Raw genomic sequence first — 57,671 nt, forward strand, 5'->3', positions numbered from 1 at the left:
CTGGAAAGTTGCATTGACTGATTTTCTGCTCAGTCAGAAAATGGAAAGCTTGCGGAATTTCTTGCTGAAAGAAAAGACTGAAGATAGAGTTATTTATCCACCCAATGCATTAATTTTTAATGCACTGAATACAACTCCGCTTGAGCAAGTAAAAGTCGTGATTTTGGGACAAGATCCTTATCATGGTGAAAATCAAGCACATGGTTTAAGTTTTTCAGTACAACGAGGTGTTGCTTTACCGCCTTCATTGCGTAATATATTCCACGAATTGCACAATGACTTAGGTCTGCCAGTTGCGACTCAAGGAGATTTGACACAATGGGCAGAGCAAGGGGTGTTGCTACTCAATAGTGTGCTGACTGTAGCCGCTGGGCAGCCAACCTCACATCAAAAACAAGGCTGGGAAGAATTTACCGATCAGGTTATTGATGTATTAAATCAGCAACGAGAGCATATCGTATTTATATTGTGGGGTGCCTATGCTCAACGTAAGGGAAAACGTATAGATACCACCAAACATTTGGTACTGAAGGCAGCACATCCATCGCCTTTAGCTGCAAATAGAGGTGGATTTTTTGGTTGTAAAGTTTTCTCAAAAACCAATCATTATTTAAAACAAAATGGCATAGAGCCAATTAACTGGCAGCTGGACGCATGACAAACAAACCTCATACCAAGCCTTATCACGCTGATTTAATTATTGAAGAAGCTCAAAATGGCTGGCGTATTATTCGCTTAAATCGACCGAAGTCTCTACATGCTTTAGATGAATCGATCGTAACTGCACTATTTAATGTCTTTGAAGACTTTCATGCAGACGATAGTGTAAAAGCAATTTGGTTAGACTCAACAACCCCTAAAGCATTTTGTGCTGGTGGTGACGTACGTAAATTACGTCAATTGGTCATTAATAATGAAGTTGAGACGGCTAATCGCTTTTTTGAGCAAGAATATGCTTTAGACTTATTGTTACATAACTATGCTAAACCCATCGTGGTTTGGGGTGAAGGGTATGTGATGGGCGGCGGTCTAGGTTTGTTTATGGCCGCACCATTTCGCTTGGTGACACCACATTCACGTTTGGCAATGCCTGAAGTCAATATCGGTCTTTACCCAGATGTTGGCGCAAGTCGCTTTTTAGCAGATCGAGGTCCAATTGGTTTGTTCACTGGCTTAACAGGTTCAATTATGACTGCTGCTGGTGCATATGGCATTGGTTGGGCAACACATATTTGTGATACTCAGCGTGATACTGTTTTGCAAAAGTTAATTGACATTGACTGGGAACATTATCCAGCGGGCGACTTTCGTGCACTAGATGATACTTTAAACGGCATGCATCGTCCTGTACCACCAGGCCCTCTACAAAACTCACTAGATGTCATTCACAGTGTTTGTCGTGGCGTGCAATTTGAACAAGATTACGAAACAATTTTAGGTTTAAGTGATGCACGTAGTGACTGGTTACGCCAAGCGAGTGAAAACTTAGAAAAGGGTTCACCAAGTACTGCTGCAATTACATGGTTGCTCTGGCAGTGGGGACGTCAAGTGCATTCATGGCAAGAAGTTTTTGATCTTGAAGCACAAATTTCAGATTGGAAAATCACTCACCCCGATTTTGTTGAAGGTGTACGTGCACGTCTAGTCGATAAAGACTTGTCACCAGTTTGGCAAGAAGTGAGTGCGATGACTCTGCCAGCCATTTTGTCTGAGCACCCACCTGTGACCAATATTGAAAGTTGGAATGAGTTATTAAGACAATATAACGTTATTTAAGTTTATGTCAGAAGATCAGCAACAGATTGATGAAAAATGGATGCAGCTTGCTTTTGAGCAGGCTGCAATCGCAGCAGAGCATGCAGAGATCCCTGTGGGTGCAGTCATTGTAAGTGAAGGGGAAATTATCGGGCAGGGGTATAATTGTCCGATTGAAAGCCATGATCCTACGGCACATGCAGAAATACAGGCTTTACGACAAGCATGTACTCATCTTGAAAACTATCGCTTACCTGCAGAAAGTACTTTATACGTCACTTTAGAACCTTGCACAATGTGTGTGGGGGCACTTATTCATGCACGTGTTGGACGAGTAGTTTTTGCAACAACAGAACCCAAAGCGGGGGCGTTGGTCAGCGAGCGTAAATTGCTAGACAGTGGTTATTACAACCATGTTTTCCAATTTCAAGGGGGATGTCTACAGCAGCAGTGTTCAGAGCAGCTGTCTGCATTTTTTAAAATGCGTCGGGAACAAAAAAAACAGCAAAGACTTATCAATAGAGCTGCCAATTTACCGATTAACTCATTGAAATAGATCGGACGATGAGGCGGTGAAGTGATAGCAATCAATAATGATGATGGAGTGACTTATGAGTAAAACAAATTATCCACATATTGTAATTGAGAGAAATTTTCCTGCACCTATCGAGCAAGTATTTGAGTTGCTGTCTAAACATGCAACATATAATCAAGCTTTTGCACCAATACAAGTTGAACGTGTTAAAGATTCGACAGATGCTAATCATCCTGATGGACTAGGATCAATTCGACGTTTGGGATTTGGTCCGATTAAACCTTTACAAGAGCAAATTACTTTAGTTGAAGTGAACCGTTGTATTGAATATAAAATTATTCGTAACCCCTTGGTGAAATATCATCTAGGCCGTCTTGATTTTCAAAGTCTAGATGATGGTAGTACTCAGGTCACATATCGGATCGATTTGCAGCTGCGAGTACCGGGTTTAAGTAAAATTGTGCTTGCACAGCTTAATCAAGCGATTAAACTTGGTTTTTCAAAATTATCTCGTTCTTTTATCTAAATTGGAGTGGCAATGACAATACACATCATCACCATTGATGGCCCCAGCGGTTCTGGAAAAGGAACATTAGCGGCACGCTTAGCTGAACATTATGCTTATCGTTTGTTAGATTCAGGTGCGTTGTATCGACTATTGGGTTTGTCATTGTTTCAACATAATTTACTTGACAATTTAACTGATGAAGCTGCTCTTAAACAATGCGTTACAATTGCACTTAACTTGGATATCGAGTTTAAAAGCAATTCACAGGGCACTCAGGTCTTTTTAGATGGTCAAGATGTAAGCCAACAAATACGTACTGAACAGGTGGGTGAATACGCATCAAAAGTCGCTGCAATTCCAGAACTTAGACAGGCGTTATTTGAAAGACAGCGTGCCTTTGCACAGCAACCTGGGCTTGTTGCAGATGGGCGAGATATGGCAACTTCTATTTTTCCAGAAGCTCAATCAAAAATTTACTTGACTGCATCGGCAGAATCTAGAGCAGAGCGTCGAGTAAAACAGTTGCAGGCTATGGGTCACGATGTTAAAATAAGCGGCATTTTGGCCAATATCGAAGCACGTGATAAGCGTGATATGGAACGTAGCGTCGCACCGCTTAAACCTGCAGTTGATGCATATATGATCGATAGCTCAGATTTGAGCATTGATGATGTATTTGAGTTGATGATCCGCTATATCGATCGATCCTAAACCAAAATATCAATATTATGAACATATGCATAGCTTGATCAGTCTTATATGGACTATGTGTTTGTCTAACTAAACCGGCCTTGTCTGATCCAAGACCGCTGAATTTACTAGGTATATCATGACCGAATCTTTTGCAGCCCTCTTTGAAGAAAGCGAATTAAACCTTAACGTTGAAAAGGGTGCCGTAATCCAAGGTATCGTTGTTAGCATCGACTCTGACTGGGTTACTGTTGACACTGGTCTTAAGTCTGAAGGTGTAGTTGCACGTTCTGAATTCTTAGACGAACAACGTGAGCTTGAAGTTCAAGTTGGCGATACTGTAGACGTTGTTGTTGAAGCGCTTGACAACGGCATGGGTCAAACTGTTTTATCACGTGAAAAAGCTAAACGTGCTGAGACTTGGACTAAACTTGAAAAAATCTTTGAAGACGGCGAAATCGTTACTGGTGTTATCTCTGGTAAGGTTAAAGGCGGTTTCACTGTTGACATCGGTCCAGTTCGTGCGTTCCTACCTGGTTCTTTGGTTGATACACGTCCTATCCGTGATACAACTCACCTTGAAGGTAAAGAGCTTGAGTTTAAAGTAATTAAACTTGATGCTAAACGTAACAACGTTGTTGTTTCACGTCGTGCGGTAATGGAAGCTGAGTCTTCTGCTGACCGTGAAGCTCTTCTTTCTCAACTAGAAGAAGGTCAAACTGTTACTGGTACAATCAAGAACCTTACAGATTACGGCGCATTCGTTGATCTTGGCGGTATTGATGGTCTACTTCATATCACAGATATGGCTTGGAAACGTATCAAACACCCTTCAGAAGTTGTTGAAGTTGGTCAAGAAGTTACTGTTAAAGTACTTAAATTTGACAAAGAGCGTAACCGTGTTTCTCTAGGTCTTAAACAACTTGGCGAAGATCCATGGTTAGCGATCATGAACCGTTACCCTAAAGGTTCTATCGTTAAAGCTCGTGTAACTAACTTAACTGATTACGGTTGCTTCGCTGAAATCGCTGAAGGCGTTGAAGGTCTAGTACACGTTTCAGAAATGGATCACACAAACAAAAACATCCACCCATCTAAAGTTGTTCAGATTGGTGATGAAGTTGATGTTATGGTTCTTGAAGTTGATGAAGAACGTCGTCGTATTTCTCTTGGTATCAAACAAACTCGTGCTAATCCATGGGAAGAGTTTGCTAAAGCACACGAGAAAGGCGAAAAAGTTTCTGGTACGATCAAGTCTATCACTGACTTCGGTATCTTCATCGGTTTACCAGGCGGTATCGACGGTCTAGTTCACTTGTCTGATATTTCTTGGAACGAGCAAGGCGAAGAAGCTATTCGTCGCTTCAAGAAAGGCGATACTGTTGAAGCCGTTATTCTTTCTGTAGATGCAGAAGGTAACCGTATCAGCCTAGGTATCAAACAATTGAACAGCGATCCGTTCAACGATTTCTTAGCTGCTAACGAACGCGGTGCGCTTGTTAAAGGTACTGTAACTGCTGTTGATGCTCGTGGTGCAACTGTTAAGTTGGCTGACGAAGTTGAAGCTCAATTAAAAGCTTCTGAAATCAACCGTGATCGCGTTGAAGATGCAACTAAATTCCTAGAAGTAGGTCAAGAAGTTGAAGCTAAAATCATCAACGTAGATCGTAAATCACGTTCAATCAACTTGTCGATCAAAGCGAAAGACGAAGCTGAAGAGAAAGAAGCGGTTGCTAACTTACGTCAAGCAACAACTACTCAAGACAACGGTCCTAAAACAATCGGTGACTTGATTAAAGCTCAAATGAACAACTAAGTGATTGTATAACGTACTATTTAATGTAACTGAATAATACGTTTTATATAAGAACTGTTAAAGGTAGCGCAGGATAAGTATTCTGCGCTACCTTTTTGTATTTGAACAGGTTATTATTTACAGGGTTACTCTAGTAGTATGATAATTAACGAGGTCATCGATGACTACTGAAGCATTGAATAAGTCTGACTTAATAGAAAGGATTTCTATTAAAAATCCACATTTAGCTGAGCCATTAGTGGAAGATGCTGTTAAAATAATGATTGATCAGATGATTGCATCATTATCAGCAAACAACCGCATAGAGATTCGCGGTTTTGGTAGCTTTGCACTACATCATCGTGATCCACGAGTGGGTCGCAATCCAAAAACAGGGCGATCTGTAGAGGTTTCTGCTAAGGCGGTTCCGCATTTCAAGCCGGGCAAGGCATTGCGCGATGCGGTGAATGAGTCTGCGGATATGTAAAAAAAATTAAAATGGGGTGCTCTTATGCGCTATTTATTGGTCTCGGTATTAATTGTTATATTTGGCTATGCTTTAGCGCTAGTTCTGCAGAACGAAACTGAGCTTCCTGTAGATTTATTATTTACACAGGTTCCAGCAATGCGCCTAGGTTTGTTGCTGTTACTCACATTAGCGATTGGTATTGTAATTGGTCTATTGCTTGGTGTTCAGGTGTTCCGAGTTTTTCAGAACAGTTGGGAAATCAAACGATTGCGTAAAGATGTTGCGCATTTACGCAAAGAACAAATCCAATCTGCTCAACTTGCAGCTGCTGAAGCTGCTGCAAATGCAAAGCATGAAAAAACTGTGTTAGAAATTCGTCCTGATGAGGACAAACCAACTCAAACACTTTAGTATTTTTTGTGGAAGGCAGTCTTTACTTTATGGGTGAAGGCTGCTTTTGCATTTTTAAGACTTAATTTTGTATTTAAACATGTCACCAAAGCTTAAAACTTAGGCTTTGCTGATCTTACACTCAAGCACAAACATGACTATAATACCGCAATATTTTTGTGTGGTGGATAAACCTCTTGAGTATCATTGTTGCCTTAGATGCAAAAAGCCATAAAGATGCGCTGGCGATGGCTGATCAACTTGATCCTGCGCTTTGCAGAGTGAAGGTTGGTAAAGAGCTTTTTACACACGGTGGCCCTGAGATCGTGAAAGCGCTACATGCACGCCAGTTTGATGTTTTTTTAGATTTAAAATTTCATGACATCCCAAACACAACTGCACAAGCAGTTTGTGCAGCTGCTGATCTGGGCGTATGGATGGTGAATGTTCATGCTTCTGGTGGCCGTAAGATGATGGAAACTTGTGTTTCTCGTCTACAGGCTGGAAACTATAAAACACAGCTCATTGCAGTGACTGTTTTAACCTCTATGGGGCGTGAAGATTTACGTGATATCGGTTTAGATATTGAACCTTTTGAACAAGTAATGCGTTTGGCAAAGCTTACTCAAGACTCTGGTTTGGACGGTGTCGTTTGTTCTGCCCAAGAAGCGAAAATGCTACGTCAAACTCTGGGTGCTAACTTTTCTCTAGTCACACCTGGTATTCGTCCTGCTGGTTCAAATGCGGATGATCAAAAGCGTATCGTCACACCTCAACAGGCGATGCAAGATGGTTCGACACATTTGGTGATAGGTCGTCCAATTACTCAGGCTGCTGATCCTAGTCAGGCATTAAAAGATATTTTTGCTTCAATTTAACGCCAATATATTGTTGTGAAAGAAAACCCAGCTTTAATCAGTTGGGTTTTTTTATTGAGTACATGGGGTGGTCCATTCAATCGACTCTATGCCATGTGTGACTAATATACCAACACTTCGAATCGAAAAAATATTTAAATTATCTAAAATAATTAGATGAAAAGTGCCTTTTTTTCATAATTTTAAATTTATTGTTAATTAATTCTTATTAATGTGCGTGGAATAGTAGATGATTTCACTTATAATTAACCTCAGATTGTAGTTTTTTACATTAAAAAGAAACACTGAGTTATTAGAAAGATGATCAATAATATTCAAAGTGCTTTAGATAACTTAGGGCTAAGTGCAAAGCGAAGGGTTATACATATTCGGTTTTCCAATTCCACCTTAAATCAACAGCTTTACTTGCAACGTATTGAAGGAGAACATCATTTAAATCAGGGTATGCACGCTGAACTGCTTTGTCTATCAACTGATGCAACCATCCCACTCAAACAGTTTATTGGTAGTCAGGCTGCCGTAGGTTGTGTGACGGATCGAGGTTTGATATTTAGAACTACGGGTATCATCACAGCTGCGGAGCAAGGACAGTCCGACGGTGCCTTAACCATTTATAAGTTGCAATTACAAGACCCCACTGCACTGTGGGAACATCGACGTAATAGTCGTGTGTTTATGAATAAATCAGTGGTTGATATTGTTGAAATTATCTTTAAGGAATGGCAACAAAAAAGTCCGATCTTTGCTGCGAGCCTGTCACTTGATTTAAGTGTACTACAGCGTGACTACGATATACGACCATTCGTAATGCAACATAATGAAAGTGATGATGAGTTTCTAAAACGTTTACTGCGCCAAGAAGGAATTAATTTTCTAATAGATGAAGCACAATTATTTGTGCCCAGCCCATTGGCACAAATCGAAGCACAGAAACTACGTTTAATTGATGATAACAGCCAGTTCCAATGTTTAACACGTCGTAATATCCGTTATCAGCGTAGTAATACTACAGAACAACAAGATCGTATTGTGAGTTTTGTTGCACAGCGAAAAATTCAACCTACAGCTGTACATATACAGCGTTGGCAATCTGATCTTTTAGAACAAGAAGAAGGGGCTGGATCTGTTCTAAGCCATCATCAACATAGTACAAGCCAAGAGAATGCAAGTCTTTGTCTTGAACAGGCGTGGCACTTTAGCCCTGCTTGGATGCAAGATTTAAAGGGTGAAGATCAAGCGACGATTTCAGGCAATGCTCAAGTTGAATGTTTAAATCAAAACATGTTGAGCGCTTATGAGTTAGAAGCGAAACAATTTATTGCACAATCGAGTGTACGTGATGCACAGGTCGGCTATTGGTTTGTATTTACAGATCATCCAGAAATTGACTTACATGATGTAGCTGACAGAGAATTCTTAATTACTTCAAAACACTTTTATCATCAAAATAACTTACCTAAAGATTTAACTGATCAAGTCTCAATCTTACTCAAGCAAAGTCACTGGCATTTACTTGATAAAAATAAATCGGCAGAGCGTCAGTTCAATCAACTGACATTACAACGTCGCAATATTAAGATGGTTCCTAAATATCTCCCTTTACAACATCGTCCAGTAGTACATCCGCAGCGTGCCAAGGTGGTTGGACTGGCTGGTGAAGAAATATATGTTGATGAATGGGGGCGTATAAAAGTTCGTTTTATGTTTACGCGTCGTGAGGACCATACACACGATGGTGGTGCTGGTGCAAATGATAACGATACAGACTCAGCTTGGGTAGATGTGTTGACCCCATGGGCGGGTGAGGGTTATGGCGCAAGATTTTTACCACGAATTGGTGAGATCGTGGTGGTGGGCTTCTTCGATGGTAATATTGATCGACCATTTGTTTTGGGGCGTCTCCATGAGGGATCACGTTCGCCGACCAAATTTGATGTGAAAGGTAAGCTACCTGATACGCAAAAACTCAGTGGGATTCGTTCTCAGGAATTCGGTGGTGAGGGTTTTAACCAACTACGTTTTGATGATACGACAGGACAGATCAGTAGTCAGCTACAGAGTAGTCATGGGGCGAGTCAGTTAAATTTAGGCAAGCTTAGCCATCCCAAAGAGACTGAACAATCAGATGATCGTGGTGAAGGTTTTGAACTTAGAACTGATCAGTGGGGAGCTGTGCGGGCAGGGAAAGGTTTATTGATTTCAACCTACCGACAAGAACAAGCTGCTCTGGATCACCTAAATACGCAATTGGTAAAAAAACAACTTGAGACTCATTTAAATCAAGCGATGGCTTTAAATAGAACAGCAACAGAATTGGAAACAACAGAATTAGATATTTTAGATAAGTTTAAAGACTTTATTCAGCAACTATCTGCAGAGGATAAAACTAAAGCGAATGCCTTTAAATCTGCAGTTATGTTGCTTGCATCTCCGAAGGGGATTGGACTTAGTAGTGAAGAGGATATTTATACAGCCGCAAAAGGATTTATGGTGCACAGTGCTGGAAAAAGTATCAATATTTCAACCCAAAATAGTTTGATTGCGCAAGCAAGTAAAAAGTTAAGTTTATTTGCTGCAAGAGAAGATGCAAGTTTTATTGCAGGTGTGGGTAAAGTTCTTGTTCAATCTATTTCGAATGCATTGGATGTCATTTCAAGAAAAGATTTGCATATTCGTTCAACAGAGGGAAAGGTTTTTATAACAAGGCCTACCGGTATTTTTATTACAGGAGGAGGTTCTCAAATTAGTGTGGAGGATACAGGCATCTTTTCTAAGACTTCGGGACTCTATGAATCTAAAGCAGGTCAGCATAAGTTTAAAGGTGGGGAATGCATTGATAAGGTTCAATTTGGCAATCAATTATATGATTTAAAGGTTCAAGTAGTTGATGAGGTTAATAATAAGTTTGTTAAGAATACAAAATATACTTTGCGGCTTAGTGATGGGAGCACTATAGAGGGAGTTACGGATGAAAAAGGTTTCACTGAAAAAGCCTTTTCTTCAAAACAGCTCAAAATTGATTCTATAGTTATTCAAAATGAGTTGGAGAGTGGTCATGAGTAATAATAATCCAGAGACCATAGCAACTGATGCAATACAAGATGCTATTCATACGGCTGTCAGTGTAAATAAATTTTTAACACCAATAGGTAATAATAGTGTTGCAAAAGTTATTGTTAATCCAAAAGAAAAATGCAATCCAGTTGTAAATATGGCATTGGCGCATGTGTATGGAAACTGTAGTTATTATTATGTTCCTTCTAATGGTGATCCAATAAAACAAAGCACTAAACTTGATTATGTGGATAAAAATGGTATTAACTTTAGATACTTATATACACACGCGCCTTTTTTTAAATCTTGTGAAAAAGAGTCAGTCTAATTGGGATTTTGCGTGTGAAGTCCTATATAAATATATTAATAACCGAGAAGCATTATTGGCTTTAAATTCTGGCGATCCCAAATGGTCACGATATGCTGATTTTATGAAAAGGCATACCAAAGAATGTGGTCATTTGCCACCAACTTACTATCGAGCTTATGGCTATTACTACTGTTCACGTTTCGGGGCTTATCTTTTACCCAGTATGACTAGTGATCTTGCAAGAAATTGGTTGAGGGATGCACGATTATATTTGCAAAAATATATGGATATAGGATTAGGACAAAATAATAAAGGGACAGAAATATTCTTACAATCTAAACTCAATGAAAAAGCCAATCAAAAAATGTCTTTTAAAAAACAATCAGTTGAATTGGATGATAAGACCTTTAAAACATATGCTTTTAGTTCACATGTACCTGCTTATATTGATGGTGGAATACAAGATGTTCCATTGGAAGATTTATTAAGAATTATATGTGAACCTAATATTCAGGAATGGATGGATATTGAAACGATTCAACAAGCAATTCAGGTGGCAGAAATTGTATACCCCTTAATAACATCTATGGTTAAGGTGAGTTCACCAGCAGCATCTGGCGCATATATAGTTATTACCAATTGGCAGAAAATTGAAGCAATCTTTGGAACAGTAGCCTCTTGGTGGAAAGATTAAATAAAAATAACTAGAGTGAATATATGAAAAAAAATGAATGGTTTGTTTTGTTTTTTGGTCTTTGGATATTAACAGGATGTAGTTTGATGTGGGCAACAGAGTTTGACTTTGCAAAAAATAAATTTAACGGCGGTAACCTTGTAATCGATCAAGAGCGACAAAGAGCACTCTTAATTTATATTGATCGAGAAAAGTTAAAGATAGGGCCAGTATTGAATGAAGAAGGAGAAGAGGTTGGACGAAATTTTAAAGAAGAATGGATGAGAGACAATAACCAAGTATTAAATAGAATGACAGTTGAGGTATTGTCTGGTGGTCAGGGAAAACAAGATAAGTTAGTTTTTAAAGAGAAAGCTCAAACAGGTCAGTGGTGGCAAACAGTAGATTTAAAAACGGTTTATATTAATACGTATTGGTTGGACTATACCCTAGTTGATACACTTCCAGAGCAAGATCAAGTGAGGAAAGCCCGCCATTATAAAATTTTTAAATCAGTTGATGGTGGTGAGAGTTTTACTCAGCTTAAAAGCTGGCCATCATTTAGACAGGTCAAACAAGTACTTTTTGATGAAACTGGTTTAAAAGGTTATGCCATTGGTGAGCAAAAAACATTATGGCGTACATCAGATGGTGGCGAAACATGGGTAAAAATTCATATGCCTAAGCCGATCATTGATCAATTAAATGCAATGAAGTTTGATCTTAGAATTGATGAAATTTTTAGTTCATATCACTTTGATGAAAAAACCAAAGACTTTTATTTTTCCAATTTATTTGAGAATCATGGTCAATACTATAGTGTGATTTATAAACTTCCATGGAGCGATGATCCAAAAAAAATCGTATAGATCAACACGCGCCTATGATAACACTGCCAAACTCAGATATTGCGGATATGAACAGTGAGGGTAATAAGCTTTATATTTTAGGCATGGTCTATGATTTTGTGAAAGGGACATACGGTGGTGTCGATACAGAGACTACGTTTTTAACGGCAACACCTGATCAAGATAATAAATATCATTGGCGTGATCGAGTGAAAATTGGTAATGGTTTACAGCTGGGTAAACTACATATTGGTCAGAACCAAGTTTTGTATAGTTCAGGTTTTAAAAATGCTGAAACTTATCCTTTTCAACGTGATGTCGCAGCAGTGAGTTTTAATAAAGGTCAAACTTGGCAAATAGATGAAGAGGGTAATAGGATTCAAGCTTCATTTTTTGATGATAAAACCAATCGGGTATTTATGTTAAAAGGCGGCAAAGTGTCCTCACGTGAACTCACCAAGTTAAATACATTTTTACCGTGAAGATTTGATTGTACATTTTAAAAATCATGTGCCTCTATAAGGTGTAAGTCATCAGCATAATGAACTATTTCAATTATATTGAAGAGCTCGGGCTGCAACTTACTCAGAAGGTAGGCCACAACTGCTGTTAAATCTATCTAAGTTTATGGATATCTAAGGTTAAGGTATTGAGGATAAACTCTTACTGTATTTAAGGAGTTATGCTACTGTTCAGCATAACTCCAAATGGCCTTATTCATCTGTTTAAGTGCTGCTCAGAGTGTGGTCAGTATACTGACTAAGATCGGGGCTAAAATGGATAAAACTAATCCACTGACCATTGCATGTGGGATAAACTCATTACCACAGGCTTGTTTAATCATGGGAAGGGTGACATCCATAGCCGTTGCACCGGCTGAAGAGATTGCAGAACGTGGGTAGCGCCAACCCATTAAATACATAAAAATAATTGCAACGATTTCTCGAAATAAATCATTGATGAGAGCAATACTGCCTAATGTTGGGTTTTTAAGTTCACTGACAACAATCCCACTCATGGAATAAAAGCCATAGCCCTGCGATAACATAATCAAATCTTTTAAGCTAATTTCACTGATAAATAATGCACAAAATAATGCACCCGCTAAAGAGCCAATGACACAGCTTATTGGGACTAATAAAACACGCCAGTTGAGCCAACTTCGACTTAAAGGAGAATAAGCAAGGTCTAGGCCTATGATAAACATAAAGACCAATAGTAAATACCAAGTATTAACACTCAGATGAATATCCAAATGCTGTAGACCTGCTGCGCTTAGATAACCGAGTAATAATGCAATAAAGGCATAACTGATATTTTTGAGTGAATCTACGAATAAATCAGTTGAAATTTTGCCTTGCATTGGCTGAAAACCAAGGTACTTAAAGAGTAAGTAACTACTAAAGAAAGCGCCTAAAGAGGTCGCTGTAGCCAAAGAAATGGCTGGCATGAGGATTTGTCCAAGACCATGAATGTGTTCAAGTACCTGAGCAAATTCCATAGCTATTGCAAATAAAAGTACATATGTAAAATAGGGAAGTATTTTAAATGCTAATTTCTCAATCATGCTGGGTATGTGTTTGGCAAGAATTAAGCCGAGAGCTAGACATAAGATGAGTTGAGCGATAAGCACAAGGGATTGCATAAAAATAATTCAGTCAAAAAATTACAAGGATTATAGTCGGATTCAATGTTTTTGTACTTTGTATTATGCGCTGTCATCAATAAATTTACAGATTCATAAATGAAAGCAAGAAAGTTTTATTAATTATTATGAAATATTGGGTATACTGCCATTTCATCAAATTATACATTTAACTGCTGATTAAGTTTTCAACCATTATGTCTGATCTAAATGCTGTAAACCATACGCAAGTACCCTTGTCACCAGCGGAACGATATGCTCAAGCGCTGCATTCTGGTAAATTTATGCCTGATGAAGCACAAGCTGAAGCAGTGCATGAGTTAGAACGTGTCTGGCAAGAGTTACTCAGCCGTTATAAGGCATCTAAAAAAGCCTTTCGTCGCTTTCGTCGCCAAACTTCACCTCGTGGAGTGTATATGTGGGGTGGTGTAGGTCGAGGTAAAACTTGGCTTATGGACCAGTTTTATGAGTCAGTTCCTTTTCGACGTAAAACACGTATGCATTTTCATCACTTTATGCAGCATGTACATAAAGAGTTGAATAAGTTGGCAGGTCAACGTAATCCGCTTGATATCGTTGCTGATCAAATTTATAAAGATGCAGTGGTGATTTGTTTTGATGAGTTCTTTGTAACTAACGTGACAGATGCCATGATCTTAAGTGATCTGTTCCAAAAGCTATTTCAGCGTGGTATCACGCTGATTGCAACTTCAAATATTGCACCTGATGGTCTATATAAAGATGGTATTCATCGTGATCGTTTATTACCAACGATTGATCTAGTGAAAAAGCACTGTGTTGTATTGAATGTTGATGCAGGGGTAGATTATCGTTTACGTGTATTGAAGCAAGCACAGTTATTTAAGGCACCGCTTTCAAATGAGCATGACCTATGGCTATCACAGCGTTTTACTGCATTAACTCAAACACAAAAAGTCTCTAATGAGCCGATTATTGTAAATCATCGTGTGGTTGAAACGATTGGTCATACAGAAGATGTGCTTTGGTGTGAGTTTGGCGAACTATGTTTAAAACCGCGTAGTCCTGCTGATTTTATCGAAATGGCAAATATTTATAATACGGTTCTGATTAGTAAAGTGCCACACCTAACTGATTATCTATCTGAAGGTACACGTCGTTTTATTTATCTAGTCGATGAGTTTTATGATCGTGGTGTAAAGTTATTACTGACTTCTGAAGATACGATTATTGAGATTTATCAAGGTGAGAAAATGGCATTTGAAATTGAACGGACGCGTTCACGTTTATTAGAGATGCAATCAGATGAATATTTACAGGCAGAGCATCGCCAAATAAATCAAGTAGAATCATAAGATTAGGTAATTTATTTTTGAAAAAACAGCACCTATTTTGGTGCTGTTTTTTTTGCTCTTAGAGAAAACATATCGACTTTTTAGTAGTTCCATGATAAATCAAATAGGGGACGCTAGGGCTGAAATAATGGTGAGATGAAACCAAATTTATCGAACTTTGGTCTAACATCTACTTTTCTTTTTACTTATACGCGTTAAGTTTAGCGGTCATGAGGCGAAAATGTTGGTCGAGACACAGTATCATTTTATCGTTTTTATATAGTTATATAAAATGTCTGTTATTTTGCACCGTTATATTCGTATTCAGTCTGATTTAAATCAGTATACTCATTATCTCGTGTTTATAAAAAATAGCCATATCAGGAAAGACAATGACTGAACGTATTCAAAAAGGTAAATTAGCGATTGCTAAAGAACTCTACGATTTCATCGAAAATGAAGCTTTACCCGGTTCTGGTTTGGACAGTAATAGCTACTGGAAAAATTTTGAACAAGTTGTTGTTGATCTTAGTCCGAAAAATAAAATGCTTCTGGCTAAGCGTGAAGAGATTCAGGCAAAAATCGATGAATGGCATCGTAATAACACATTTGAATTACAAGCTTACAAAGCTTTCTTAACGGAAATTGGCTACTTACTACCAGAAGTTGAAGATTTCCAAATCAGCACAGAAAATGTCGATGAAGAAATCGCATTATTGGCTGGCCCACAATTGGTGGTTCCAGTACGTAATGCACGTTATTGCCTAAACGCTGCAAATGCGCGTTGGGGTTCACTCTATGATGCATTATACGGCTTTGATGTAATTTCCGAAGACGGTGGTGCTGAGAAAGGTAAAGGTTACAACCCTGCTCGTGGTGCAAAAGTTATCGCATTTGCGAAAAACTTCCTTGATCAAACTTTTGCATTAGCGCAAGGTTCTCATGCAGATGCTACTCAATATGTTGTTGAAAATAATCAACTTAAAGTAACGTTGAAAGATGGAAGCACAACGACTCTCGCTCATGAAAGTAATTTTGTTGGCTTCAACGGTGATGCAGCTCAACCGACAGAAATCGTTCTTAAGAACAATGGTCTTCACGTTATCATCCAAATTGATGCAAATAGTCCGATTGGCCAAACAGATGCTGCTGGTGTTAAAGACTTAGTTCTTGAAGCTGCTGTAACAACAATTCAAGACTTAGAAGATTCTATTGCAGCAGTAGATGCAGAAGAAAAAGTTGAAGGTTACCGTAACTGGTTAGGCCTGATGAAAGGTACGCTTGAAGAAAGTATCGAGAAAAATGGTAAAACGGTTACTCGTAAATTGAATGCTGACCGTACCTATCATAACCTTGTAGGTGGTATAACTTCGATTCATGGTCGTTCTTTGATGTTACTGCGTAACGTTGGCCATTTGATGACTAACCCAGCGATCTTGGTTGATGGTGCTGAAATTTATGAAGGCATCATGGATGCATTGATTACTCCATTGCTTAGTCTTGCTGATATTCGTGGTGAAAACCAGATCAACAACTCGCGTCAAGGTTCAATGTATATCGTTAAACCAAAAATGCATGGCCCTGAAGAAGTTGCTTTTGCAGTTGAGTTATTTGAACGTGCGGAACAGGTGCTTGGTTTACCAGCGAAGACTTTGAAAATCGGTATCATGGATGAAGAACGTCGTACTTCTGTGAATTTGAAAAACTGTATTGCACAAGCTAAAGATCGTACTATCTTTATTAATACAGGTTTCATGGATCGTACGGGTGATGAAATCCATACATTTATGGAAGCAGGTCCATTTGTACGTAAAGGTGAAGTAAAAGGCCAAATTTGGTTCCCAGCTTATGAAAACCGTAACGTAATGATTGGCTTACAAGCAGGTCTGCGTGGTAAAGCACAAATTGGTAAAGGCATGTGGCCAAAACCTGATATGTTGCTTGATATGTACAACACCAAGACTGAGCATCCAGAAGCTGGTGCAAGCTGTGCATGGGTTCCTTCACCAACTGGTGCAGTTATTCACGCCATTCACTATCACCAAATTAATGTTGCTGATCGTCAACAAGAACTATTGTCAACTCAACCGTTGTCTTTAGATGATCTATTAACTCCTCCATTGGCGACAAATACCAACTGGACTGACGAAGAAAAAACCAAAGAACTTGAAAATAACTGTCAAGGTATCTTGGGTTATGTTGTTCGTTGGGTAGACTTGGGCGTAGGCTGTTCTAAAGTACCTGATATTAATAACGTAGGTTTGATGGAAGACCGTGCGACCTTACGTATTTCTTCTCAGCACGTTGCGAACTGGTTGCGTCATGGTGTGGTTTCACGAGCTCAAGTTGAGGAAGTGATGCAGCGTATGGCTAAAATTGTGGATCAACAAAACGCTGATGATCCGTTATATACAGCGATGTCTGCTGACTTTGCAAATAACATTGCATTCCAAGCAGCTTCTGATTTGATCTTTAAAGGTGCAGAACAACCATCAGGTTATACTGAGCCATTACTACATGCAGCTCGCCTAAAACTTAAAGGTTATACAGGTGACTAATTTGCTTTAGATAAAGCATATTGATAAACAGTAATGAAAAACCTCTCGTAAGAGAGGTTTTTTTATGTCTATGATTTTTGGTGAAAAATATAGTTGATCTCGGCATGATAATGCTTGACCTCAAGTTAACTTGAGCTTTTATAGTGGGTCCACTCAATACTTGCTGCATTGTGCTTTCAAAGACATTAAAGCAACGAGTTAAGCTTATATATTTGTGGACATTATTATGCCTCTCATGATTCAAAAAATATTATTCAGCCGAGCGATGTGGCTTATTGTTCGCTGTCTAATCGCTTTGCTTTTTATCTCCTCAGGTTTTGCAAAATTACTCGATGTCGAGGGTAGTTTTGCAGAAATGCGTGCAGCAAACCTAGACCCCGTTTGGTTTTATAACTATGCCAGTGCTTTCATTTTATTGTTGGGCAGTTACTTCGTATTATTTAACCGCAAAGTTTGGCTAGGTGCTTTAATTTTATCGGTATTTTTACTATTAACCATCGCGATCGTACATCAGTTTTGGAACATGTCGGCTGAAGCAGCCAAATTATCTTTGTATTTCGCTTTAGAACATTTGGCTGTGATCGGTGGTTTAATTTTGGCCGCGATGGTGAGTGTTTACCGTCAGCATTTGCCTGAACTGGCTATGGGAGGCAAGTCATGAAATCGAATCATAAGAAATGGTTAATTGCCTTACTTGTCATCGTACTATTGGGTGTAGCGCTACTGATTTATTTTTGGATGAAATCAGGACAACAACACAGTGCCTCATTCCAATATCCACCTGTAAAGGTGGCTTTGACCACGGTCAGCCTTAAGTCTGCTCCCAGAAAGTTAACTGCAGTGGGTGAGTTAGAAGCTGTACGTCAGATTCAGGTGGCTTCAGAGGCAGCTGGGCGTATTCAGCAGATTTATTTTCAGTCTGGTCAGTATGTCAATGCAGGGCAGTTATTGATACAGCTCAATGATGATATAGAGCAAGCTGAAATTGTACAGTTAAAAGCGAAATTAAAGCTCAATGAGGCCGTCTATCAGCGCGGTCAAGCGTTATTAAAAATTAATGCAGTGGCCAAAGAAGAAGTGGAAAATGCATTGGCCAATCGTGATGTGATGTTGGGGCAGATTCAACAGCTCAATGCTAAAATTCAGCAAAAGAAAATTCGTGCACCCTTTTCTGGTGTGATCGGTATTCGTCGTGTACATCAAGGTCAGTTTTTAAATATTGGTGAGCCAATCGTGAGTTTGGTCGACACTCAATATCTCTTGGTAAATTTCAACTTAGATGAGCGTAGTACACCAAATATTAAAGTTGGCCAACAATTACAAGTCGGTTTAGATGCTTTCCCTGATCAGCAATTTACTGCACAAGTCACTGCAATTGATCCGTTAATTTCATCATCAAGAACTGTATCAGTGCAAGCTAAGTTGCCGAATTTACAGCAGCAATTTAAAGCGGGGATGTATGCCAACGTGGTACTTCAGCAGCATCAGGAACAAGTGCTCATGATGCCTGAGACGGCTGTTACTTATACTGCATATGGCGAAACAGTATTTAAGGCGGTGGATCATCAAGGACAGTTACAGGCCAGTAAGGTTGCAGTTAAAATCGGTGAGCGTAGTGACGGCTGGGTCGAGGTGAAATCAGGCCTTAAACAAGGTGATCGGGTTGTTAGCTCAGGTCAACTGAAGCTAAGTGATGCAATGCCGATTGAAGCTATGTCACAACACACCTTAGAATTAGATAAAACTAAAGTAATTTCAGCAATGGCTACAGAAGCTCCTGTAAAAAAACAGGAGGCTACTGAATGAAATTTACCGATCTTTTTGTAAAACGACCAGTTTTATCGGTTGTTTTAAGCGTGCTCATTTTGTTATTTGGGGTGTTTGCATATAAACAGTTACCTATTCGGCAGTATCCACTTTTAGAAAGTTCATCCATTACGATTAGTACTGAATACCCCGGTGCCAGTGCAGAACTTATGCAAGGTTTTGTTACACAGCCGATTACACAAGCTGTTTCCTCTGTAGAAGGCATTGATTATATGTCATCTTCTACAGTGCAAGGGCGCAGTGTCATTACACTAAGAATGGAGTTAAACAGCGATTCGACCCAAGCACTGACAGAAGTGATGGCAAAGGTAAATCAGGTACGTTATAAACTGCCAGAGCAAGCCTTCGATCCTGTCATTGAGCGTAGTTCAGGTGAGTCAACGGATGTGGCTTATATCGGTTTTACCAGCACAAATAGTAACTTGGCTGAGCTTAGTGATTATTTATCACGTGTGGTTGAGCCAATGCTGTCAACCATTGATGGTGTTGCTAAAGTACAAAGTTATGGGGCGCAGCGTTTATCTATGCGTATTTGGCTAGATGCAGAAGCGATGGCTGGGCGAGGGATTACTGCAGCTGACATTCGTCAGGCTATTCAAGTCAATAACTATCAGGCTGCGCCTGGTCAAGTCAAAGGTGAATACGTTGTTTCTAACGTTAACATCTCAACAGATCTAACCAGTGTTAATGAGTTTAAGCAACTTGTGGTACGTAATGATGCCAATGGTATTATTCGTTTAAGTGATGTGGCCAACGTTGAGCTTGCTGCCGCATCCACTGAGACCAGTGCCATTATGAATGGCAAGCCGGCTGTGTTTTTGGGTTTACAGGCAACACCTACAGGTAATCCACTGATTATTGTGGATGGTATTAAGCAGTTTTTACCTGAAATTAAGAAAACTTTACCACCTGGTGTGGAAGTTGAACTGGCTTATGAGACAGCACGGTTTATTGATGCCTCAATTGATGGGGTTATTAAGACCTTTATTGAAGCACTCGTGATTGTTGTTGTGGTGATTTTTCTTTGCTTGGGGTCGCTACGCAGTGTGATTATTCCGATTATTACTATTCCATTATCGCTACTTGGGGCAATGGGGTTAATGTTGATGTTTGGGTTTGGTATTAACTTACTCACACTATTGGCAATGGTATTGGCGATTGGCTTAGTGGTTGATGATGCGATAGTTGTGGTTGAAAACGTACATCGCCATATTGAAATGGGACGCTCACCGTTGTCAGCCGCGTTGATTGGTGCACGTGAGGTGGCAGGTCCTGTAATTGCAATGACCATCGCTTTGGCCGCAGTTTATGCACCAATTGGCTTGATGGGGGGCTTAACAGGATCGTTATTTAAAGAGTTTGCATTTACCTTGGCTGGTGCAGTGGTCATTTCAGGGGTGATTGCTCTGACCTTATCGCCGATGATGAGTTCATTTTTACTTAATGCAGATCAACAGCACAGTAAAATGGCTCAAAAGTCTGAGCATTTTTTTGACAAGTTAAGCCGAGCTTATGCACGGATTTTAAGCTTCTCCTTGGCTCATCGTTGGATTACAGCCTCTATAGCGACATTGATCTTGCTGAGTTTACCGTTTCTTTATCAGATTCCACAAAAAGAGCTGGCACCTACTGAAGATCAGGCCAGTGTGATGACCGCAATCAAATCACCACAACATGCCAATATTCATTATGTTGAAAAATTTGCTCAAAAGTTAGATGAAGTCTTTTTCCGTCTACCTGAAACGGCGAGTAGTTGGATTATTAATGGCACTGATGGACCAGCATCAAGCTTTGGGGGTTCTACTTTAACGGGTTGGAAAGAACGTGAACGTGATGCCACTCAAGTACAGCAAGATTTGCAAAGCATGGTGGGGGATGTCGAAGGAAGCAGTATCTTTGTTTTCCAATTACCGGCATTACCTGGTTCATCGGGTGGTTTACCTGTGCAAATGGTATTACGCAGTGCGCAAGATTATTCAGTGCTGTATCAAAATATGGAAGCATTGAAACAAAAGGCACGTGAAAGTGGTTTATTTGTCGTCGTGGATAGTGACTTAGACTATAACAATCCTGTAGTGAAAATTGAGGTTAACCGAGATAAAGCCAATAGTTTAGGCATTCGTATGCAAGATATTGCAGAGTCTTTAGCCACTTTAGTTGGAGAAAACTATGTAAACCGTTTTGCGTTACATGGTCGTGCTTATGATGTAATCCCGCAGAGTATCCAAAAACAACGCTTAAGTCCTGAAGCTTTAGCACAACAATATGTTCGGACACAAAGTGGTCAATTGATTGCATTATCTACGGTTGTATCTATGTCAATGCAAGTTGAACCCAATAAACTCACCCAATTTAATCAGCAAAATTCAGCAACTTTCCAAGCGATACCTGCAGCTGGTGTTTCTTTAGGGCAAGCGCTGAGCTTCTTAGAAGAAAATGCACGAGATCTTCCTGCTGATTTTAGTTTTGATTGGCAAGCCGATGCCCGACAATATATGCAAGAGGGCAATCGACTGTTATTTGCTTTTGCAGCAGCTTTGTTGGTGATTTATCTTGTGTTAGCAGCACAATATGAAAGTTTAACAGACCCGCTGATTATTTTAATTACCGTACCATTGTCGATCGCAGGTGCTTTATTGCCGTTATTGTTTGGCTGGTCAAGTATCAATATTTATACGCAAATTGGTTTGGTGACTTTGATTGGTCTAATCAGTAAACACGGCATTTTAATGGTCGAGTTTGCCAATGAGCTTCAAGTACACGACCAGTTAAATCGTCAAGAAGCGATTTTAAAGGCGGCAAAAATACGCTTACGGCCAATTTTAATGACAACTGCTGCGATGGTATTTGGTCTAATTCCATTGTTATTTGCAACAGGTGCAGGTGCAAATAGTCGTTTTGGTTTAGGCTTGGTGATTGTTTCAGGAATGTTGATTGGTACTCTATTTACCTTATTTATCTTGCCAACAATATATAGTTTCTTGGGGCGACAACATCAACAGTTGGCACAGACAAAACGTTATCAAGAGCTTGAACAGTTAAAATCTGAATAGTGTTTGCATTTTTATTCATATGAAAATCATAAATCATTGTTTTTGTGATGTTGTTGAGCTTGCTATATTTTTCCTTAACTTGTAACAGAGGAGAATTTATAACAATGGTATGTATGATGAATGCTAAAGCTGTATCTTAGACAGACAGTATTAGTAGATGTAGCATCTGGATCAATCTAATGCTTAGATCGATCTCATTAAACATAATAAATATCTCAGCGCATAAAACAAAAACAGCAAGACTCAGGAACCTTCGGGTTCCTTTTTGCTGGCTGTTGTTTTTAAGTGAACTGTTACTTACTCAATTTCGTGTACAGCATTAAATACTTCAATAGGTTCGATACGAACAATTTTTTTGCCAAAACTACGTAACCACCAAACTAATTGTGAGGTAAACGGTACATTGGCACTGACTCGCATCAACTCATCACCAACTTTTTCAATATTTTGCTGTATACAAAGTTGACTCTCAGTGAAATATTGCGCATCTGATTCATTCATATAGAGAACCAGATCGACATTGTGAGTGGGTTGATTGTAGTCGACACGAAAACCAAGTGCGCCAGATTCAATATAAGCGTCAATATCAAAGTTTACTGGGTGCATTGAGCGTGTTTCTAGTACTTTGGCTGTCTTAAAGCGATGCAGAGCAAACGTCTGTACTTCAGATTTGTCATGACGGGTACAAATCAAATAAATGATCGATCCTTTTTGTACCAAGGCGAGTGGGTTGAGAATATATGTGCGATCTTCACCTTGCGGGCCTCGCGCACGATAAATACATTCAACTTGTTTGTCTTGGAGTAAGCCTTCATAGACGGCTTGCTGTGCTTGACGCTCAACTGTAGGAGGGATCAGTGGTTGTGTTGCAGGAACAATACGCACACGATTAATCCACTGGCGCACATTGTTGTTGCTCGATAGATTACGTCGTGCCAGATCAAACCAAGGGTTCATTTCTTCAATGAGACTCGGTGGTAATAAATGTTTTAAATGTTCTTCAACCATCATAAAAGTTACCGCTTGAGAGCTGGTCATATGCGGCAAACTTTGAATTGGTGCATCGGATTGCCAACGCCAACCTTGAGGAACTGTTTTATTGCTCTCAATTGGAAAACGCTGGGCGATTTGATTTAAATCACGCTGAATGGTACGTAGACTGATATCAATGCCTTCACGTTGTAAGATTTCTTGTAGTTGGCGAGTACCCATCCATTTACCTGTACTGAGGCGGGATAAGATTTGCCACTGGCGATACAGGCTGTTGGATGTTTCTTTCTCTTGTGCAGACATAGGTAATTAAATCGGTAAAGTTAAAAGGCTTAAGCTCAAAGCGATACAATAGGAAAAAATGTGGAAAATGGCAAGCCCTGAGTAGGCTGCTTATCGTTTCATGGACAGCGTGAAATTTAGAAAAATAGAGCACAGAAAATACGCTGAAGTCAGCGGTATATTGACCACTGACTTCAATAACGACTTTAGTTGTTGATCATATGACGTACAGGGCGTTGGCTTAAACGGCACAACAATTCATAGCCAATCGTACCATTGGCTTCGGCAACATCATCAACTAAACGTTGTTTACCCCAGAGTTCAACTGGAGTTCCAACTTGAACATCTAATCCAGTCACATCAATCGCGATCATATCCATCGAAACACGGCCCACTAAAGGCATTTTTTTGCCTTGTACATAGACGTAGTTTTGTGTGTTGTAAGCACGGGGATAACCATCACCATATCCAATAGAAACCACTGCAATACACATAGGCTCAGTAGCTTTGAATGTTGAGCCATAACCCACATATTCACCTGCTTGGATTTCATTGAGTGCAATGATCGCTGCATCAAACTGCATCACTGCCTTTAAGCCCAACTGGTTGATTGATTGGTCCGCGAAAGGACTTGAACCGTAGAGCATAATACCAGGGCGCACGAAATCAAAATGAAGTTCAGGCCATCTGAAAATAGCAGCAGAATTACAGCATGAAGCTAAGATCGGAGCGCAAGCCGCTTTGATTTGTAGAAATTGTTGTTTTTGTTGTTCATTTACGGGGTGGTCAGCATCAGCATTGGCAAAATGCATGGCGAGTACACAGCAGAAACCTTGAGCTTGTAGATCTTGAATAACCTTGATAATTTCCGATGCTTTAAAACCTAAACGGTTCATACCGCTGTTGAGTTTAACCCATACTTTTAGGTCTTTTGCGAGATAAGCATCAGCATGTGCCAATAACCAGTCTAATTGTTGTTGATGGTGTATGACCAATTCAATTCCTTGATCAATCACGACTTGCATTTCGTCTTCAGTAAATACACCTTCAACTAAAGTAATCGGGTGTTGATGACCCAGTTTACGAATTTCTAGGGCTTCTTCTAGACAAGCAACACCAAATGCATCGGTTTCAGCCAGTGCATCCAAACAATTTGCAACGCCATGTCCATAGGCATTGGATTTGACCATGCTGACGACTTTGGCCTGAGGAGCAAGCTGTTTTACACGATTAAGATTATGTTGCAGTGCTTGTTGATCGATAGACACTGTTGCTTGGCGCACCTGACAAACTCCTTGCAATAGGAAGTAAGTAAATATTCTCTACTTACATAAACCTATATTAAATAAAAATTGTATTTTCTCTGCCCACAGTCATTTATGAGGACAACGGATTAACTTCATAATTGTATGCAATCAGGACTTAAGTTGTTGAACTACAAGTTAAAGCCGTAATTGGCAATGCGAGGGTTATTGTATGCCTATAATCAGTAAATTTATATATCAATATTAGGCATAAAAACGACAGTTAAAATGACATTATATTTAGCTTGGAGGGAGTCGAACGCTAAAATCAACTTCACCTTTTACGTCAGGGCGTAAACTAATTTGATAGGTCTTGCTCACATTGCACGCGGTGACTTGCCAACTTTCAATAATTTGTTTTGTGTCGCCTTGTGCAGTTTGTTGGACGCTTAAAATCTTACTTTCAATTTGTTCGATCTTACGGCAGTTGCTACCATGCCAAAGACTGAGTGATTTTAAAATGACTTTTTCAACATCTGCTTGAAGTACTGTATCTGCCGCACTTTGGCCAGAAAATTTGGATGAATGCTTTGTTGTTAGTGTACTACAGGCACTAAGTGCCAAGCTGATTAAGCCAACTTGGGTGAATGTATATATTTTTTTCATTTAACAATCCATATTTATTTTTTGTGAGCTGAACCCACCTCAGCTAAAAGCAGAGGTGGGGATAGGTGTTATTCTTCATCATCATACTGGCTATAGTACTCTGGAGATAGGTTACTAAAACGAGTGTACTGACCTTCAAATGCCAACCGGACTGTACCAATCGGACCATTACGCTGTTTACCGATAATAATTTCAGCAGTCCCCATTTCTTTGGATTCTTTGTTATAAACCTCATCACGGTAAATAAACATAATTAAGTCGGCATCCTGCTCGATCGCACCAGATTCACGTAAGTCTGACATCACAGGGCGTTTGTTAGGTCGGTTCTCCAAAGCACGGTTAAGCTGTGATAAAGCAACTACTGGGCAGTTCATTTCTTTGGCTAAGGCTTTTAAGCTTCGTGAAATTTCCGAAATCTCGCCCACACGGTTATCACCCATACCAGGAACTTTCATGAGCTGTAAATAATCGACCATAATGCAGCCAAGTTTACCGCCGTGCTGTTTGGCAATACGTCGCGCACGTGCACGTAGTTCAGTGGGTGGTAATGCAGAAGAATCATCAATATACAGATGTTTTTCTTGTAGTTGTAAAATCGTTCCTGTGACTTTTGACCATTCGTCACCATCGAGTTTACCTGCACGCAAATGCCCTTGGTGAACTTTGCCGTAGGCAGAAATTAAACGCATGGCGATAGAGTCTGCTGGCATCTCCATCGAAAAGACCAAAGCAGGTAGGTCACAGTTGAACAAGACACTTTCAACTAAGTTCATTGCAAATGTGGTTTTACCCATAGAAGGACGTGCAGCAACAATAATTAAGTCACCACCTTGCATCCCCGAGGTTTTATTATCAAGTTCCAAAAAGCCTGTGGTGAGACCGGTAATATTGCCTTCTAGTTGCGATAATTCATTAAGCTTATCAAAGACATCTGCCACAACTGAGGTAATGGGTTTTGGTCCTTGTGCTTTGGCGTTGTTATTGTGCTGTTCTGCAATGGAAAAAATATTGGTTTCTGCCATGTCTAAAATTTCAGTCACCTCACGACCTTTAGTGTCATAGGCGTTTTGCAAAATTTCGTTGCCGACTTTAATCATATTACGCAGCGTGGCAAATTCACGAATTTTATTGGCATAGGTTTCAAGGTTATAAAAACTTGCAGGCGAGTCTGCCATTAACTGCATTAAGTATTCTTCACCACCAATTGCATCAATTAGATTTTGTTTAATGAGCCAATCATTGACCAATACGGCATCATACGGTGAACCTTCTTGTGCTAATTTTTCGATCGCACGATAAATATATTTATGACGTGTTGCATAAAAATCTTGTTCTTTTAAAACATCACTTACTTGTTCAAATGATTCGGCAACAGTCATCAGTGCCGCAAGCACCGCTTGTTCAATCGTCAGATTGTGGGGTGGGGTACGAAATTCTTTTAATTGTGACTGTTCATTGTTTTGTTGGGCTGCACGTGATGTTGCCGTAGTGGCAGTCGCCTGAGACATATAAGACCTTGATCATTCAAATAAAACAAAAATTAAGCAGCAAACACGACCAATGAAGTCATTGGGTCTTGTCTAGCTTTGGAGATACTTGCTTATCTTAAAGCAAAAGCTGAGAAGTTCATAACTGAAAAACAGTTTGCTGAAGAAGGAGGGAGTGCGATAGATGCACAAGCAAAAATAAAATAAAAAAAGAGCATGCTAAAAGCATGCTCTTTTCTTGCGAATGCAGAATTACTCAGAAACGATAGTTACGAGTACGTCAGCAACAACATCATGATGCAATTGGATCGAGATGTTGAATTCACCAGTTTGACGAAGTGCACCGTTCGGTAAACGAACTTCAGCACGGTCAACTGTAAGGCCAGCATTGGTCAAAGCGTCAGCGATGTCGCGAGTACCGATTGAACCGAATAGTTTACCTTCATCACCAGCTTTTGCAGTGATTACGATGTTAACTTCGTTCAATTGATCAGCACGAGCTTGAGCAGCAGCTAATACTTCAGCTTCTTGCTTTTCAAGTTCAGCACGACGTGCTTCGAAAGCAGCAGTGTTTGCTTCAGTCGCAGCAACAGCTTTAGCTTGAGGGATAAGGTAGTTACGGCCGTAACCAGCTTTCACAGAAACTTTATCACCTAGTTTGCCAAGGTTTTTAATGCGTTGTAATAAAATAACGTCCACAGATCACCTCACTTATGGTTGTCAGTGTAAGGGATCAAAGCCAAGTAACGAGCTTGTTTGATAGCAAGCGCGAGTTGGCGTTGATAACGAGCCTTAGTACCTGTGATACGGCTAGGAACAATCTTGCCGTTTTCAGTGATGTACTGTTTTAAAGTATCGATATCTTTGTAGTCGATATAAGTCACGTTCTCAGCTGTAAAGCGGCAGAACTTGCGACGACGGTAAAAACGTGCCATTGATGTTCTCCTTAAGCTTCAGCAGAGTCTTGAACTTGTTGTGCTTCTTCACGTTGAGCTTTACGCGCACGCTTTTCTTCAGCACTCTTAGCAAGCAATGACTCTTCAGTGATTGCATGCTCACGACGGATGATCAAACTACGAATGATTGCGTCGTTATAACGGAATAATTCTTCAAGTTCGTCAAGAGTCGTTTGACCACATTCAACATTCATAAGAATGTAATGTGCTTTATGAATCTTGTTAATTGGGTAAGCCAATTGGCGACGGCCCCAATCTTCTAGACGGTGAATTTGACCTTCAGCTTCTTTAATGTGAGAGATATAGCGTTCAACCATACCTACCACTTGATCGCTTTGGTCAGGATGTACCAAAAGTACGATTTCGTAGTGACGCATTGTCAGCTCCTTACGGATTATACAGCTTCAAAGTAAAATACTCGGAAGCAAGGAGTCGCAGTCGACTAAGTCGATTGCGTCGCAAAAATTGCGAGGCCTGAATTTTAGATGGTTTATCTTTTAAATACAAGTGTTAGAACACGTAAATGTCGATTTTAATCTTTGAGTAAAAAAACGACATAGCCTCTAAAATGTGGATCTGAGCGAAAATCAAGTTGCTTGTTCCATTGGCCATGTTGCACTAAACCGATTTTATAGGGGAGGCCCATATTGCTGATGCGTTTTAAATAGTCTTGATAATTCTCTATAGTATGGCGCCCTTGATAACTTTGAATCACCAGTTCATCAATATTATCTTTGAGTAGTTTTAATGTTTTGTCATCTTGCATATTGGTCCAGTCCAGTAGGCCTGTAATACTGATTTGATAATCATTAGGCAAGTGTTGACGCAACTTTTGTAAAAATAAGCCATATTCATAAAGTGCCTGAGTTTTACTATCGAAGTCAATTTGTACACCAACTACATCATTGCCATGATTACGCCATGTATTTAACCTGCGAATAATCATTTGAAAATGTTCTTCGGACCAATTTAAATCGTGGTTGCGAAAAACCAACCAGATTTGCTGCTGAGCTAGGTTTTTTGCTGCAATTCCTTGCGGCTGTAAAATAATCTTCTGTTGTCTTTTGTGATAACTGAAATCGCCTTGTAATATATAGAGTGTTTCTGCTTGATATAAATAAGGCGCGCTACGAATATCGCCCCAGATCCAAAAGGCATCATATTGATTAGCATCAATATGTGTCGGTGTGCTCATCGCAGGTGGGCTTAAGAAGCAGAGCGCAAAGATAAGCGTGAGGCAGCCAAAGATGGCTGCAATGATATATCGAATATTGCAAAGCAACTGTCTAATGCTCAACATGCTTTACCAATAATATTTTAATGATTTGGCCCAACTGCTTTGTGGATAATCCCGTTTCAATTGATCAAACCATTGTTTGCGTATTGACTTAGGGACATCACGATCTTGACAGTCGTTATAACCTGAAGGGGCATAGCATTGTACAGAGCGATACAAGGCATAAGCGGTCAATTCAGACTTTTGTTTACTTGAAATAACATCTTTGTATACTTGCCCACGGGTGAAAAGTTTGCCTTTGACTGTTGGGCTGGTCTGACTTTCAAAATCTATTTGTGCTCGTACCCCATAGGAATATTCACTGCGCATATATTCACCCAAGCACACTTTTAAATTGAGATCTTGTGGAGTCTTTTCTAGCGCTTGAGTGAGACTGGGCAGATTTGCACAATTGAGTTGAGGGCTGATGGTTGTGCCGTTCCAAATCAAGTGAGCAAAAGGTGGGAGGTTTTGATATTTTTCCTGTTTGCTTTCCCAGCCTTGATACTGGCTTGCATCTTTAGGCATTTGTATATAGTAACGATTAAACATCGCATAATTTTGATAGCCCAATGATTTGGCGAGTAAAACAAATAACGCTGCCTGTTTTTGTGCTGTAGTTGCCTCATCACTTGCAATAATTTTTTCTAAACTCTGCTCATTGGCATAATGAAATATATAGTCACGTTGTAAATTGATTTGACCTATTTGTGGTTGCTTGGCAATAAAAGCTTGATAATTTTGTTGTTCATTTAGATGTTGAGCCAGTGCAACTTCAAACAATCCACGCTGATCTTGGTTTTTACTCTGTTTTAATAACTGAGCCCAATATGCTGTAGCTTGATTCGGTGCCGTTTTTTCTAAAATTTGACCTTTTAAAAATGCTTGGCTGAGTTCGAGGTAGCTATTTAACGTATTTGTTTGTTCAGGCAAGTAACTCAGGGCTTCTGATGTTTTATTTTGCACATAGAATAAATGGCTGGCTTGTAGGTATTGAAATAATTTGGGTTGAGATTTAAATGAGGCCTTCTGCGCGTTAAGTGCCGACCACGTCAGTGGCTTAAACTCAGGATCATTGCTATTACGCATTTGCATGAGATCATAAATGGTGAGAAAGAACGGCTCATTAAAATGCTGGGGATTAAAAGCTGTATTTTGAAATATTCGACGGTCGATTTCAGCAGGGAGTGCAGCCATATCTAGGTTGTAGCGTGGTGAGCGAGTATTTTGCATTTGCCAGACAATCTCATTGATCAGTAGGTCTTGTCGACCAGCTAACCAGTAGTAACGTCTAAGTAAACCTTGAGCACTTGCTACATATTCGCCCTTAGGGTAAAGCTTAAGATAAACCTGAATATTATCTTGGACACTTTGAAGTAATTGCTGATTGATCTTATGAATATCTACATCGCCATATTGATCTACACCAGTAGCAAATGCGCTATTGAGGCTGCTACGAATTAACATATATTGTGAGGTTTCTTTTAACCAAGGGTCATCCACAGTACTGAGCACTTTATATATTTTTGTTGCTGCGGAAAAGTTAGCATTGTAAAAAGCAATACTGCCGTTTAGGTAAGATGTGTATTGCTGCGCTAACTGCGACCAGTTGTTATCGACAGCAATAAACTGCTGCTTATCATCGCAGCTTTGAATTTGACTACGTGCTTGGATAAGTAGTTGTTTTTCATGCGCAGTCAATTTTAGATGCTGTTGAACCTGAGCATTAAATTGCAATGCCGCTTCACTGAGGTTTAGACAGCGCTCATCATAAACATAGCCTGCCATTTTATTGGATGTTTTACGTTGATTGGCAATCTTATTGCCTCCTCTTGCAAGGAAGTGATCAGCTTCAAATGGTACGTAGCCATAAAAAGCAGACCAAATATGAGTGTCGACCTCTGTTTGTGCTTGTAATTGTGCAAGTCCAAGATCTGTTAATAAGAGCAATATATTGGTTTTATTGTCATTGCCTGGTGTCAGAACAGGGAGGTTGCTACATTCATTAAACGAGCGACTTTCACTTAAATCGAAATTAGGGGTGCATTCAACATCCATTCCTGCTCGTGCATCAAGACTGTAGCTCAATGAGAAAGGAAGCAAACTTACAATTAGAGCACGTTTAAAGTGTGATGCTTTGGGCAGTAGCATGATGTCATTATTCGAGTTTGAAAGATATTTTTTGATCATAACAAGCTTATGCTTTAGATAAAATAATGTGTTAAATAATAGTTAGATTATTTCATCGTGGCATGATGATTCAATATATAAGAATATAATCAATGGTCTAATCTTGAAGTTAGTTTGTAATAAGTCGAAGAGAATAATCACGGTTAGTCATCATATAACTGAAAAAATATCTTTAAAAAGGTGAAGGATTAATGAATGAATAATAATCTTGCAAGTTGGACTGCTCACTATGTTTCATTAACACGCGCAGCGCATCAGGTTTTAGATGGTTTACCCAAAATTATTGATGATCACATCGTAGTGGGATTGACGATAGGGTCATCAGTATCAGAGATTTCTGAAAAAGCAGAAGAATTTCAGAGTCCAATTAAAAACCTTGCGCGATCACTGTTTATATTGAGGAGTCGATTCGCAGAGGATAAATTAAAAGATTCGGTCGAAAGAGGGATTAAGCATTATGTGATGCTTGGTGCAGGATTAGAAACATTTGCATATCGACAACCTCAATGGGCAGAACAAATCAAAATCATTGAGCTTGATCACCCCGCATCGCAAAAATTAAAGCGTGAATGTTTGGCAGGCCATCAAATCGATGTGCCCAATAACGTAACGTTCTGCTGTGTGGATTTTGAAAAAACAACTTTGGATGGCGCTTTAAACAACGTAAACATGGATCATCATGCGCCAACATTTTTTTCATGGTTGGGAGTAACACAATATTTAAGTGCTGAGGCATTTTATGACATGCTTAAAGCATTTTTAAGATTCCCCAAAGGGAGTGCAGTGGTATTTTCATTTGTTTTGGTTGATGAATTATTGGATGGTCTTAACCTTGAAGCTGCGCAATTTTTTGCTCGAAAGGTAGCAGAGAATGGAGAGCCTTGGCTAATGCGTTTTACACCAAGCCGATTACAAGAGCAATTATATCAGTTGGGTTTTGCTAAAGTGGAGCATTTACGTCCACAGGATATTGAGCAACTTTATTTGGCTGGTCGAAGTGACCAACTTACAGCACCGATCTTTGAGCAGTTTATGTATATTGAAGTTTAATTTTAGATTGTCAGAAATAAAAAAAGATAGAGAAGATCTCTATCTTTTTAAAACAGGGGTAAATGCGGAGCATTACTCATATAAGTAAAGCTAAAACTTATACTCAATGCAGTAACCAAAATTACTGAATAGAGAAAGTAGCGTTTAGCCCAAAGTTGGTCATTTTCTGCTTTGAATCCAATGACTGACAAATAAATCCAATATGCACATAGTGCATTAAAGATAATTAAGAACAGTATATTGGTATAGCCAAAACAATAAAGACCGTTTAATACTGCCGTAAACAATAACACATAGATCAAGCACTCAACTTTAGTGCGATACACCGAACGCGCTACGGGTAAAATCGGAATATGCGCATTGGTATAATCTTCCAAGCGATATACTGCAATTCCCCATGAGTGTGGCATTTGCCAAAGGGCATAGGCCAAAAACACCAGTAGTGCTGCAACGTCAAATTCATTGCTTACTGCTGTGTAACCAATCACTGGTGGGCTAGCACCAGAAATACTGCCAATAATCGTTTGATGAATGCTGGTGCGTTTAGTCCAGAGACTGTAAAACACCACATAAACAACAAACCCTATGACAGCAAAACCAAACGCATAGGCATTGACAAAAAACCACAAGAGGCCAAAGCCAATTGCACCAAGTACAGTTGCAAAGATTAATGCGATCGTCGGTGTAATGGTTTTTTTGACCAGTGCACGGTTTTGAGTGCGTTGCATTTTTTGGTCAATGTCTTGATCAATGACATTATTCACGACACAACCCGATGCAACAACACATGTTGTTCCAAGGAGTGTAATCAGGAGTAAAAGGAAATCTACTGAGCCTTGGGCGGCTAAAAAGAAGCCGCCCAAGGTGGTAACGAAGTTACCGAAGAGAATTCCTGGCTTAGTCAGGAATAAATACTTTTTTAACATGACAATCAGTTTAGATCATCATATTAGAGTGTAAGTAGTTCATGATCCATACTGAACCAATCAACAATACTGCGATCGTCATAATGGTATAGATGAATGCAATAACGTTCCAACGTTGTTCAGAAGATGAGTTCATATGTAAGAAGAACACCAACTGAACAAGAACTTGGGCAATAGCAGTGATTGCAATTGTAGCAACAATTGAACCGCGGCTAAAATCGTCTGCGTTCATTACCATGTAAAAAGGAACAATGGTAAGTAAAACAGAAACGATAAAGCCAATACTGTATTGCTTAACGTTACCGTGCGAAGCACCAGCCGAGTTATGATCGTGACTCATTATAGAACTCCCATTAAGTAAACTACGCTGAATACACAGATCCAAACGATGTCTAGGAAGTGCCAGAACAAGCTTAAGCAAGCAAGGCGACGTGTATTTGCAGTCGTTAAACCATATTTTTTGATTTGAATCATCAATATGATCATCCACACCAAACCTGAAGTCACGTGGATCCCGTGGGTTCCGACTAAGGTAAAGAATGCAGATAGGAACGCACTCGTTGTAGGTCCATGGCCTTCATGAACTAAATGAGTGAACTCATAAAGTTCCATTCCGATGAACGTTGCACCAAACACCCAAGTAATCGCTAACCAAAGCAAAGCTTGGCTAACGTTTTTCTTGTAAGACGCAAGTACAGCAAATCCAAATGTTACAGAAGAGATCAAGAGGGCAAATGTTTCAACTAAAACAAAGCCTAATGAATCACCAAACAAGTCTTTTGCACTTGGCGTACCAGGAGGTATATGGCTGCTTAAAACAGCGAACGCGATGAAGAGTGTACCGAAAATAATCAAGTCACTCATCAAGTAGGTCCAGAAACCAAAGATGGTGATGTCACTATCATCGTGATGGTGTTCATCGTGTCCATGGTTGTCGTGATGAAGTACTTCAGCCATTTCCTTAGTCCTTCTTCAAGTGTTTTTCAAGTAGGGCATAGCGCTCATTTTCGATACGCTCAACTTCAGCAGCTGGTACATAGTAATCAACTTTCTTAGTGAAAGAGCTTACGATGAAGCTGACAATTGCGCCAACGAAACTAATGATTACCAACCACCAAATGTGCCAGATGAGGGCGAAACTGAGAACGGTAATGAACGCAGCAATCACAAAACCAGCAGCACGGTTAGTTGGCATATGAACGTCTTCGTATTTCTCTGGACGTACATAAGCGATACCTTTTTCTTTGTCTTCCCAGAAGCTGTCGATACAATCGCTTTTCGGAAGGAAAGCAAAGTTATAAAACGGTGCTGGAGATGAAGTTTGCCATTCCAACGTACGCGCATCCCATGGGTCACCTGTGTAATCCATGTTGTCTTTGCGTTGTAGGAAGCCCATGATGATTTGCATTAAGAAACATGCAATACCGATCGCAATAAGCACAGCACCAACTAGAGCAAGTGCTAAGTATGGGTCCCATTCAGGGTTGTCATATGTATTTAAACGACGAGTCATACCCATGAAACCAAGGATATAAAGTGGAATGAATGCAAAATAGAAACCGATGAACCAGAACCAGAATGCTGCTTTACCCCATGCTTCGTTGAGTTTCCAACCAAACATTTTTGGCCAGTAGTAAATGATACCGGCAAACATACCGAATACCACACCACCGATAATTACGTTATGGAAGTGAGCAATCAAGAACAATGAGTTGTGTACAAGGAAGTCCGCAGGTGGAACTGCCATCAATACACCAGTCAAACCACCAATACCGAAAGTCACAAGGAAGCCAAGTGTCCAAAGCATTGGAGAAGTATAAGTTACACGACCTTTATACATGGTGAATAACCATGAGAAGATCTTCACACCTGTAGGGATTGCAATAACCATCGTCATTAAGCCGAAGAAGGCGTTAACGTTGGCACCGGCACCCATCGTAAAGAAGTGGTGAACCCATACAATGAATGACAACACAGTAATCGCAACAGTCGCATAAACCATTGACTTGTAGCCAAACAATGCTTTGCGGCTATAAGTTGCAGTGATTTCTGAGAATAGACCGAATGCAGGCAATACCAAGATATAAACTTCAGGATGACCCCAAGTCCAAATCAAGTTCACATATAGCATTGGGCTACCGCCAAGCTCGTTTGTGAAGAAGTGGAAGCCGAAGTAACGGTCAAGTGACAACATTGCAATTGTCGCTGTCAATACTGGGAATGATGCAATGATCAATACTGCTGTACAAAGTACAGTCCAAGTGAAGATCGGCATATCCATCAGTTTCATGCCAGGTGTACGCATTTTGATAATGGTAACAAAGAAGTTAACACCCGTTAACAACGTACCTAAACCTGAAGCCTGAAGTGCCCAGATGTAGTAATCCACACCAACACCAGGAGAGTATTGAATACCAGAGAGAGGCGGGTAAGCCATCCAACCAGTTGCAGCAAATTCACCCAACGCAAGTGATACCATTACAAGTGCTGCAGCACCAGCAAACAACCAGAAACTTAAAGAGTTAAGTAACGGGAATGCAACGTCGCGTGCACCAATTTGTAGAGGAACCACAATGTTCATCATGGCAACTACGAGGCCCATTGCCACGAAGAAGATCATGATTACACCATGCGCAGTAAAGATCTGGTCATAGTGTTCAGGGTGTAGATAACCTTCACCGCCACCTTTGGCGAGGAAAAGTTGTAAACGCATCATGATAGCATCAGCAAAACCACGTAATAACATGATGATGGATACGATGATATACATGATACCAATTTTTTTATGGTCTACTGAGGTAAACCATTCATTCCATAAATAGCCCCATTTCTTAAAGTAAGTTACACCAGCAAATACTGCTAGTGCACCTAATACCATAAGTGCAATGGTAACCTGCACGATTGGATCGTGCGGAATGGCGTCAAAACCTAACTTTCCAAACATGTGTTATTCCTCTGCAGAAGCCTTCGCATGTTCAACGTTTGCATGAGTATCTGTTGCATGGTCATCTGCACCATGATAGTTACTCATATATCTGTTAATCACCGATTCGAACAATTTAGGTTCAACTGAAGAGTAATATGTCACAGGATGTGGCTTAGTTGGGTAAGTACCCTCAGCCGCAATTTTCGCTGCTTCAGCTTTTTCTTCTGGTGTTACAGCACGTGCAACGATGTGCTCGATTTGAACTTTAGCACGATGGCCGTCACGCAAACTTGCAAATTCAGTTTGGTCAAGTAGACCTTTTTGAATTGCTGCTGGGTTAACTTTAGTACCTTCGTTTGCTTTAACCGCTGCTACCCACGCTTGATAATCCGCTTCAGTCATACTGTATGCTTTGAAACGCATTTGTGAGAAACCGTAACCGCTGTAGTTTGAAGAAAAACCGCGGAATTCACCGGTAGAGTCAGCCATGATGTTCAGGTGAGTTTGCATACCCGCCATTGCATAGATTTGACCTGCTAACTGTGGGATGAAGAAAGAGTTCATCGTGAAGTTAGAAGTTAAACGTAAGCTAACCGGAGTTTTTTCTGGGAAACGCATTTCGTTAACAGTTGCGATTTGTTCATTTGGATAAATAAAAATCCATTTGTACGCTTCAGCAACAACTTGAACGTTAACTGGTGCTTTATCAGAATCAATCGGACGGTACGGGTCATACTTGTGGGAACCCCACCAAGTTAACCAAGCTAGAATACCAATAATAATGACTGGTACACCCCAAACCACGACTTCGATCGTAGTTGAATGTGTCCATGTCGGTTCATAGTCTGCATCTTTATTCGACGCGCGATATTTCCAACCAAACCACAATGCCATAATAATAGATGGAATAACCACCAATAGCATTAGGCCAATCGCTTTCATCATCAGATCACTTTGACCTGCTGCGACTGGACCTTTAGAGTTTAGAAGTACCATATCACCACCGCAACCTGTTAAAAGTACGGCAAGCGTTGATAAAGACAATACAGCTAAAATTGTTTGTCTCATTTTACAACCTCGGTGAAGAGTCCCATTCCCTAATAATATGGGATAGCGATTGTAGTGCCTCGAATTAAACATTATTGTAATTTACAACAGTAAATATTCGGACACCGCTACGTTGTAGGGGATTATGCCTGATATCGCAAAACTTAGCTACAGCTAAAGACGCATTAAAGAATTGTTCATACAATCGTTTTTTGCAGCGCAAGGGCTTTGTTTTTATAGTATTTGCAGGAAAAAGAGCGGGGAGCTAAGGGGTGCATTTACACCCCTTGAGTGGCTAGTTATTGGTTGATGACTTTAGTTTTAGCCAATTTATCATGGAGTGTTTGGCGTTTTTCATTTAAAGCGAAGACAACATCAAAAAGAATGAATAGTGGTAATGCGCTGATGATCAATACAAACATAAAGGTACGAATAAGAAAAACTCGTAAAAAACCAACTTTGTTGTTGCTTTCTGCATCAACAATTTTAATTTTCATAATTTTCTTACCAATACTTTGACCATATTTAGTGAGAAAAACGGCCTGCACCACCAACATGAGTAAGGTGCAGATTGAAATGATTTGAATGGTGTCTAGTGAAACAGGCAACAAAGCTGCAAATTCAGCTTGTGCGCTTTCCATCGTTTTGTAATCTAAAGAGAGTGAGCTAGAACGCATTTTCTCTAAAGCAACTAAAATCTTTTCATAGTTGTCCTGAGCAACAATATAAATTTGTATACCCACCAATGGAAACCAAAAGAGTAAATCGATAAGTTTGGCAAGCACACGTTGCTTTACAGTCGCAAGTTCAGCCACCTTCACGGGCTGATTTTGCGCAGCTGCATGCGTACGAGCGGTTGTTGTAGTTACTGGACTCGCTGTAATTGTTTCCGCGGCGAAGGTATTATTTTTTACTTCTGGTTCAAAAGACAATTTACCTTGAGTAAGTTCACCTAGGGCCTTCCATTCAGTCATCCCTTGATACCAAGCTAAGTCAGTTAACAAGACCTGTTGGCTGCTGAGCATTTGATTCACTTGTTCTACGGTATAAGGCCCAGCCTGTTGATTATTCCGTGCCAAATATATTTGCATAAGACTCTAATCTCTAAATCGTATTTCTAAACCTTTAAAGGCCATTGTAAAGCTTTAATCACAATGATGATATTTAAAAGAGTTAAAAAAAAGACCCATTGTAGTAATGGGTCTTTTTTATCATGTTTTCTTATGCATGTTTAGTTTTTTCTTCAGCAAGGAAGAACCAAGTTTCAAGCACTGAGTCAGGGTTTAAAGATACTGACTCAATACCTTGTTCCATCAACCATTTTGCAAGATCAGGATGGTCAGAAGGACCTTGGCCACAGATCCCTACATATTTACCAGCTTTACGACATGCATGAATCGCCATAGAAAGTAATGCCTTAACCGCAGCATCACGCTCATCAAAGAGGTGAGAAACGATACCAGAGTCACGATCTAGACCAAGCGTTAATTGAGTTAAGTCGTTTGAGCCAATAGAGAATCCATCGAAATGTTCAAGGAATTGCTCAGCCAATAACGCATTGGTTGGTAATTCACACATCATGATGACTTTAAGACCATTCTCACCACGCTTAAGACCATTTTGAGCAAGAAGCTCAATCACACGTTTCGCTTCAGAAACTGTACGAACAAATGGAATCATGATTTGGATGTTGGTTAGACCCATTTCATCACGCGCTTTTTTCAAGGCACGGCATTCTAATTCGAAGCAGTCGCGGAAGTTGTCAGAAACGTAGCGGCTTGCACCACGGAAACCAAGCATTGGGTTTTCTTCTTCTGGCTCATATAACTTACCACCGATCAAGTTGGCATATTCGTTTGACTTAAAGTCAGACATACGAACAATGACTGGTTTGTCTGCAAAAGCAGCAGCAAGTGTTGAAATACCCTCAACCAATTTCTCAACATAGAACTCGATTGGAGAAGCATAACCCGCAGTACGCGCCATTACAGCGGCACGAGTTTCACGTGGTAGGCTGTCAATGTTGAGTAAAGCTTTAGGATGCACACCAATCATACGGTTGATGATGAATTCAAGACGCGCTAGACCAATACCTGCGTTTGGAATTTGAGCAAAGTCAAATGCACGATCAGGGTTACCCACGTTCATCATTACTTTAAACGGTAGGTTAGGCATTGAATCAATTGTATTGCGCTGAATTTCGAAGTCCAAAGCACCTTCATAAATAAAGCCAGTATCACCCTCAGCACAAGAAACAGTTACTTCTTGACCATCAGTTAATACTTCAGTTGCGTTACCACAACCTACGATTGCTGGAACGCCAAGTTCACGTGCAATAATTGCAGCATGACAAGTACGACCACCACGGTTCGTGATGATTGCAGCTGCACGTTTCATTACTGGTTCCCAATCTGGGTCAGTCATATCAGAAACAAGTACATCACCTGGTTGAACTTTGTTCATTTCTTTAATTGATGTAACGATACGCACTTTACCCGCACCGATACGTTGACCAATTGAACGACCTTCACAAATTACGCTACCTTTTTGCTTAAGCAGGTAACGCTCCATGGTGCCAACATTTTCACGGCTTTTTACTGTTTCAGGACGTGCTTGAACGATATAGATTTTACCGTCATCACCATCTTTCGCCCACTCGATATCCATCGGTGCTTGATAATGGTTTTCAATGATTAATGCTTGTTTAGCAAGTTCTTGAAGCTCTTGATCATTTAGCGCAAATTGTTGACGATCAACTTTTTCTACATCAACAATAGCCACTGATTTACCAGCACTACCACTGTTGCTGTAAATCATTTTTTGATGTTTAGAACCAAGGTTACGACGGATGACCGCATGTTTGCCAGCGCGAAGTAATGGCTTAGATACGTAGAATTCGTCAGGGTTAACCGCACCCTGTACAACCATTTCACCCAAACCATAAGAGGCAGTAATAAATACTGCCTCACGGAAACCTGTTTCTGTATCTAGAGTAAACATCACACCAGCAGCACCCGTTTCAGAGCGTACCATGCGTTGAATACCCGCAGATAAAGCAACAATGTCGTGTGCAAAATTTTGATGTACACGATAGGCAATAGCGCGGTCATTATAAAGAGATGCGAACACTTCTTTAATTGCAATTAAAACATTGTCGATGCCGCGGATGTTAAGGAAAGTTTCTTGTTGACCAGCAAATGATGCATCAGGAAGGTCTTCTGCTGTTGCAGAAGAACGAACAGCAACCGCAATATCAGGGTTGCCTTTGGCTAAGTCAGTAAATGCGTCACGAACTTCTTTTTCTAAGGCTGCAGTCAGTGGAGTTTCTACAACCCATTGGCGAATTTTAGCACCTGAGATAGCCAGAGCATCAACGTCATCAACGTTAAGTTGGTTTAATTCAGCTTGAATGCGTGCATTCAAACCACTTTGTTCAAGAAATTCACGATAAGCATCTGCGGTCGTCGCAAAGCCACCTGGAACGGATACACCAGCGTTAGCCAAATGACTAATCATTTCTCCAAGTGAAGAGTTTTTACCACCCACGATCTCAACGTCGTGTTTCCCTAGTTTTTCCAGACCGATAACGCGTGCTTCCAAAGTTGTTACTCCACTTATGCAGATATTAATCAATATCTTGGCATGAAAATTTAGCAAATAGACTTAGTGATATATGATTACTAAGCGACAGTCATGTAAGATGGGTTTACTATAAAGATTATATATCGCTAAGACAAATGTTTGGGGAGAATTTTTAATGTCAGAGAGTAAACTCATAAAGAGAAGCGTATTTTTTATATCCGATGGCACCGCAATTACTGCAGAAACTTTAGGTCACTCACTTCTGGCGCAGTTTCCAAATGTACAATTTGATATTCATATCATTCCCTATATCACCACTGAAGAAGCGGCGATGGAAGTTGTGATTGATATCAACCGTTGTGCGGATGTAGATGGGGAACCACCACTGGTATTTGATACCTTAGTTGACCCCTATGTACGTGATATTATCAATACTGCAAATGCTGTTAATCTTGATGTTTTTGAAGGATTAATTAGTAAGTTATCTGATATCTTAGCGACCCAGCCTACAACTTTAGTCGGGCAGACACATGCAGTGACCGATTCAGAGTACTACAAGGCTCGAATTGATGCTGTACATTTCGCCTTGGATAATGACGATGGTGCATTAACCAGACACTATGATAAGGCTGATTTAATCCTGATTGGCGTATCTCGTTCAGGTAAGACACCAACCTCGATTTATTTGTCATTGCAATTTGGAATACGTGTAGCGAATTATCCTCTAACTGAAGAGGATTTAGACGATAACCGCTTGCCTCAAGTACTTAAAGCACACAAAAACAAGCTATTTGGTTTAATGATTGATGCTGATCGTTTGGTTGCTATTCGTACGGAACGTAAAGCAAATAGCCGCTATGCAAGCTTTAGTCAATGTCAAATGGAGCTACGTGCTGTTGAAGGCATCTTTATTTCTGAAGGGATCAAATATTTAAATGTCTCTGAAATGTCGATCGAAGAAATTTCAACACGTGTTTTACAGATGACTGGTTTAAAACGTCGTATTGGTTAATGAGTATTCCATCAGTTTTAAAGTGAGATCAGGTTACTTGCTTTAAAACTGAACTTTTGAGAAATGCATAAATGAAAATAAAACGATCACTTTTAGCTGTGTTGGTTGCGGTATCTTTTGCGGCACACGCAGAAACTTTGCCAGAGTTTGAACAAAAGCTCATTGAACAGTATTACCAAGCTGAGATCAGTGGTCGAGTTGAGGCTGACCAATATAATAGTGAAATCGCGAAGGCGATTATTGCTAAGGTCGAAAAAGATCCCCAAACGTGGTCTTATAAATTCCCCGCCTTAGTCAACAAACGTATGTTGGATATTCACTATAGTCCAGACCAAAAGATTAAAATCTATCAACTTGATGTATCTAGTGGCGGTACCATGCGTTTCTTTAATAACCTCGCGCAGTGGAAAACCCCTACAGGTCTAAAAACACAGTTGATTGAAGAGGATGCTTTGATTCGTAAGATAGACCAAACGCAATTAGCAAAGCGTAATACTTACTTTATCTTATCTCAGTCTATCGGGAGTAATTGCGATGGTGCAGCAAATATCTCTGCATATCATTTAGCTGCAACTAAAATGGTCTCGGCCAACGCATTTCAAAGTAAAAAACAGCGTATGCAAAATATTTCAGTTCCATTTGATTGCAGCGCATATCCAGCAGATAGTCCACAGATGCAAGATAGATCAACACTTACTCAATATTTGATTCGTGTAGATCCTAAAATGCAGTTTATAGATATTCGCTTGTTAAATGAAAAGTATGTACCGCAAAATAAATTTTTGCGTTATCAGAAAGGACAGACAAACTATCAGTATACAGGTGTGGTCAAGCCTTAAAATGTATAATCCCAAGACATATCCAATGTTTTGGGATAGTCTACAACTGTGTTAATCAAAAACTGTAATAAACCGTTATATAAGCCATATCCTTTAAGCGCTTATCTTTAGCATTTACAAAAGTGTATTCGGTATATACTTTGATGTCTTTGCTGATTTGCGAGACAAGGCCAATAAATTTATGATTAATATAATCGTTCTGATCAGCGACAAGTGATAGGCGATCTACAGCAATATAAGGTTGTAATTCGGTAAAATAAGCACGATCAAATTTAAAGTTATAACCAGCAAAAGCTTCAAGACCATAACCATCTCCGATAAAATAATTTTGCCATTGCCGCTCATGCGTAGTAGGGACAAAATTATGATAATAAGACGCTGTGCCGACTAAATACCACTGATTTGGTGTGAATGTTACTGCAGTACCTAAAACATTTTGTTCTATATTTCTTTCTTGTTTTAAATCGGAGAGTTTGGCTTTCGTTGTGCTATAGGCTGCACTTAAAGTCGTGCTGGGATTGAGCTGATAATCAAAGCCTAAACCTGCACCATTTTTACGTTTGTAATAGATTGGATCAATCGAGTCATCCGCAGGGTTTTGTATGGCTGATTCAGGAAATAGTAGATTGGCATAGAGTTTAAAGCGATTAAAATTTTTGATGTACATGAGGTTATTTCTAGCTCGGGTACTGGCACCATCATACTCACCATTGATCCCCACTGAGCTGGCGCTGGCTGCACCATCATTATCCCATACATCACTTTTACTACCGATCACCGAATACTGCATTCCGTACTGCTTACCATAACTTAAATGTCCCCAGTTTTGATTATCGATTCCGATATAGGCTTGGCGTGTTTGGTGTGAGGGAGCACCCGGTACATAATGGTCTTCCCAACCAAGTATTTTGGGAACATTGATGCCTAATTCATAATATCCAGTTAACTTGGTTGCTGGGCTAAAATCATAATTCATCGTAAAGCGAAGACGGCTTGCACCATCATGCATATTACGTTCATATTTTTGCTGATTTCCAGATTTAAATGTCCATTCTGGGCGCAGTTGACCACCAAATTGAAAGCTGAAAGGAGAGAGTAATTCACTATCAAGCTGTCCCTTTTTAATAACATCGATTTCTGCATGAGTATAGATAGGGATGACGATACATGTAGAAAATATGATTTTGATTAAATATAAATTTTTTGTATTCATGATATTCTCGGCTTGAATTATAAGTGTGAAAATAAAACACTTATTCAAAATGTAAAACTTAAATATAACTAATCCTATGTATTTAAATTTATTTTGATGGATATTGAATTGTATATTGAGATGTTGATTGTTTTGGTAAAATTCCTTTGCTGATTCTTATTTAAAATTAATACCTTGTATTTTTAGTCGATTGATATTTTAAAAGCTTGGAGCATGTTCTAGCTTATTGGTTTGATCGAGCTAGAGAGTCATTATCTAAAAAATCCATCTTTAAGATTTTTTTATTTTAGTGTTTTGCTGAGGGGTTAAACAAGTTTTTTTTATTATATAAAAAAATATCAATGATATTTAATTTTATTATTTTTATATTGCGCATTCTAATTGGTGTTTTATGTAATTTAATTATTTTATTTTGTATTAAAATTATTTATAATTTTAAATTTTATTGGATAAAATAACTTAGTGAAAATTATATATTAAATATTTAATCCAATTTATTATGTCTAAAACTGACATATTTAATCCCTAGTTAGTGATATAAATCCTAAACCCTCATTCTATTAAGCATGTAAAACATAAATTATAGTTATAACTCATGACTTAAATGAAAGGTTTATCGATGGAGTTGTTCAAAAGTACATTACAACATTGCCCCGAAATTTTATTATTTTTATCTATTGCAATTGGTTTTTGGATAGGTAAATTCCAAATTGGAACATTTCAATTGGGTGGTGTTGCAGGCGCTTTGCTGATTGCAGTGCTGTTGAGTGTGTTCGGTGTCTCAGTTGATAGCGGTGTAAAAGCAATTTTATTTGCTTTATTTATTTATGCTGTGGGGTTTGAAAGTGGCCCTCAATTTTTTAAATCTTTGGGTCCAGAATCAATTAAAGAAGTTCTGCTAGCATTATTCATGGCAATCAGTGGACTAATGACAGTTTGGTTCGTTGCTAAATTTTTTCATTTGGATAAAGGTCTAGCAGCTGGCCTTGCCGCAGGGGGAATGACACAATCTGCCATTATGGGTACGGCAAGTGACGCATTATCTCGCTTAGATTTACCTTTAATCGAAATACAACGTTTACAGGCCAATATTGCAGTAGGTTATGCCATGACCTATGTGTTTGGTTCACTTGGTGCAATTATTGTCTGTGCTAATGTTTTACCCAAATTTATGCAACGTGAAATTCATGATGATGCACTTTTGGCCCAATCAGATTTGCTCAATGGAGCTATAGAGTTAGCTCCTAGACAAGCAATGGCAATGCCTGAAATTGTAGGGCGTATTTATCGTGTTGATGCTGCTGATGGGCAGTCTATTCAAGAGATTGAATCACGTGCTCAATGTCTAAATACTGTAAACACCATTACGATTGAAAAGTTAAAACGCGATGGTCATTTGATTGATATTACCCCTGGTACAATTTTAAAAAGTAATGATGTTGTATTGGTGGTCGGACGCGTTAAAAGTGTTGTGGCAAGTGCTGCTTATATCGGGCAAGAGTTACAGTCTTCAGTAGGTATGGAATTAGTCATGGAAACGACGGAGGTTATCCTAAAAAATTCTAGATATATCGGACGTAGCTTGGGTGATTTAGTTCGAAATACCCCACCTTATTTAAAGCATGGTATCTATATATTATCCATTCATCATAAGGGTGCACTTGTTGAATATCATGAGGATTTTGTTTTTCATTATGGCGATATTATTACGATCTATGGTACACAAAGTGATCTGCGACGAGTGATTAAAGAGGGTGGGAAAATTCTACCAATGAGCCTTAAAACTGATTGGGCTACACATGCCGCAGGGATCGCACTCGGTTTGATTATTGGGCTATTGACTGTGCATATTGGTGGTATTCCATTGACTTTGGGAGCAGGAGGCGGAGCTTTACTTTCTGGTTTACTATTTGGGTGGATGCATAGTCGCAATCAATTAAATGGCAATATGCCTGCTGCAGCAGCTCAATTGTTGAAAGATTTCGGACTGGCAGGTTTTGTTGCTGCTGTGGGTTTGCAGTCGGGTTTACAAGCCATTCAAACAGTTAAAGACAGTGGTTTTTCATTATTTTTACTGGGTGTTATTGTCACGTTATTACCCCTGTTGCTCAGTATGTTATTTGCACGCTATGTACTCAAATATAACAACGTAGCGGTTTTTGCTGGTGCTTTAGCTGGCGCGCGCAGTGCAAATCCTGCATTTGGTGCAGTATTAGATAAAGCAGGGAACTCCATTCCAACAGTGGCATTTGCAATTACCTATGCATTAGCGAATGTCTTTTTAACTTTGCTGGGCCCGATCATCGTGGGCTTGGTGTAATAAATAAACTCATCAATGAAAACAGTATCCTAATAAAGGATTTTTTAAATGCTTAAAACAGACTATACAAAATTTGCAAAACTTAGTCCTTTCGAATTAAAAGATAATTTAATTGCATTAGCACAGCGTAAAACAGATCGGATGATGCTAAATGCAGGCCGAGGTAATCCTAACTTTTTGGCTACACTGCCACGTCGAGCTTTTTTTCAGCTTGGTTTATTTTCCACAACAGAGGCAGAGTTCTCTTTTTCATATATGCCAGAAGGTTTAGGCGGCTTTCCCCGAGCAAACGGTTTGCAACAGCGTTTTGACCACTTTCTGTTGAGTCATCAAGATCAATCGAGTGTGGTTTTTTTAGGAAAAGCAATTTCCTATGTACGTGATCAACTCGGCCTAGATGCTGATGCCTTTTTATTGGAAATGGTTGAAGGGGTGCTGGGATGTAGTTATCCGATCCCTGATCGTATGCTAAAGATCAGTGAATTAATTATTAAAGAATACATTTTTCGTGAAATGGGAATATATGGCCTAAACACAGAATCAATGGATTTGTTTGCTGTAGAAGGGGGTACAGCAGCTATGGCTTATATATTTAACTCTTTAAAAGAAAATAAAATCATTGATTATGGTGATCAAATTGCTATTGGTGCACCCATATTCAGTCCTTATCTTGAAATTCCAGAATTGAACGATTATCAACTCAAACAGGTGCTTATTCATGCAGATCCTGAGCAAGGTTGGCAATATCCAGAGTCTGAGCTCAGAAAATTAGAAGACCCTGCGATTAAAGCTTTCTTTTTAGTCAATCCCAGTAATCCACCATCAGTGAAAATGAGCGATCAAGGTTTGGCAATATTGGCAGATATTATTAAGAAACGTCCAGATCTGATTATCTTGACAGACGATGTATATGGGACTTTTGCCGATGACTTTAAATCTCTATTTGCTGTTTGCCCCAATAACACCATTTTAGTGTATTCCTTTTCTAAATATTTTGGTGCAACAGGTTGGCGCTTAGGGGTGATCGCTTTAAGTCGAGAAAATATTATCGATGAAAAAATTGCGGCATTATCAACACAAGACCAAGCTGAGTTGGATAAACGTTATAGTTCTCTAACAACGCAGCCACGAAATATCCGTTTTATCGATCGGATGGTTGCTGATAGTCGTAATGTGGCTTTGAATCATACATCTGGATTATCTACACCCCAGCAAGTACAAATGGTGTTGTTTGCGTTATTTAATATGATGGATTCTCAACAGTCTTATAAAAAAGCAGTGAAGTCTCTGGTACGTGAACGTGACTTGGCATTGTATCGTCAGTTAGGTGTGAAACTACCACAAGATAGCAATTCAGTGGACTACTATACTTTGGTCGATTTAGAAAATACTTCACGTGAGTTGTATGGTGAGCATTTTGCTGATTGGGTAATGAAAACCAAGGCACCCACTGAGTTATTGTTTAGGGTTGCAGATGAAACCGGCATTGTCTTATTACCCGGCTCTGGTTTTGCAGTAGAGCATCCATCAGCTCGTGCATCTTTGGCCAATCTTAATGTATATCAGTATGCTGCAATTGGTCGGTCGTTAAGACGATTTGCTGATGAGGCTTATCAAGAATACCTCGTGGCCATGCAACATTCACGCGTTGGCTAGCTTTCCAATATTCATGTATTAAAAAAGAGGCATATGCCTCTTTTTAGTTTCATTTTACAATTTTGTATTAAACCGTCTTAAATGATTGGGAATCAGAATGAGATCGGAACGTATGTGTAAACTAAGCCATATACTAATGCTGCTGTCAGAGTGGCGACAACAATTTTCTTAAAAGTAAAATAGATAATGCTTAACACAATAAAGCCAGCGAGCATCGCAATGCTTTTGTCGGGATTCTCTAGTAGTGGTGGTAGTGTAGCCACCACTAACATGGCACTAATCGCAGAAATTCCAATTGAACCCAAAGCAATTTTGATCCACATCGCACCACGTTGATCATTTTTTTTATGCATTTTTTCAATGAAAAAAAATGGCCCAAAACGTGACGCAAAATTGGCAATACCAACAATAATACCGACAAGTATAATTTCAATATTCATGGATGATCACCTGCATGTTTATTATTTCGATCAATCAGATAATATTTGATGAGGCCAGCAACAATCCCTGAGCTAATACCAACAAAAATGGCAGTGGAAAGCCCCAAGAGATAGCACGTTAATGCAGTAATACCGAGCACAACTGAAACTACAAAATAATGTTTCTTTTCAAATGCTGCGAGTAAGAAACTTAAAAATAGTGCGGGTAATAAGAAGTCTAAGGCTGCTTGTAGAAATGCGGGGAGAAACTGGATTTGATTGGCAAACATACCACCTAAAAATGATCCAAGACTCCAAGATAACCAACTAAATAAACTCAAGCCCAGCATCCAAGCCTCTGACCATTGTTCGCGGCGCTGTGAAAGCTGAATCATGCCACTGGCAAAGACTTCATCTGTAAGCCCCCACGACCATAAAGCTGTGGTTTTTAGATTTAACTTATCTTGTATCAAGTTGACTAAGGCGGGTCCATAAAGCAAGTGTCTGATATCGAGTGCAATGACAGTAAGTGCTGTCATCCAGATCGATGTACCACTGGCTAATAAGGCAACGACCAAAAACTGACTGGCGCCTGCATACATGGTACACGAGAGAAATAATGCCTCCCAAGCACTAAAACCAAATTGTGAAGCAGATACACCAAAAGCAAATGATACAGGTAAATATGTGAATATAATAACTTGGCTGTCTTTAGCGCCTTGCCAGAATTGGACAATGCGACGATTTGCAGCACTCGTGTGATGGGACACCGTACACCTGTTGATTGATTAAGTTTTTATAACAATGATAGGAGCATAGTTTTACGCGATGAATAAACACAGAAAATAAATCAATGTGTTAAATCCAGATCTAATGCGAAAACAGGCTTTAAATTGGTTGAGAATTATAACCGAATTGCATAGCATAGTGCGCAATTGTTTAATTATTGATGTGATACTCATGAGACTTTTGCAATTGCGTTTTGTGGCTGTTACTGCGGTAGTGCTGAGCAGTATTTTCTTACAGGCCTGTGGTCAGAACGAGCAGCAGCAAAAGGTTGAAATCAAAGCTGCACCGAAAATGAGTAATGATGCAACAGTTTATGCAAACAATGCATGGTTGTTAATCAATGACGTTGATGCCCATGTTTATCGTAAACAACTCAATTTGATTGAAAGTCAGGTACGTCAGCCAGTACGCAAGCTCAGTACAGATTGGCGTATTAATGTCAAAATGACTGACTCCGTGACTGAAGGTAAATATGCACTTTGTCGTAAAGCGTTGACCAGTTTAGATGTTTGGGCAAGGGCTACGTTAGATAAAGAACGTAATATTGCACAAAAACAAGCTGATTATGAACGTGATAAAGCACAGTGTAAGGGCGCGTTAGAGCAACCAAATTTAGGCAATACTTCTCCTAAGTCGGGCTAAGTCTTTTATATGCGTTAAAAAAAATCACGCTAACCTGTTAGCGTGATTTTTTTTATTTCAACGATTGCATTCAATAGACTGCGATCAGTTAAAAATTAAACGTTAAAGCGGAAGTGTAAAACGTCACCATCTTGTACGATATAAGTTTTACCTTCTAAGCGCCATTTACCTGCTTCTTTTGCACCAGGCTCACCATTGAATTGAATATAGTCATCATAGGCAATACATTCTGCACGAATAAAGCCTTTTTCGAAGTCAGTATGAATTACACCAGCAGCTTGAGGAGCAGTTGCACCAACTTTCACAGTCCAAGCACGAACTTCTTGTACACCAGCTGTGAAGTATGTTTGTAAACCAAGCAAGTTGTAACCTGCACGGATAACCACATTTAAGCCTGGCTCTTGCATGCCCATCGCTTCTAAGAATTCAGCACGCTCATCATCTTCAAGTAAAGAGATTTCTGCTTCGATTTGGTTGCAAAGAGGAACAACAATTGCATTTTCTTCTTCAGCAAGTTTACGTACAGCATCTAGGTGAGGGTTGTTTTCAAAACCTTCTTCTGCAACGTTAGCAATATACATGGTTGGCTTAAGGGTAAGTAGACCATAACCACGCAGTAATTTACGCTCATCATCAGACAGGTCAGCAGCTCGTGCTGGTTTACCTTCGTTGAGTAAAGGTAAGATTTTTTCTAAAACAGCTTTTACTGCAACAGCTTCTTTGTCACCGCCTTTAGCACTCTTGCTGAGACGAGTCACAGACTTGGTTACAGTCTCTAAATCTGAAAGTGCGAGCTCAGTATTGATTGTTGCAATATCATCTAAAGGATCAATTTTCCCATTGACGTGAATAACGTTTTCATCTTCAAAACAACGAACTACATGGGCAATTGCATCAGTTTCACGGATATTTGCTAAGAACTGGTTCCCAAGTCCTTCACCCTTAGAAGCACCAGCAACTAAGCCAGCAATATCAACAAATTCCATTGTTGTTGGTAAAATACGTTGTGGTTTTACTATTGCAGAAAGTTTGTCTAAACGTTCATCTGGAACAGGTACAATCCCTGTGTTTGGCTCGATTGTACAAAATGGGAAGTTTTCAGCAGCAATTGCAGCTTTAGTTAATGCATTGAAAAGGGTGGATTTACCAACGTTGGGTAAGCCTACGATGCCACAATTAAAACCCATGAACTGACTCACTAAAAAATGTCATAAAATTGCCGACGATTTTACATGAAAGCAAGGTGTAGGGGAATTGCTAGGCCCATTAAAAGCGTATGATGCGGTACTCTTTGCTGTATTTCTTTATAGTTTGTACAAATATTTGTGATTTAAATGGCTAAATACTTAGCAAATAGATTTTCTAAATATAATAATCATCTTATTTGTTGCATTGTAAAAATGCAGTGTCAATGAGTGATATCTAGATGAAAAAAATAAGAAATGTCATACTGTTGTCCGCAATGTATGTTGTATTAATACCTGTAAAACAAGGTATAAATGCTCATTGTAATTATAAATATGTCCAATTAAAGTAGCCTGTGTAAGCTAACTTAAGCATGTACAATTGAAGATTAAAAATATTATGGAGTTGAGATGCGTATACTTTACCAATTTCCGTTGTCGCACTATTGTGAAAAGGCGCGCTGGATTTTGGATTATAAACAACTGAATTACGTTGCGCATAATCTTATTCCAGGCGTACACCGAGCTTTTGCACAGTTGAAAACAGGTCAGGGCACACTACCTATATTAAAGGATCATGGGCAATGGATTGGTGATTCTACGCTAATTGCCTTGTATTTAGATGAGCAGTATCCAGAACATCCGTTATTAAAATTAAATCAGCATTTACGAGATCAAGCATTAGAAATTAATTTGTTAGCAACGACACTGGGTGAGCATGTACGTCGTTGGGGATTAGCACATTCTCTGTCAATTGGTGATGAGTCTTTGGAAATTATGATTGGGGAAAAAGGTTATTTACGCCAATTTGAAAAATTTTCTAAACCGATCTTAAAAACTCTCGTGACAAAAAACTATCAGCTCAATGAACAAAATGTTCATGCGTCTAAACTAGAGATTGAAAGGATTGTGACAGAGCTTAATACGTTATTGTTAAACAATGGTGGACAGTATTTGGTTGGTGAGCGTTTAGGGTTGGCTGATATCGCCGTGTGTTCTATGTTGGCACCTCTCCTTGAACTTGATGGGACACCTTGGGAGAAAGAGTTTGGTGCAGAGTCATCTGAAGAATTTGAACAGTATAAAAAAGAATTATTGGCTTTGCCGCTAGGACAATATGTTGAGCGCACATATCTCAAAGAGCGTAATGCACGTGTAGATTGGCGCGGAGTCTAAAACATCTAAATCGCCTAAGCCTAATTGAATTTAATTTTTAACAAGGCCAATTGGGTTTCATTGCTCAACATATTGAAAATATATTTTAGAGTGCGAGAGTCATGCGTCAAATGTGCTTAAGCGCAAAGTAATACGAATAATTTTAGATAGTGGAACACTGTTGGAAGGTGCTTGTTTATTAAGACCTCATGGGTTTATTGATAAAGGCCCTCCGAGTCAAAGTATTCAGCCTTTTTGCAGTAGCAACGAAATATCAAAAGAGAAATATGTAATCTAGGTTGCATGACTGAAACTCGATGGCCTTAACATCGGGTAGAGAGGATGCTCGAATTACCTGCATAAAATTTACTAAAAGTAGATTTTCTTGGTAAATTTAAATGATAAAAAACCTTATGCAGGTAAAATACTCTAACTTTTTTGTTTTTATCGATAAAATTTTTAAAAATATATTGAAATTAATCTGATTTAAGGGAAAAAATTAATGACCAGTATTGTTAACTTATATCTCAAGGGTGAGACGGGGATCGGAGAGAGTAAGTTTAGCATTTTTTGGGAGAAGGGCGCTAAACATACCCACAAGGTCTCGATTCGGCTTAGGACGCTATAGACCAAGAGTTTATAGGCACAGGCTCTGACTTACAAAGTTATAGTTGTTGAAGTGAAACATTATGTTTTCCCTTGACCCCTTAAAAATTTTATAGAATAAAATCTAAAAATATACTAAAAAACAAATACCTTAGATTGAATTTTCAACTGTATAACGATGCAATAACCTCATAACCTCATAACCTCATAACCTCATAACCTCATAACCTCATAACCTCATAACCTCATAACCTCATAACCTCATAACCTCATAACCTCATAACCTCATAACCTCACATGATTGATATTCATGCATTTTCATATTAGCTCTGAAATGAATTTGAGTTCATAACATTGTATATATCAAAAAAATGACGCTATTCTTAATATCTATGAGCATGGATTTGCGTGAATTTTGCTAAAAAATAACTTTTTTGCGTAAATTTAAATGATAAAAAACCTTGATTGAGTAAAATATTTCGATTTTACTTGCTAGGTGGGAAATATTTTCTGAAATTGGATTAAAAAATCTATTTTTTAGGGAAAAAATTAACAACGACTATTGTTAACTTATATCTCAAGGGTGAGATGGGGATCGGAGAGAGTAAGTTTAGCATTTTTTGGGAGAAGGGCGCTAAACATACCCACAAGGTCTCGATTCGGCTTAGGACGCTATAGACCAAGAGTTTATAGGCACAGGCTCTGACTTACAAAGTTATAGTTGTTGAAGTGAAACATTATGTTTTCCCTTGACCCCTTAAAAATTTTAAAAGAATAATCTTCAAATCTTCAAATCTTCAAATCTTCAAATCTTCAAATCTTCAAATCTTCAAATCTTCAAATCTTCAAATCTTCAAATCTTCAAATCTTCAAATCTTCAAATCTTCAAATCTTCAAATCTAATAAACGTGATACTTGTACAGTCAGTGGCCTAAGTCATAATGATTGAATTTGCTGAAATAAGTCATTAACCTTGATTGATATCTATTCATTTTAAATTCTTATGAGCAAACCTATATTTAATGTTTTTCTTGCTGTGGGTGAAAACTGTGAGTCAGAAGCTTATGCTTTACGAGCAACTTTGGAGTACTTTGGCATTCAGGTATCGACACGTTGGATCGGTAGACCCAACGACTTAATTGATATTATTTCAGGGAATGAAAATCTAAGCCATTTTGATTATTTGATTTTAAGTTTTCATGGTGATGAACAACGTTTTTGTCTGCCGAAGCTTGGTGCAGACATTTATACTAAGAATGAACCAAAATCTAAATTTTTTAGCGCAAAAGAAATACACAAATTCGGTGCATTAAACCGAATGAAAATTATATCTTCAGGTTGTACCTTAGGCGCAGAACCATTAGCACAGGCGATGTTACATGCGGGTGCTAAACTTTATATTGCGCCTAATGATTATATTGATGGTAATGCCAGTTTAATGTTTTTAACTCACTTTTTTTATCAGCTTACTTTAGGATGTTCATCACAAGTAGCATTTAATAAAGCAAGCTCGATCAATAAGGAAACTCAGTTATATCGGTTTTATAAGGCAAAGAAGTCTAGTCGTGATCATGAAAATACCTAAGGTGAATGATTAGCTGCAACTTTACTCGATAAAAATGGCTGGGTTCTTTGATTAATGACAACATTTGGAAAGTAATCATCGTCTTCGATTACGGGTCTAAAGATGGGGGGGTTGCTGGTATCGATCATAAGTTCAGATCTGAATGGTCGTGTGATTGATTGAGTGAAAATACTTTGACTGATTTGAAAATGTTGAATTTTATATTGAGTAGGATCATCTCGATTAATCTGGGAAATTTGCTGCTGATACATTTCGATTGCTTGACGACTAGGGGATGGTACTTGGCATTCAATCTGGACGGAGTATAGATCTGTAGCTTTTTTTTCAACTGATTCTAATACCTTACAACTCTTAAACATTTGACTGCTTTGATCGATCTCTATATTGATCACCTTGAGCATTTGTTTTGCTGTGTTTGCCGTGAGCCCTTGTGTATTTAACTCTCGTAGATATTGAGCAATGCCTTGTTTAGGGATGAGATCCAAAATGAGTGCCATATCCTGAGGATTATTTGAGTTTACAATGAGTTTTGCCATACTTTTTAGGTTTTGTGCTGCGTTAGGGTCATTAATGATCTGCATCTTAATCACATGTTCAGCGATGTTTCGTATTCGAGTTTGATCAATTTCAGCAGCTATAGAGAGGCTTGAATAAATGCATAGCGCACTTGTTGTACAGAATATAAATATGCGGTTTTTAATGTATGGCATGTTAAAAAAGAGCAGATAATTTTAGACTTATTATAAAGATTTAAGTTTAGTCTGACAGTAAGGAAATGCTATTCTCTCTATTTAATTGAGGATCAAAGTGTTAAATGAGTATTAAGGGATATATTGCAAGTAGTGCAGATGGTTATATTGCGAGCGTTGATGGGTCTGTTGATTTTTTAACACCTTATCAGCATATAGATTGCGGCTATGATCAATTTATTCAGGATATTGATATTGTTGTGATGGGCAGAAAGACTTATGAGGTTATTTGTGAATTGGGTGATCAATGGCCTTACCCAGAGCAACAAGGTATTATTGTAAGTTCTAATTCTGATCTTGCATTAACACACCCGAGCCTTTCAGTTTGGAATCAAGATCTATTTAGATTGGTTGAGCATTTAAAATCAAAAACAGAAATAAATGTCTGGATTGTGGGTGGTACTCAGTTACAGAATTTTTTTATTGAAAATAATTTATTGGATGTTTTAGAAGTCTTTGAAATGCCTGTGATGCTTGGAGATGGTATACCATTATTTCCAAAATTTAATTGTCCATCTTATGCTTTAAAATCAATTCATGCTGAAATGATTGAAGAAACAATCATTAAAAAAACTTATCACTTCAAATAGCCTAAGCAGAGCATAATCAATGTTGTTCTAAATAAGACATTGATTATGCAAACAAGTATTTAAATATTATTGAATTTACTGCTTTGTCTTTGGCCGTAAAGAATATATTTATTGCTTTATATGCTAAATATAGAATGTTTAAATGCTATAAATTCTAATTCAGATAAAATATTTGAATTTATTGAATTAATATGAAAAAAAATATAGAAAATAGTGGAAAAGTATTCTTATTAGGGAAATAATTGAGCATGGATGTTGTTAACTTATACGTCAAGGGTGTGATGGGGATCGAAAAGAGTTGTTAGTCCATTTTGGGAGAAAGGTACTAACATTATCCACGAGATCTTGATTCGGCTTAGGACGCTATAGACCAAAAGTTTATAGGCACATGCTATAGGTTACAAACGTGTAGTTGTTGAAGTAAACAAAATGTTTTCCCTTGACCCTTAAAAAATTGCCAAGCCAGTGATAATAAGATCGGGCACTTCGACAGATACTTTCAACCATGATTGCAATATAACCTCATAGGACTGGAAGATGAAACTCGACCGTTTTGATAAACAAATTCTCGAAATTTTAAGCCATGAAGAAATTAACCTCAATGAATTATCTGAACGCATAAACCTCTCTGTAAGTTCTGTACATCGTCGTATTAAAAACCTTATTGATAGCAATGTAATGGCTGATTTAAAACGCCAGATTAATTATGAGAAGCTTGGTTTTAAACTGCATGTTATTTTACAAGTTTCACTGAGCAAGCATGATAGTGAAAGTTTTGCTGCATTCTTAGAAGAGTTAGAACAAATTCCGGAAGTCATTAATGCTTTTTTAGTGACTGGGCAAACCGCAGATTTCTTAGTGGAAGTGATTGCTAAAGATATGGAGAACTATAGTGATATTCTATTGAAACGTATGGGGAAGATCGAGCATGTGGTTGCCTTACACTCAAGTTTTGTGATTAAAGAGTATAATGTACTGAACTGTGGTGCTCTATTGGGCGCACTTTAAATGAGTGAGGGATCTGTGATGTCTTTACTAAAGCAAAAAATAAGTCATGACGATATTGATCACCTCTATGTTTCAAGTTATCAATATGCTGGTTTTGGGATACGTTTAGTCGCAACTTTGATCGACTTATTTTTATATTTAGTTGTCATGTTACCGATAGGTTTATTGTTTGATATACCTGCATATAATGAAAACGTTACATATAACTGGACAGAAGGCTTACTTCAATTGGCATTTGCTGTCATCTATATATTTTGTTGGATGCGCTACGCTGCGACACCTGGTAAAGTTTTAATGGGACTTAAAGTACTGGATGCCGAGACTGGTAAAAATATCAGTTTAAGTCAGGGTATTTTTCGTTATTTAGGATATATTGCTTCAGCAGTGGTATTTTTTCTGGGTTATTTCTGGGTTATTTCTGGGTGTTTTTTGATGATAAAAAACAGGCTTGGCACGATAAAATGGCCAAAACTGTTGTCGTTCAAGAAATTGACTAAAGTCGCTTAAGATATGATGTGTAAATTGATGTTATTGAGCTTTAAAGTACTACAATATGATTTAGTTGTATTTCACTCTAAAGATTTCTAGGATTAAATAAAGAGATTAAAAAAATGCAGTGTCATAGGACACTGCATTTTTTATCGATAAAAATAAATATTCGTCAACATTAATGTCTAGAGAGTATTGATGCTTTATTCAGACTTTAATCGTTTTAGAATATTTCGAACAGTTTTAAATATAATAAAACCAACGATCAAGACAATGTATAAAGGCCAAATGGTAATGAGGAAAACCAAGAGATCTAAAACAAATTGCCAGCCATATTGCACCCCATTCCACGCTCTTTTCCAGAAACTATCTGCATTTAAACGTGCTACCGCATTAATATTTACATCAATACGTTCACGTACTAAGGTCGGTTGGTTGATTTGTAAGGCTATTGTACTGTAACGCACACGATCTTGCGTTTCCATTTGAGTC

At 38.9% G+C, this 57,671-nt stretch carries 52 protein-coding genes and 1 pseudogene (2 of these 53 cut by a window edge); 30 read left to right on the forward strand and 23 right to left on the reverse strand.

Going from position 1 to position 57,671, the window contains the following annotated elements:
- The 14 genes from ung to Aru01_RS00330 all read left to right on the forward strand — a co-directional run.
- Nucleotides 1–658, forward strand: partial view of a uracil-DNA glycosylase gene (gene ung / locus Aru01_RS00265; protein WP_016656082.1) — the 3' portion only. Its footprint begins 62 nt before the window's first position; 658 of the gene's 720 nt are visible here — the last part of the coding sequence; its start codon lies beyond the left edge, outside the window; its stop codon occupies nt 656–658.
- A complete protein-coding gene (locus Aru01_RS00270; RefSeq protein WP_016656083.1) occupies nt 655–1,776 on the forward strand; it encodes an enoyl-CoA hydratase/isomerase family protein in 1,122 nt (373 codons plus the stop codon). Before ung ends, Aru01_RS00270 begins: the two co-directional genes overlap by 4 nt.
- A 4-nt stretch (nt 1,777–1,780) precedes the next feature.
- The gene (gene tadA / locus Aru01_RS00275; RefSeq protein WP_016656084.1) at nt 1,781–2,311 is read left to right on the forward strand and encodes a tRNA adenosine(34) deaminase TadA; all 531 of its coding nucleotides are present in this window, start codon (nt 1,781–1,783) and stop codon (nt 2,309–2,311) included.
- 55 nt (nt 2,312–2,366) lie between these two features.
- Complete coding sequence (locus tag Aru01_RS00280; protein WP_016656085.1) at nt 2,367–2,816, forward strand: SRPBCC family protein; 450 nt, start codon at nt 2,367–2,369, stop codon at nt 2,814–2,816.
- A gap of 12 nt (nt 2,817–2,828) precedes the next feature.
- Entirely contained in the window at nt 2,829–3,509 is a 681-nt protein-coding gene (gene cmk / locus Aru01_RS00285) for a (d)CMP kinase (RefSeq protein ID WP_016656086.1), read from the forward strand.
- Nucleotides 3,510–3,627: 118 nt separating this feature from the next.
- Nucleotides 3,628–5,304: a 30S ribosomal protein S1 gene (gene rpsA / locus Aru01_RS00290; RefSeq protein ID WP_016656087.1), complete on the forward strand. Its 1,677-nt coding sequence runs from the start codon at nt 3,628–3,630 to the stop codon at nt 5,302–5,304.
- Nucleotides 5,305–5,464: 160 nt separating this feature from the next.
- Entirely contained in the window at nt 5,465–5,770 is a 306-nt protein-coding gene (locus Aru01_RS00295; RefSeq protein ID WP_016656088.1) for an integration host factor subunit beta, read from the forward strand.
- 24 nt (nt 5,771–5,794) lie between these two features.
- Nucleotides 5,795–6,163: a lipopolysaccharide assembly protein LapA domain-containing protein gene (locus Aru01_RS00300; protein ID WP_016656089.1), complete on the forward strand. Its 369-nt coding sequence runs from the start codon at nt 5,795–5,797 to the stop codon at nt 6,161–6,163.
- Nucleotides 6,164–6,339: 176 nt separating this feature from the next.
- The gene (gene pyrF / locus Aru01_RS00305) at nt 6,340–7,020 is read left to right on the forward strand and encodes an orotidine-5'-phosphate decarboxylase (RefSeq protein WP_016656090.1); all 681 of its coding nucleotides are present in this window, start codon (nt 6,340–6,342) and stop codon (nt 7,018–7,020) included.
- 300 nt (nt 7,021–7,320) lie between these two features.
- Complete coding sequence (locus Aru01_RS00310) at nt 7,321–10,083, forward strand: type VI secretion system Vgr family protein (RefSeq protein ID WP_016656091.1); 2,763 nt, start codon at nt 7,321–7,323, stop codon at nt 10,081–10,083.
- Nucleotides 10,076–10,402, forward strand: coding sequence for a hypothetical protein (locus Aru01_RS00315; RefSeq protein ID WP_016656092.1), 327 nt, complete (start codon nt 10,076–10,078; stop codon nt 10,400–10,402). Before Aru01_RS00310 ends, Aru01_RS00315 begins: the two co-directional genes overlap by 8 nt.
- Nucleotides 10,332–11,078, forward strand: coding sequence for a hypothetical protein (locus Aru01_RS00320; RefSeq protein WP_217995748.1), 747 nt, complete (start codon nt 10,332–10,334; stop codon nt 11,076–11,078). The genes Aru01_RS00315 and Aru01_RS00320 overlap by 71 nt, the downstream gene beginning before the upstream one ends.
- Nucleotides 11,079–11,101: 23 nt before the next feature.
- The gene (locus tag Aru01_RS00325) at nt 11,102–11,926 is read left to right on the forward strand and encodes a WD40/YVTN/BNR-like repeat-containing protein (RefSeq protein ID WP_016656094.1); all 825 of its coding nucleotides are present in this window, start codon (nt 11,102–11,104) and stop codon (nt 11,924–11,926) included.
- Nucleotides 11,927–11,940: 14 nt separating this feature from the next.
- Nucleotides 11,941–12,387, forward strand: coding sequence for a hypothetical protein (locus tag Aru01_RS00330; protein WP_016656095.1), 447 nt, complete (start codon nt 11,941–11,943; stop codon nt 12,385–12,387).
- Nucleotides 12,388–12,641: 254 nt separating this feature from the next.
- Here the strand turns inward: Aru01_RS00330 and Aru01_RS00335 are convergent, their stop codons facing one another.
- Nucleotides 12,642–13,550: a LysO family transporter gene (locus Aru01_RS00335; protein ID WP_016656096.1), complete on the reverse strand. Its 909-nt coding sequence runs from the start codon at nt 13,548–13,550 to the stop codon at nt 12,642–12,644.
- A 197-nt stretch (nt 13,551–13,747) separates the two neighbouring features.
- On the opposite strand from Aru01_RS00335, the gene zapE reads away from it, so the two are divergent.
- The 5 genes from zapE (at nt 13,748) to Aru01_RS00360 (ending at nt 22,301) form a co-directional block, all read left to right on the forward strand.
- The gene (gene zapE, locus Aru01_RS00340) at nt 13,748–14,884 is read left to right on the forward strand and encodes a cell division protein ZapE (protein ID WP_016656097.1); all 1,137 of its coding nucleotides are present in this window, start codon (nt 13,748–13,750) and stop codon (nt 14,882–14,884) included.
- 371 nt (nt 14,885–15,255) lie between these two features.
- The gene (locus Aru01_RS00345; RefSeq protein ID WP_016656098.1) at nt 15,256–17,421 is read left to right on the forward strand and encodes a malate synthase G; all 2,166 of its coding nucleotides are present in this window, start codon (nt 15,256–15,258) and stop codon (nt 17,419–17,421) included.
- Between the two features lie 226 nt (nt 17,422–17,647).
- Nucleotides 17,648–18,082 carry a DoxX family protein gene (locus Aru01_RS00350; protein WP_016656099.1) on the forward strand — a complete coding sequence of 145 codons (435 nt, stop codon included), beginning with the start codon at nt 17,648–17,650 and terminating at the stop codon, nt 18,080–18,082.
- Nucleotides 18,079–19,227 carry an efflux RND transporter periplasmic adaptor subunit gene (locus tag Aru01_RS00355; RefSeq protein ID WP_016656100.1) on the forward strand — a complete coding sequence of 383 codons (1,149 nt, stop codon included), beginning with the start codon at nt 18,079–18,081 and terminating at the stop codon, nt 19,225–19,227. The genes Aru01_RS00350 and Aru01_RS00355 overlap by 4 nt, the downstream gene beginning before the upstream one ends.
- Complete coding sequence (locus Aru01_RS00360) at nt 19,224–22,301, forward strand: MexW/MexI family multidrug efflux RND transporter permease subunit (protein ID WP_016656101.1); 3,078 nt, start codon at nt 19,224–19,226, stop codon at nt 22,299–22,301. Before Aru01_RS00355 ends, Aru01_RS00360 begins: the two co-directional genes overlap by 4 nt.
- 297 nt (nt 22,302–22,598) lie before the next feature.
- Here the strand turns inward: Aru01_RS00360 and Aru01_RS00365 are convergent, their stop codons facing one another.
- The 9 genes from Aru01_RS00365 to Aru01_RS00405 all read right to left on the reverse strand — a co-directional run bounded on the left by Aru01_RS00365 (nt 22,599) and on the right by Aru01_RS00405 (nt 31,392).
- The gene (locus Aru01_RS00365) at nt 22,599–23,594 is read right to left on the reverse strand and encodes a helix-turn-helix transcriptional regulator (protein ID WP_016656102.1); all 996 of its coding nucleotides are present in this window, start codon (nt 23,592–23,594) and stop codon (nt 22,599–22,601) included.
- A gap of 185 nt (nt 23,595–23,779) precedes the next feature.
- On the reverse strand, nt 23,780–24,856 hold the full coding sequence (alr, locus tag Aru01_RS00370; RefSeq protein WP_016656103.1) for an alanine racemase: 1,077 nt from the start codon (nt 24,854–24,856) through the stop codon (nt 23,780–23,782).
- Nucleotides 24,857–25,117: 261 nt separating this feature from the next.
- Nucleotides 25,118–25,483, reverse strand: a complete 366-nt coding sequence (locus Aru01_RS00375; RefSeq protein WP_016656104.1) for a hypothetical protein — start codon at nt 25,481–25,483, stop codon at nt 25,118–25,120.
- Between the two features lie 68 nt (nt 25,484–25,551).
- Complete coding sequence (gene dnaB / locus Aru01_RS00380; RefSeq protein WP_016656105.1) at nt 25,552–26,991, reverse strand: replicative DNA helicase; 1,440 nt, start codon at nt 26,989–26,991, stop codon at nt 25,552–25,554.
- A gap of 231 nt (nt 26,992–27,222) precedes the next feature.
- Nucleotides 27,223–27,669, reverse strand: coding sequence for a 50S ribosomal protein L9 (gene rplI / locus Aru01_RS00385; protein WP_016656106.1), 447 nt, complete (start codon nt 27,667–27,669; stop codon nt 27,223–27,225).
- Nucleotides 27,670–27,677: 8 nt separating this feature from the next.
- The gene (rpsR, locus tag Aru01_RS00390; RefSeq protein WP_004719336.1) at nt 27,678–27,905 is read right to left on the reverse strand and encodes a 30S ribosomal protein S18; all 228 of its coding nucleotides are present in this window, start codon (nt 27,903–27,905) and stop codon (nt 27,678–27,680) included.
- A gap of 11 nt (nt 27,906–27,916) precedes the next feature.
- The gene (gene rpsF, locus Aru01_RS00395) at nt 27,917–28,303 is read right to left on the reverse strand and encodes a 30S ribosomal protein S6 (protein ID WP_016656107.1); all 387 of its coding nucleotides are present in this window, start codon (nt 28,301–28,303) and stop codon (nt 27,917–27,919) included.
- Between the two features lie 155 nt (nt 28,304–28,458).
- The gene (locus Aru01_RS00400; RefSeq protein WP_081407201.1) at nt 28,459–29,226 is read right to left on the reverse strand and encodes a DUF3142 domain-containing protein; all 768 of its coding nucleotides are present in this window, start codon (nt 29,224–29,226) and stop codon (nt 28,459–28,461) included.
- A 3-nt stretch (nt 29,227–29,229) separates the two neighbouring features.
- Complete coding sequence (locus tag Aru01_RS00405; protein WP_016656109.1) at nt 29,230–31,392, reverse strand: PA5441 family protein; 2,163 nt, start codon at nt 31,390–31,392, stop codon at nt 29,230–29,232.
- 195 nt (nt 31,393–31,587) lie between these two features.
- Here Aru01_RS00405 and Aru01_RS00410 point away from each other — a divergent pair, with 195 nt between their 5' ends.
- Entirely contained in the window at nt 31,588–32,442 is an 855-nt protein-coding gene (locus tag Aru01_RS00410) for a class I SAM-dependent methyltransferase (RefSeq protein WP_016656110.1), read from the forward strand.
- A 47-nt stretch (nt 32,443–32,489) separates the two neighbouring features.
- On the opposite strand, the gene cyoE is transcribed toward Aru01_RS00410, so the two are convergent.
- The 7 genes from cyoE to ppsA all read right to left on the reverse strand — a co-directional run bounded on the left by cyoE (nt 32,490) and on the right by ppsA (nt 40,941).
- The gene (gene cyoE, locus Aru01_RS00415; protein WP_016656111.1) at nt 32,490–33,368 is read right to left on the reverse strand and encodes a heme o synthase; all 879 of its coding nucleotides are present in this window, start codon (nt 33,366–33,368) and stop codon (nt 32,490–32,492) included.
- A 10-nt stretch (nt 33,369–33,378) separates the two neighbouring features.
- Entirely contained in the window at nt 33,379–33,711 is a 333-nt protein-coding gene (gene cyoD, locus Aru01_RS00420) for a cytochrome o ubiquinol oxidase subunit IV (protein WP_171068170.1), read from the reverse strand.
- Nucleotides 33,708–34,325 (reverse strand): cytochrome o ubiquinol oxidase subunit III, encoded by a 618-nt coding sequence (gene cyoC, locus Aru01_RS00425; RefSeq protein ID WP_016656113.1) that lies wholly within the window; start codon nt 34,323–34,325, stop codon nt 33,708–33,710. The genes cyoD and cyoC overlap by 4 nt, the downstream gene beginning before the upstream one ends.
- Before the next feature lie 4 nt (nt 34,326–34,329).
- Nucleotides 34,330–36,312 carry a cytochrome o ubiquinol oxidase subunit I gene (gene cyoB, locus Aru01_RS00430; RefSeq protein ID WP_016656114.1) on the reverse strand — a complete coding sequence of 661 codons (1,983 nt, stop codon included), beginning with the start codon at nt 36,310–36,312 and terminating at the stop codon, nt 34,330–34,332.
- 3 nt (nt 36,313–36,315) lie between these two features.
- Entirely contained in the window at nt 36,316–37,362 is a 1,047-nt protein-coding gene (gene cyoA, locus Aru01_RS00435) for a ubiquinol oxidase subunit II (protein ID WP_016656115.1), read from the reverse strand.
- A 278-nt stretch (nt 37,363–37,640) separates the two neighbouring features.
- Nucleotides 37,641–38,432: an RDD family protein gene (locus Aru01_RS00440; protein ID WP_016656116.1), complete on the reverse strand. Its 792-nt coding sequence runs from the start codon at nt 38,430–38,432 to the stop codon at nt 37,641–37,643.
- A gap of 130 nt (nt 38,433–38,562) precedes the next feature.
- On the reverse strand, nt 38,563–40,941 hold the full coding sequence (gene ppsA / locus Aru01_RS00445; RefSeq protein WP_016656117.1) for a phosphoenolpyruvate synthase: 2,379 nt from the start codon (nt 40,939–40,941) through the stop codon (nt 38,563–38,565).
- Nucleotides 40,942–41,098: 157 nt separating this feature from the next.
- Here ppsA and ppsR point away from each other — a divergent pair, with 157 nt between their 5' ends.
- Nucleotides 41,099–41,935, forward strand: coding sequence for a posphoenolpyruvate synthetase regulatory kinase/phosphorylase PpsR (gene ppsR / locus Aru01_RS00450; RefSeq protein WP_016656118.1), 837 nt, complete (start codon nt 41,099–41,101; stop codon nt 41,933–41,935).
- Nucleotides 41,936–42,006: 71 nt separating this feature from the next.
- Nucleotides 42,007–42,774, forward strand: coding sequence for a hypothetical protein (locus Aru01_RS00455; protein WP_016656119.1), 768 nt, complete (start codon nt 42,007–42,009; stop codon nt 42,772–42,774).
- Nucleotides 42,775–42,829: 55 nt separating this feature from the next.
- Here Aru01_RS00455 and Aru01_RS00460 read toward each other — a convergent pair whose 3' ends face one another.
- Nucleotides 42,830–43,987 (reverse strand): porin, encoded by a 1,158-nt coding sequence (locus Aru01_RS00460; RefSeq protein ID WP_016656120.1) that lies wholly within the window; start codon nt 43,985–43,987, stop codon nt 42,830–42,832.
- A gap of 619 nt (nt 43,988–44,606) precedes the next feature.
- Between Aru01_RS00460 and aspT the strand changes: the two genes are divergently transcribed.
- Nucleotides 44,607–46,307, forward strand: a complete 1,701-nt coding sequence (aspT, locus tag Aru01_RS00465) for an aspartate-alanine antiporter (protein ID WP_016656121.1) — start codon at nt 44,607–44,609, stop codon at nt 46,305–46,307.
- A gap of 48 nt (nt 46,308–46,355) precedes the next feature.
- Nucleotides 46,356–47,963, forward strand: a complete 1,608-nt coding sequence (locus Aru01_RS00470) for a bifunctional aspartate transaminase/aspartate 4-decarboxylase (RefSeq protein ID WP_016656122.1) — start codon at nt 46,356–46,358, stop codon at nt 47,961–47,963.
- Between the two features lie 92 nt (nt 47,964–48,055).
- Here Aru01_RS00470 and ygaH read toward each other — a convergent pair whose 3' ends face one another.
- Nucleotides 48,056–48,403: an L-valine transporter subunit YgaH gene (gene ygaH / locus Aru01_RS00475; protein ID WP_016656123.1), complete on the reverse strand. Its 348-nt coding sequence runs from the start codon at nt 48,401–48,403 to the stop codon at nt 48,056–48,058.
- Nucleotides 48,400–49,119 (reverse strand): AzlC family ABC transporter permease, encoded by a 720-nt coding sequence (locus Aru01_RS00480; RefSeq protein ID WP_040331268.1) that lies wholly within the window; start codon nt 49,117–49,119, stop codon nt 48,400–48,402. The genes ygaH and Aru01_RS00480 overlap by 4 nt, the downstream gene beginning before the upstream one ends.
- 223 nt (nt 49,120–49,342) lie before the next feature.
- Between Aru01_RS00480 and Aru01_RS00485 the strand changes: the two genes are divergently transcribed.
- Entirely contained in the window at nt 49,343–49,813 is a 471-nt protein-coding gene (locus Aru01_RS00485; RefSeq protein WP_040331201.1) for a hypothetical protein, read from the forward strand.
- Between the two features lie 95 nt (nt 49,814–49,908).
- On the opposite strand, the gene ychF is transcribed toward Aru01_RS00485, so the two are convergent.
- A complete protein-coding gene (gene ychF / locus Aru01_RS00490; RefSeq protein ID WP_016656126.1) occupies nt 49,909–51,000 on the reverse strand; it encodes a redox-regulated ATPase YchF in 1,092 nt (363 codons plus the stop codon).
- A gap of 408 nt (nt 51,001–51,408) precedes the next feature.
- On the opposite strand from ychF, the gene Aru01_RS00495 reads away from it, so the two are divergent.
- Nucleotides 51,409–52,173: a glutathione S-transferase family protein gene (locus tag Aru01_RS00495; protein ID WP_016656127.1), complete on the forward strand. Its 765-nt coding sequence runs from the start codon at nt 51,409–51,411 to the stop codon at nt 52,171–52,173.
- 1,588 nt (nt 52,174–53,761) lie between these two features.
- Nucleotides 53,762–54,343 carry a hypothetical protein gene (locus Aru01_RS00500; protein ID WP_016656129.1) on the forward strand — a complete coding sequence of 194 codons (582 nt, stop codon included), beginning with the start codon at nt 53,762–53,764 and terminating at the stop codon, nt 54,341–54,343.
- Here the strand turns inward: Aru01_RS00500 and Aru01_RS00505 are convergent.
- On the reverse strand, nt 54,340–54,924 hold the full coding sequence (locus tag Aru01_RS00505) for a hypothetical protein (protein ID WP_040331202.1): 585 nt from the start codon (nt 54,922–54,924) through the stop codon (nt 54,340–54,342). The genes Aru01_RS00500 and Aru01_RS00505 overlap by 4 nt on opposite strands.
- A 233-nt stretch (nt 54,925–55,157) precedes the next feature.
- Between Aru01_RS00505 and Aru01_RS00510 the strand changes: the two genes are divergently transcribed.
- The 3 genes and pseudogenes from Aru01_RS00510 (at nt 55,158) to Aru01_RS18815 (ending at nt 57,187) form a co-directional block, all read left to right on the forward strand.
- Nucleotides 55,158–55,682, forward strand: coding sequence for a dihydrofolate reductase family protein (locus tag Aru01_RS00510; RefSeq protein ID WP_016656131.1), 525 nt, complete (start codon nt 55,158–55,160; stop codon nt 55,680–55,682).
- Nucleotides 55,683–56,219: 537 nt separating this feature from the next.
- Nucleotides 56,220–56,690: an Lrp/AsnC family transcriptional regulator gene (locus Aru01_RS00515; protein ID WP_016656132.1), complete on the forward strand. Its 471-nt coding sequence runs from the start codon at nt 56,220–56,222 to the stop codon at nt 56,688–56,690.
- Nucleotides 56,691–56,708: 18 nt separating this feature from the next.
- Nucleotides 56,709–57,187, forward strand: a pseudogene (locus Aru01_RS18815) (RDD family protein).
- A 195-nt stretch (nt 57,188–57,382) separates the two neighbouring features.
- Here Aru01_RS18815 and Aru01_RS00525 read toward each other — a convergent pair.
- Nucleotides 57,383–57,671: the 3' end of a DUF4349 domain-containing protein gene (locus Aru01_RS00525; RefSeq protein ID WP_016656134.1), read on the reverse strand. Its footprint extends 626 nt past the window's final position; 289 of the gene's 915 nt are visible here — the last part of the coding sequence; its start codon lies beyond the right edge, outside the window; the stop codon is at nt 57,383–57,385.

The sequence above is a fragment of the Acinetobacter rudis genome (assembly GCF_000829675.1).
Lineage (GTDB): Bacteria > Pseudomonadota > Gammaproteobacteria > Pseudomonadales > Moraxellaceae > Acinetobacter > Acinetobacter rudis.

Bases quoted from the DNA above. Each gene is read 5' to 3' on its own strand.
- Aru01_RS00270 (WP_016656083.1), top strand. From the start codon at position 655: ATGACAAACAAACCTCATACCAAGCCTTATCACGCTGATTTAATTATT.
- tadA (WP_016656084.1), top strand. From the start codon at position 1,781: ATGTCAGAAGATCAGCAACAGATTGATGAAAAATGGATGCAGCTTGCT.
- Aru01_RS00280 (WP_016656085.1), top strand. From the start codon at position 2,367: ATGAGTAAAACAAATTATCCACATATTGTAATTGAGAGAAATTTTCCT.
- cmk (WP_016656086.1), top strand. From the start codon at position 2,829: ATGACAATACACATCATCACCATTGATGGCCCCAGCGGTTCTGGAAAA.
- rpsA (WP_016656087.1), top strand. From the start codon at position 3,628: ATGACCGAATCTTTTGCAGCCCTCTTTGAAGAAAGCGAATTAAACCTT.
- Aru01_RS00295 (WP_016656088.1), top strand. From the start codon at position 5,465: ATGACTACTGAAGCATTGAATAAGTCTGACTTAATAGAAAGGATTTCT.
- Aru01_RS00300 (WP_016656089.1), top strand. From the start codon at position 5,795: ATGCGCTATTTATTGGTCTCGGTATTAATTGTTATATTTGGCTATGCT.
- Aru01_RS00310 (WP_016656091.1), top strand. From the start codon at position 7,321: ATGATCAATAATATTCAAAGTGCTTTAGATAACTTAGGGCTAAGTGCA.
- Aru01_RS00315 (WP_016656092.1), top strand. From the start codon at position 10,076: ATGAGTAATAATAATCCAGAGACCATAGCAACTGATGCAATACAAGAT.
- Aru01_RS00320 (WP_217995748.1), top strand. From the start codon at position 10,332: ATGGTATTAACTTTAGATACTTATATACACACGCGCCTTTTTTTAAAT.
- Aru01_RS00325 (WP_016656094.1), top strand. From the start codon at position 11,102: ATGAAAAAAAATGAATGGTTTGTTTTGTTTTTTGGTCTTTGGATATTA.
- Aru01_RS00330 (WP_016656095.1), top strand. From the start codon at position 11,941: ATGATAACACTGCCAAACTCAGATATTGCGGATATGAACAGTGAGGGT.
- Aru01_RS00335 (WP_016656096.1), bottom strand. From the start codon at position 13,550: ATGCAATCCCTTGTGCTTATCGCTCAACTCATCTTATGTCTAGCTCTC.
- zapE (WP_016656097.1), top strand. From the start codon at position 13,748: ATGTCTGATCTAAATGCTGTAAACCATACGCAAGTACCCTTGTCACCA.
- Aru01_RS00345 (WP_016656098.1), top strand. From the start codon at position 15,256: ATGACTGAACGTATTCAAAAAGGTAAATTAGCGATTGCTAAAGAACTC.
- Aru01_RS00350 (WP_016656099.1), top strand. From the start codon at position 17,648: ATGCCTCTCATGATTCAAAAAATATTATTCAGCCGAGCGATGTGGCTT.
- Aru01_RS00355 (WP_016656100.1), top strand. From the start codon at position 18,079: ATGAAATCGAATCATAAGAAATGGTTAATTGCCTTACTTGTCATCGTA.
- Aru01_RS00360 (WP_016656101.1), top strand. From the start codon at position 19,224: ATGAAATTTACCGATCTTTTTGTAAAACGACCAGTTTTATCGGTTGTT.
- Aru01_RS00365 (WP_016656102.1), bottom strand. From the start codon at position 23,594: ATGTCTGCACAAGAGAAAGAAACATCCAACAGCCTGTATCGCCAGTGG.
- Aru01_RS00375 (WP_016656104.1), bottom strand. From the start codon at position 25,483: ATGAAAAAAATATATACATTCACCCAAGTTGGCTTAATCAGCTTGGCA.
- dnaB (WP_016656105.1), bottom strand. From the start codon at position 26,991: ATGTCTCAGGCGACTGCCACTACGGCAACATCACGTGCAGCCCAACAA.
- rpsR (WP_004719336.1), bottom strand. From the start codon at position 27,905: ATGGCACGTTTTTACCGTCGTCGCAAGTTCTGCCGCTTTACAGCTGAG.
- rpsF (WP_016656107.1), bottom strand. From the start codon at position 28,303: ATGCGTCACTACGAAATCGTACTTTTGGTACATCCTGACCAAAGCGAT.
- Aru01_RS00400 (WP_081407201.1), bottom strand. From the start codon at position 29,226: ATGTTGAGCATTAGACAGTTGCTTTGCAATATTCGATATATCATTGCA.
- Aru01_RS00405 (WP_016656109.1), bottom strand. From the start codon at position 31,392: ATGATCAAAAAATATCTTTCAAACTCGAATAATGACATCATGCTACTG.
- Aru01_RS00410 (WP_016656110.1), top strand. From the start codon at position 31,588: ATGAATAATAATCTTGCAAGTTGGACTGCTCACTATGTTTCATTAACA.
- cyoE (WP_016656111.1), bottom strand. From the start codon at position 33,368: ATGTTAAAAAAGTATTTATTCCTGACTAAGCCAGGAATTCTCTTCGGT.
- cyoC (WP_016656113.1), bottom strand. From the start codon at position 34,325: ATGGCTGAAGTACTTCATCACGACAACCATGGACACGATGAACACCAT.
- cyoB (WP_016656114.1), bottom strand. From the start codon at position 36,312: ATGTTTGGAAAGTTAGGTTTTGACGCCATTCCGCACGATCCAATCGTG.
- cyoA (WP_016656115.1), bottom strand. From the start codon at position 37,362: ATGAGACAAACAATTTTAGCTGTATTGTCTTTATCAACGCTTGCCGTA.
- Aru01_RS00440 (WP_016656116.1), bottom strand. From the start codon at position 38,432: ATGCAAATATATTTGGCACGGAATAATCAACAGGCTGGGCCTTATACC.
- ppsR (WP_016656118.1), top strand. From the start codon at position 41,099: ATGTCAGAGAGTAAACTCATAAAGAGAAGCGTATTTTTTATATCCGAT.
- Aru01_RS00455 (WP_016656119.1), top strand. From the start codon at position 42,007: ATGAAAATAAAACGATCACTTTTAGCTGTGTTGGTTGCGGTATCTTTT.
- Aru01_RS00460 (WP_016656120.1), bottom strand. From the start codon at position 43,987: ATGAATACAAAAAATTTATATTTAATCAAAATCATATTTTCTACATGT.
- aspT (WP_016656121.1), top strand. From the start codon at position 44,607: ATGGAGTTGTTCAAAAGTACATTACAACATTGCCCCGAAATTTTATTA.
- Aru01_RS00470 (WP_016656122.1), top strand. From the start codon at position 46,356: ATGCTTAAAACAGACTATACAAAATTTGCAAAACTTAGTCCTTTCGAA.
- ygaH (WP_016656123.1), bottom strand. From the start codon at position 48,403: ATGAATATTGAAATTATACTTGTCGGTATTATTGTTGGTATTGCCAAT.
- Aru01_RS00485 (WP_040331201.1), top strand. From the start codon at position 49,343: ATGAGACTTTTGCAATTGCGTTTTGTGGCTGTTACTGCGGTAGTGCTG.
- ychF (WP_016656126.1), bottom strand. From the start codon at position 51,000: ATGGGTTTTAATTGTGGCATCGTAGGCTTACCCAACGTTGGTAAATCC.
- Aru01_RS00495 (WP_016656127.1), top strand. From the start codon at position 51,409: ATGCGTATACTTTACCAATTTCCGTTGTCGCACTATTGTGAAAAGGCG.
- Aru01_RS00500 (WP_016656129.1), top strand. From the start codon at position 53,762: ATGAGCAAACCTATATTTAATGTTTTTCTTGCTGTGGGTGAAAACTGT.
- Aru01_RS00505 (WP_040331202.1), bottom strand. From the start codon at position 54,924: ATGCAGATCATTAATGACCCTAACGCAGCACAAAACCTAAAAAGTATG.
- Aru01_RS00510 (WP_016656131.1), top strand. From the start codon at position 55,158: ATGAGTATTAAGGGATATATTGCAAGTAGTGCAGATGGTTATATTGCG.
- Aru01_RS00515 (WP_016656132.1), top strand. From the start codon at position 56,220: ATGAAACTCGACCGTTTTGATAAACAAATTCTCGAAATTTTAAGCCAT.